This is a genomic window from Nonomuraea sp. NPDC049725 (assembly GCF_040674795.1).
In the GTDB taxonomy this organism is placed as follows: domain Bacteria; phylum Actinomycetota; class Actinomycetes; order Streptosporangiales; family Streptosporangiaceae; genus Nonomuraea; species Nonomuraea ceibae.
This window is the reverse complement of record NZ_JBFANJ010000002.1, coordinates 740,124-795,404: the sequence shown is the minus strand read 5'-3', so window position 1 is coordinate 795,404 and position 55,281 is coordinate 740,124. Positions and strand designations below refer to the sequence as shown.

Annotated in this window: 56 protein-coding genes, 2 tRNA genes and 1 pseudogene (2 of these 59 running past the window's edge); 33 read left to right on the top strand and 26 right to left on the bottom strand. The window is 71.4% G+C overall.

Annotated elements, in window-relative coordinates:
- Positions 1-1,569, top strand: partial view of a DNA topoisomerase IV subunit B gene (locus AB0J53_RS08020; RefSeq protein ID WP_357587425.1) — the 3' portion only. 498 nt of this gene lie to the left of the window's left edge; 1,569 of the gene's 2,067 nt are visible here — the last part of the coding sequence; its start codon lies beyond the left edge, outside the window; it ends in the stop codon at positions 1,567-1,569.
- A 203-nt stretch (positions 1,570-1,772) separates the two neighbouring features.
- Here AB0J53_RS08020 and AB0J53_RS08015 read toward each other — a convergent pair whose 3' ends face one another.
- Positions 1,773-2,264 (bottom strand): carbonic anhydrase, encoded by a 492-nt coding sequence (locus AB0J53_RS08015; protein ID WP_364169815.1) that lies wholly within the window; start codon positions 2,262-2,264, stop codon positions 1,773-1,775.
- Between the two features lie 134 nt (positions 2,265-2,398).
- Between AB0J53_RS08015 and AB0J53_RS08010 the strand changes: the two genes are divergently transcribed.
- The gene (locus AB0J53_RS08010) at positions 2,399-2,728 is read left to right on the top strand and encodes a hypothetical protein (protein WP_219510274.1); all 330 of its coding nucleotides are present in this window, start codon (positions 2,399-2,401) and stop codon (positions 2,726-2,728) included.
- Here AB0J53_RS08010 and AB0J53_RS08005 read toward each other — a convergent pair.
- Positions 2,725-3,288 (bottom strand): thioredoxin family protein, encoded by a 564-nt coding sequence (locus tag AB0J53_RS08005; RefSeq protein ID WP_219510273.1) that lies wholly within the window; start codon positions 3,286-3,288, stop codon positions 2,725-2,727. The two genes, AB0J53_RS08010 and AB0J53_RS08005, sit on opposite strands and share 4 nt — an antisense overlap.
- A 26-nt stretch (positions 3,289-3,314) precedes the next feature.
- Between AB0J53_RS08005 and AB0J53_RS08000 the strand changes: the two genes are divergently transcribed.
- Positions 3,315-3,689, top strand: a complete 375-nt coding sequence (locus AB0J53_RS08000) for a VOC family protein (protein ID WP_219510272.1) — start codon at positions 3,315-3,317, stop codon at positions 3,687-3,689.
- A gap of 362 nt (positions 3,690-4,051) precedes the next feature.
- Here AB0J53_RS08000 and AB0J53_RS07995 read toward each other — a convergent pair whose 3' ends face one another.
- A complete protein-coding gene (locus AB0J53_RS07995; RefSeq protein ID WP_364169810.1) occupies positions 4,052-6,541 on the bottom strand; it encodes a DNA topoisomerase IV subunit A in 2,490 nt (829 codons plus the stop codon).
- A gap of 107 nt (positions 6,542-6,648) precedes the next feature.
- Positions 6,649-7,455, bottom strand: coding sequence for a hypothetical protein (locus AB0J53_RS07990; RefSeq protein WP_364169807.1), 807 nt, complete (start codon positions 7,453-7,455; stop codon positions 6,649-6,651).
- A gap of 117 nt (positions 7,456-7,572) precedes the next feature.
- On the opposite strand from AB0J53_RS07990, the gene AB0J53_RS07985 reads away from it, so the two are divergent.
- A complete protein-coding gene (locus AB0J53_RS07985) occupies positions 7,573-9,660 on the top strand; it encodes a RecQ family ATP-dependent DNA helicase (protein ID WP_357587422.1) in 2,088 nt (695 codons plus the stop codon).
- 140 nt (positions 9,661-9,800) lie between these two features.
- Here AB0J53_RS07985 and AB0J53_RS07980 read toward each other — a convergent pair whose 3' ends face one another.
- Positions 9,801-10,694 carry a carbohydrate kinase family protein gene (locus AB0J53_RS07980; RefSeq protein ID WP_219510269.1) on the bottom strand — a complete coding sequence of 298 codons (894 nt, stop codon included), beginning with the start codon at positions 10,692-10,694 and terminating at the stop codon, positions 9,801-9,803.
- A 158-nt stretch (positions 10,695-10,852) separates the two neighbouring features.
- Between AB0J53_RS07980 and AB0J53_RS07975 the strand changes: the two genes are divergently transcribed.
- The 4 genes from AB0J53_RS07975 to AB0J53_RS07960 all read left to right on the top strand — a co-directional run bounded on the left by AB0J53_RS07975 (position 10,853) and on the right by AB0J53_RS07960 (position 16,367).
- Positions 10,853-13,597, top strand: a complete 2,745-nt coding sequence (locus AB0J53_RS07975; RefSeq protein WP_364169802.1) for a GNAT family N-acetyltransferase — start codon at positions 10,853-10,855, stop codon at positions 13,595-13,597.
- 131 nt (positions 13,598-13,728) lie between these two features.
- Entirely contained in the window at positions 13,729-14,319 is a 591-nt protein-coding gene (locus tag AB0J53_RS07970; protein WP_219510267.1) for a DUF5998 family protein, read from the top strand.
- A 69-nt stretch (positions 14,320-14,388) separates the two neighbouring features.
- On the top strand, positions 14,389-15,555 hold the full coding sequence (locus AB0J53_RS07965) for a nucleotide pyrophosphatase/phosphodiesterase family protein (RefSeq protein ID WP_364169799.1): 1,167 nt from the start codon (positions 14,389-14,391) through the stop codon (positions 15,553-15,555).
- On the top strand, positions 15,552-16,367 hold the full coding sequence (locus AB0J53_RS07960) for a sulfurtransferase (RefSeq protein WP_364169796.1): 816 nt from the start codon (positions 15,552-15,554) through the stop codon (positions 16,365-16,367). The genes AB0J53_RS07965 and AB0J53_RS07960 overlap by 4 nt, the downstream gene beginning before the upstream one ends.
- Here AB0J53_RS07960 and AB0J53_RS07955 read toward each other — a convergent pair.
- From AB0J53_RS07955 to AB0J53_RS07940, 4 genes are all read right to left on the bottom strand, one after another.
- On the bottom strand, positions 16,307-18,970 hold the full coding sequence (locus AB0J53_RS07955; protein ID WP_364169793.1) for a CHAT domain-containing tetratricopeptide repeat protein: 2,664 nt from the start codon (positions 18,968-18,970) through the stop codon (positions 16,307-16,309). The two genes, AB0J53_RS07960 and AB0J53_RS07955, sit on opposite strands and share 61 nt — an antisense overlap.
- Complete coding sequence (locus AB0J53_RS07950; protein ID WP_364169790.1) at positions 18,967-19,413, bottom strand: hypothetical protein; 447 nt, start codon at positions 19,411-19,413, stop codon at positions 18,967-18,969. Before AB0J53_RS07950 ends, AB0J53_RS07955 begins: the two co-directional genes overlap by 4 nt.
- Positions 19,410-19,943 (bottom strand): sigma-70 family RNA polymerase sigma factor, encoded by a 534-nt coding sequence (locus AB0J53_RS07945; RefSeq protein WP_219510262.1) that lies wholly within the window; start codon positions 19,941-19,943, stop codon positions 19,410-19,412. The genes AB0J53_RS07950 and AB0J53_RS07945 overlap by 4 nt, the downstream gene beginning before the upstream one ends.
- Positions 19,944-20,015: 72 nt before the next feature.
- Positions 20,016-21,029, bottom strand: coding sequence for a S8/S53 family peptidase (locus AB0J53_RS07940; protein ID WP_219510261.1), 1,014 nt, complete (start codon positions 21,027-21,029; stop codon positions 20,016-20,018).
- 175 nt (positions 21,030-21,204) lie between these two features.
- On the opposite strand from AB0J53_RS07940, the gene AB0J53_RS07935 reads away from it, so the two are divergent.
- Entirely contained in the window at positions 21,205-21,699 is a 495-nt protein-coding gene (locus tag AB0J53_RS07935) for a DUF3145 domain-containing protein (protein WP_219510259.1), read from the top strand.
- Positions 21,700-21,890: 191 nt separating this feature from the next.
- Here AB0J53_RS07935 and AB0J53_RS07930 read toward each other — a convergent pair whose 3' ends face one another.
- The 9 genes from AB0J53_RS07930 to AB0J53_RS07890 form a co-directional block, all read right to left on the bottom strand.
- Complete coding sequence (locus AB0J53_RS07930) at positions 21,891-23,315, bottom strand: carboxyl transferase domain-containing protein (RefSeq protein WP_364169785.1); 1,425 nt, start codon at positions 23,313-23,315, stop codon at positions 21,891-21,893.
- Positions 23,316-24,548: a beta-ketoacyl-ACP synthase II gene (gene fabF / locus AB0J53_RS07925; protein ID WP_364169782.1), complete on the bottom strand. Its 1,233-nt coding sequence runs from the start codon at positions 24,546-24,548 to the stop codon at positions 23,316-23,318. It lies immediately after the preceding gene.
- Between the two features lie 36 nt (positions 24,549-24,584).
- A complete protein-coding gene (locus AB0J53_RS07920; RefSeq protein WP_219517480.1) occupies positions 24,585-24,821 on the bottom strand; it encodes an acyl carrier protein in 237 nt (78 codons plus the stop codon).
- A 57-nt stretch (positions 24,822-24,878) separates the two neighbouring features.
- Entirely contained in the window at positions 24,879-25,835 is a 957-nt protein-coding gene (locus AB0J53_RS07915; RefSeq protein WP_219517478.1) for a beta-ketoacyl-ACP synthase III, read from the bottom strand.
- Positions 25,832-26,728 (bottom strand): ACP S-malonyltransferase, encoded by an 897-nt coding sequence (locus AB0J53_RS07910; RefSeq protein ID WP_364169778.1) that lies wholly within the window; start codon positions 26,726-26,728, stop codon positions 25,832-25,834. The genes AB0J53_RS07915 and AB0J53_RS07910 overlap by 4 nt, the downstream gene beginning before the upstream one ends.
- A gap of 103 nt (positions 26,729-26,831) precedes the next feature.
- On the bottom strand, positions 26,832-27,956 hold the full coding sequence (locus tag AB0J53_RS07905; protein ID WP_364169864.1) for a helix-turn-helix domain-containing protein: 1,125 nt from the start codon (positions 27,954-27,956) through the stop codon (positions 26,832-26,834).
- Positions 27,957-28,027: 71 nt separating this feature from the next.
- The gene (locus tag AB0J53_RS07900; protein WP_364169775.1) at positions 28,028-28,465 is read right to left on the bottom strand and encodes a DUF350 domain-containing protein; all 438 of its coding nucleotides are present in this window, start codon (positions 28,463-28,465) and stop codon (positions 28,028-28,030) included.
- A 2-nt stretch (positions 28,466-28,467) separates the two neighbouring features.
- The gene (locus tag AB0J53_RS07895; protein ID WP_357587416.1) at positions 28,468-29,610 is read right to left on the bottom strand and encodes a glutathionylspermidine synthase family protein; all 1,143 of its coding nucleotides are present in this window, start codon (positions 29,608-29,610) and stop codon (positions 28,468-28,470) included.
- A gap of 3 nt (positions 29,611-29,613) precedes the next feature.
- Positions 29,614-30,000, bottom strand: coding sequence for a hypothetical protein (locus tag AB0J53_RS07890; RefSeq protein WP_364169772.1), 387 nt, complete (start codon positions 29,998-30,000; stop codon positions 29,614-29,616).
- A 109-nt stretch (positions 30,001-30,109) separates the two neighbouring features.
- Here AB0J53_RS07890 and AB0J53_RS07885 point away from each other — a divergent pair, with 109 nt between their 5' ends.
- From AB0J53_RS07885 to AB0J53_RS07875, 3 genes are all read left to right on the top strand, one after another.
- The gene (locus AB0J53_RS07885) at positions 30,110-31,129 is read left to right on the top strand and encodes a PHP domain-containing protein (RefSeq protein ID WP_364169769.1); all 1,020 of its coding nucleotides are present in this window, start codon (positions 30,110-30,112) and stop codon (positions 31,127-31,129) included.
- Positions 31,130-31,198: 69 nt separating this feature from the next.
- Positions 31,199-31,924 carry a YafY family protein gene (locus AB0J53_RS07880; protein ID WP_364169766.1) on the top strand — a complete coding sequence of 242 codons (726 nt, stop codon included), beginning with the start codon at positions 31,199-31,201 and terminating at the stop codon, positions 31,922-31,924.
- Between the two features lie 91 nt (positions 31,925-32,015).
- Positions 32,016-32,378, top strand: coding sequence for a VOC family protein (locus AB0J53_RS07875; RefSeq protein ID WP_219517465.1), 363 nt, complete (start codon positions 32,016-32,018; stop codon positions 32,376-32,378).
- 164 nt (positions 32,379-32,542) lie between these two features.
- On the opposite strand, the gene AB0J53_RS07870 is transcribed toward AB0J53_RS07875, so the two are convergent.
- Both AB0J53_RS07870 and aceE read right to left on the bottom strand, forming a co-directional pair.
- Positions 32,543-34,039, bottom strand: a complete 1,497-nt coding sequence (locus AB0J53_RS07870; RefSeq protein ID WP_219517463.1) for an alpha/beta hydrolase — start codon at positions 34,037-34,039, stop codon at positions 32,543-32,545.
- 109 nt (positions 34,040-34,148) lie between these two features.
- Positions 34,149-36,896: a pyruvate dehydrogenase (acetyl-transferring), homodimeric type gene (gene aceE, locus AB0J53_RS07865; RefSeq protein ID WP_357587408.1), complete on the bottom strand. Its 2,748-nt coding sequence runs from the start codon at positions 36,894-36,896 to the stop codon at positions 34,149-34,151.
- A 443-nt stretch (positions 36,897-37,339) separates the two neighbouring features.
- Between aceE and AB0J53_RS07860 the strand changes: the two genes are divergently transcribed.
- The 9 genes from AB0J53_RS07860 (at position 37,340) to AB0J53_RS07820 (ending at position 42,028) form a co-directional block, all read left to right on the top strand.
- Complete coding sequence (locus AB0J53_RS07860; protein ID WP_219517460.1) at positions 37,340-37,522, top strand: DUF1918 domain-containing protein; 183 nt, start codon at positions 37,340-37,342, stop codon at positions 37,520-37,522.
- Between the two features lie 9 nt (positions 37,523-37,531).
- Positions 37,532-37,939 carry a secondary thiamine-phosphate synthase enzyme YjbQ gene (locus tag AB0J53_RS07855; protein WP_219517458.1) on the top strand — a complete coding sequence of 136 codons (408 nt, stop codon included), beginning with the start codon at positions 37,532-37,534 and terminating at the stop codon, positions 37,937-37,939.
- 117 nt (positions 37,940-38,056) lie between these two features.
- On the top strand, positions 38,057-38,488 hold the full coding sequence (locus tag AB0J53_RS07850) for a DUF3052 domain-containing protein (protein WP_219517457.1): 432 nt from the start codon (positions 38,057-38,059) through the stop codon (positions 38,486-38,488).
- A 49-nt stretch (positions 38,489-38,537) separates the two neighbouring features.
- A complete protein-coding gene (locus tag AB0J53_RS07845) occupies positions 38,538-38,993 on the top strand; it encodes a peroxiredoxin (RefSeq protein ID WP_357587406.1) in 456 nt (151 codons plus the stop codon).
- A gap of 11 nt (positions 38,994-39,004) precedes the next feature.
- Positions 39,005-39,325, top strand: a complete 321-nt coding sequence (locus AB0J53_RS07840; RefSeq protein WP_219517455.1) for a hypothetical protein — start codon at positions 39,005-39,007, stop codon at positions 39,323-39,325.
- A gap of 51 nt (positions 39,326-39,376) precedes the next feature.
- Positions 39,377-40,327: an ROK family protein gene (locus tag AB0J53_RS07835; protein ID WP_308126175.1), complete on the top strand. Its 951-nt coding sequence runs from the start codon at positions 39,377-39,379 to the stop codon at positions 40,325-40,327.
- A gap of 18 nt (positions 40,328-40,345) precedes the next feature.
- Positions 40,346-40,420, top strand: a tRNA-Val gene (locus tag AB0J53_RS07830).
- Positions 40,421-40,750: 330 nt separating this feature from the next.
- A complete protein-coding gene (locus AB0J53_RS07825; protein ID WP_364169758.1) occupies positions 40,751-41,275 on the top strand; it encodes a DUF6461 domain-containing protein in 525 nt (174 codons plus the stop codon).
- Between the two features lie 120 nt (positions 41,276-41,395).
- The gene (locus tag AB0J53_RS07820) at positions 41,396-42,028 is read left to right on the top strand and encodes a DUF6461 domain-containing protein (RefSeq protein ID WP_364169755.1); all 633 of its coding nucleotides are present in this window, start codon (positions 41,396-41,398) and stop codon (positions 42,026-42,028) included.
- Between the two features lie 71 nt (positions 42,029-42,099).
- On the opposite strand, the gene AB0J53_RS07815 is transcribed toward AB0J53_RS07820, so the two are convergent.
- The 4 genes from AB0J53_RS07815 to AB0J53_RS07800 form a co-directional block, all read right to left on the bottom strand.
- Entirely contained in the window at positions 42,100-42,627 is a 528-nt protein-coding gene (locus AB0J53_RS07815) for an SMI1/KNR4 family protein (RefSeq protein ID WP_364169752.1), read from the bottom strand.
- Between the two features lie 430 nt (positions 42,628-43,057).
- A complete protein-coding gene (locus tag AB0J53_RS07810) occupies positions 43,058-43,246 on the bottom strand; it encodes a hypothetical protein (protein ID WP_364169749.1) in 189 nt (62 codons plus the stop codon).
- Positions 43,247-43,627: 381 nt separating this feature from the next.
- A complete protein-coding gene (locus tag AB0J53_RS07805; RefSeq protein WP_364169746.1) occupies positions 43,628-44,206 on the bottom strand; it encodes a DUF4352 domain-containing protein in 579 nt (192 codons plus the stop codon).
- A gap of 488 nt (positions 44,207-44,694) precedes the next feature.
- Entirely contained in the window at positions 44,695-45,282 is a 588-nt protein-coding gene (locus tag AB0J53_RS07800) for a DUF4240 domain-containing protein (protein WP_364169743.1), read from the bottom strand.
- A 299-nt stretch (positions 45,283-45,581) separates the two neighbouring features.
- On the opposite strand from AB0J53_RS07800, the pseudogene AB0J53_RS07795 reads away from it, so the two are divergent.
- From AB0J53_RS07795 to AB0J53_RS07780, 4 genes and pseudogenes are all read left to right on the top strand, one after another.
- Positions 45,582-45,677, top strand: a pseudogene (locus AB0J53_RS07795) (IS5/IS1182 family transposase); the annotation flags it as partial.
- A gap of 53 nt (positions 45,678-45,730) precedes the next feature.
- Positions 45,731-46,147 (top strand): hypothetical protein, encoded by a 417-nt coding sequence (locus tag AB0J53_RS07790; RefSeq protein ID WP_364169740.1) that lies wholly within the window; start codon positions 45,731-45,733, stop codon positions 46,145-46,147.
- Positions 46,147-46,365: a DUF6011 domain-containing protein gene (locus AB0J53_RS07785; RefSeq protein ID WP_357587373.1), complete on the top strand. Its 219-nt coding sequence runs from the start codon at positions 46,147-46,149 to the stop codon at positions 46,363-46,365. The genes AB0J53_RS07790 and AB0J53_RS07785 overlap by 1 nt, the downstream gene beginning before the upstream one ends.
- A gap of 259 nt (positions 46,366-46,624) precedes the next feature.
- Positions 46,625-46,945, top strand: a complete 321-nt coding sequence (locus AB0J53_RS07780; protein ID WP_364169736.1) for a hypothetical protein — start codon at positions 46,625-46,627, stop codon at positions 46,943-46,945.
- Between the two features lie 89 nt (positions 46,946-47,034).
- Here the strand turns inward: AB0J53_RS07780 and AB0J53_RS07775 are convergent, their stop codons facing one another.
- Positions 47,035-47,223, bottom strand: coding sequence for a GNAT family N-acetyltransferase (locus AB0J53_RS07775; protein ID WP_364169861.1), 189 nt, complete (start codon positions 47,221-47,223; stop codon positions 47,035-47,037).
- Entirely contained in the window at positions 47,224-47,367 is a 144-nt protein-coding gene (locus AB0J53_RS07770) for a hypothetical protein (RefSeq protein WP_364169733.1), read from the bottom strand.
- A 1,054-nt stretch (positions 47,368-48,421) separates the two neighbouring features.
- On the opposite strand from AB0J53_RS07770, the gene AB0J53_RS07765 reads away from it, so the two are divergent.
- The 8 genes from AB0J53_RS07765 to AB0J53_RS07730 all read left to right on the top strand — a co-directional run.
- Positions 48,422-48,495, top strand: a tRNA-OTHER gene (locus AB0J53_RS07765).
- Between the two features lie 269 nt (positions 48,496-48,764).
- Positions 48,765-50,432, top strand: a complete 1,668-nt coding sequence (locus AB0J53_RS07760; RefSeq protein WP_364169730.1) for a TROVE domain-containing protein — start codon at positions 48,765-48,767, stop codon at positions 50,430-50,432.
- A 125-nt stretch (positions 50,433-50,557) separates the two neighbouring features.
- Positions 50,558-50,818, top strand: coding sequence for an acyl carrier protein (locus AB0J53_RS07755; protein WP_219511677.1), 261 nt, complete (start codon positions 50,558-50,560; stop codon positions 50,816-50,818).
- A gap of 25 nt (positions 50,819-50,843) precedes the next feature.
- Positions 50,844-52,055, top strand: a complete 1,212-nt coding sequence (locus tag AB0J53_RS07750) for a beta-ketoacyl-[acyl-carrier-protein] synthase family protein (RefSeq protein ID WP_219511675.1) — start codon at positions 50,844-50,846, stop codon at positions 52,053-52,055.
- A complete protein-coding gene (locus tag AB0J53_RS07745; protein ID WP_364169726.1) occupies positions 52,055-53,179 on the top strand; it encodes a beta-ketoacyl synthase N-terminal-like domain-containing protein in 1,125 nt (374 codons plus the stop codon). Before AB0J53_RS07750 ends, AB0J53_RS07745 begins: the two co-directional genes overlap by 1 nt.
- Before the next feature lie 22 nt (positions 53,180-53,201).
- Positions 53,202-54,155 carry a beta-ketoacyl synthase N-terminal-like domain-containing protein gene (locus tag AB0J53_RS07740; RefSeq protein WP_364169724.1) on the top strand — a complete coding sequence of 318 codons (954 nt, stop codon included), beginning with the start codon at positions 53,202-53,204 and terminating at the stop codon, positions 54,153-54,155.
- Positions 54,152-54,961 (top strand): alpha/beta hydrolase, encoded by an 810-nt coding sequence (locus tag AB0J53_RS07735; protein ID WP_364169721.1) that lies wholly within the window; start codon positions 54,152-54,154, stop codon positions 54,959-54,961. Before AB0J53_RS07740 ends, AB0J53_RS07735 begins: the two co-directional genes overlap by 4 nt.
- Positions 54,958-55,281, top strand: the beginning of a protein-coding gene (locus AB0J53_RS07730) for a hypothetical protein (RefSeq protein ID WP_219511668.1). It continues 564 nt past the right edge of the window; only the first 324 of its 888 coding nucleotides appear in the window; it begins with the start codon at positions 54,958-54,960; the stop codon falls past the right edge of the window. Before AB0J53_RS07735 ends, AB0J53_RS07730 begins: the two co-directional genes overlap by 4 nt.

Below are 55,281 nucleotides of genomic sequence, written 5' to 3'. Positions count from 1 at the left end.
AAGTCCGGCCTGCGCGACGGCGGCCCGCTGCCCAAGCGCGTCACCGGCACCCGGGTGCGGTTCTGGGCCGACAAGCAGATCTTCCTGCCCGACGCCGAGGTCTCCCTCGACGAGATCCACGTCCGGCTGCGCCAGACCGCCTTCCTGGTCCCCGGCCTCACCCTGGTCGTCATCGACAGCCGCCACGAGGAGCGCGTCGAGGAGGAGTTCCGCTTCGACGGCGGCATCTCCGAGTTCACCGAGTTCCTGGCCCGCGACGAGGCCGTCTGCGACGTGCTGCGGCTGCAGGGCGTCGGCCACTTCCACGAGACCGTCCCGGTCCTCGACGACCAGGGCCACATGACGCCCACCGAGGTGCAGCGCGAGCTGACCGTCGACGTGGCCGTGCGCTGGGGCAAGGGATACGAGTCGACCGTGCGCTCGTTCGTCAACGTGATCGCCACCCCCAAGGGCGGCACCCACGTCACCGGCTTCGAGCGGGCGCTCGTGCGCACGATCAACGAGCAGCTGCGCGAGACCCGCCTGCTGAAGAACGGCGACGACCCGGTCAACAAGGAGGACATCTCCGAGGGCCTGACCGCCGTCGTCACCATCCGGGTGCCCGAGCCGCAGTTCGAGGGGCAGACCAAGGAGGTGCTGGGCACCTCCGCGGCCACCCGCATCGTCTCCCACGTGGTCAGCCGCGAGCTCAAGGAGCTGTTCGCCAACCCGCCGCGCGGCACGAAGCAGGCGCTGCGCGCCGTGCTGGAGAAGATCGTCGCCGCCGCCAAGGCCCGCATCGCCGCCCGCGAGCACCGGGAGAACCAGCGCCGCAAGAGCGCCCTGGAGAACTCCGCGCTCCCGGCCAAGCTCGTCGACTGCCGCAACGACGACGTCGACCGCAGCGAGCTGTTCATCGTCGAGGGCGACTCGGCGCTCGGCACCGCCAAGCTGGCCCGCGACTCGGAGTTCCAGGCCCTGCTGCCGATCCGCGGCAAGATCCTCAACGTGCAGAAGGCGTCCGTGAGCGACATGCTCAAGAACGCCGAGTGCGCCGCGATCATCCAGGTGGTCGGCGCCGGCTCGGGCCGCTCGTTCGACATCGAGGCGGCCCGCTACGGCAAGATCATTCTGATGGCCGACGCCGACGTCGACGGCGCCCACATCCGCTGCCTGCTGCTCACGCTCTTCCACCGTTACATGAAGCCGATGGTCGAGGCCGGGCGGGTCTTCGCCGCGGTCCCGCCGCTGCACCGCATCGAGCTGACCAACCCGGGCCGGGGCAAGGACAAGTACATCTACTGCTACTCCGACGGCGAGCTGCAGAAGGTGCTGCGCGACCTGGAGCGGCGCGGCAAGCGCTGGAAGGACCCGGTGCAGCGCTACAAGGGTCTGGGGGAGATGGACGCCGACCAGCTCGCCGAGACCACCATGGACCCCCGCCACCGCATCCTGCGCCGGGTCCGCATCGAGGACGTCGAAGAGGCCGAGAGCATCTTCAGCCTGCTCATGGGCAGCGACGTGGCGCCCCGGCGGGAGTTCATCGTCAAGAGCGCGGCCGAGGTCGACCGCGACCACATCGACGCCTGACCACCCCCGCCCTGCGGCCCGCCACGTTGCGGGCCGCCACCCAGCGGCCCGCCCTCCTGCGGCCCGCCCTCCTGCGGCCCGCCCTCCTGCGGCCCGCCCTCCTGCGGCCCGCCCTCCTGCGGCCCGCCCTCCTGCGGCCCGCCCTCCTGCGGGGCGCCATCCTGCGGGGCCGTCATCCCCGCGAGCCGGCGCTTCGCGGGGCGCTACCCCACGGGCCGCAACACGCCCGAGCGCACGTCGTAGATCGCTCCCTGCACCGGCATGTCCGCCGGTAGGAAGGGCGAGGACGTGATGCGGGTCAGGTCGTGCAGCAGCGCGGCGTGCTGGTCAGGCACCGTGTGGAACTCCAGGCTGCGCGTGTCGACGCCGTTGCTCTGCGTCAGGTCGTGCACGTCGGCGTCCGTCACCTTCGTCATGCCGCAGTCGGTGTGCGGCATGACGAGCACCCGGCGCACGCCGAGCAGGTAGACGCCCAGCACCAGCGTGCGCAGCACGTCGTCGGTGACGCGGGCGCCCGCGTTGCGCAGGATCTTGGCGTCGCCGGGCTTGAGCCCGAGCAGTCCGAGCGGGTCGATCCGTGAGTCCATGCAGGTGACCACCGCGAGCCCGCGTGCGGCGGTGCCGGTGAGCCCAGACTCCTTGAACTTCTTAGCGAACTTCGCGTTACCGGCGAAAACGTCGTCGAAGGCATCCATGTCCTTGATGATCCCATGCTCGTCCCTCGCGAAAACGCGGGGTGGCGGCCTGCCGTACTTCGCGAACGACCCCCGATCACTGCTAACTTAGCGCGATGATGTGCTAGCCCAACGTGACGTAGAAGAGGGTCGTCTTGAGCAGGTCCGAGTCGCTCGCCGCGTATTTCCGAGCCCAGGCCAGGCGCCGCCTGGACCGTGTGGAGTCCAACGACGGCGGCCGCAACGCCAGATGCGCCCTGGCCCTGCTCGACGCCGCCGCCTACGCCGCGGCGCTGCCCGACGACGACCCGCTCATCCTCATGCTCGACCAGGCCGGCTGCTACGGGCCGCTCGGGTGCGAGGACTTCAACCCCGGCCCGGCCGGCGACCGGCTGGTGCGCGGCTGGCAGGGCGGCGAGCCGCATGAGCTGCTGCTGTCGCTGCCCGCCACGATCACCGCCGCCACCGAATGGGAGTCACACTAGGCCGGCGCGTTGCCGGGCTTCCACTTGATGCCGCAGCCGATCGCCGGCACCTGATCCGCGCTGACCGGCACGCCCTCCAGCAGCGCGTCGATCGCGGCCCGCACCGACGAGCCCGTCACCGGCACCCCGTTGCCGGGCCGCGAGCCGTCGAACTCACCCCGGTAGGCCAGCCGGAAGTCGGCGTCGTAGAGGAACAGATCGGGCGTGCACGCGGCCCGGTAGGCCTTGGCGACCTCCTGCGTGTCGTCCAGCAGATACGGGAAGCCGAACCCCGCCCGGGCCGCCTGCTCGGCCAGGTGTGTCGGATCGTCGTCCGGGTAGTTCACGCTGTCGTTGCTGCAGATGGCGACGACCGACAGGCGTGACCCGTAGTCGGCGGCCAGCGCGCCCAGGCCGTGCTCGATGTGGCGGACGTACGGGCAGTGGTTGGACAGGAAGACCACGAGCGTGGCCGGCGAGCCGCGCAGATCGCCGAGCGAGACGCTGCCGCCGCTGACGGCGGTGAGGTCGAACGGGGGCGCGGGCGTGCCGAGAGGAACCATGAACGAGTTCGCAGCCATGCGGACCATCATCCCGGAGGTGAGCCATGAAGGGCATCGCGGAGTACCACTCCACGGTGATCGACTGCCCCGACCCGAAGAAGCTGGCGGACTTCTACTCCCGGCTGTTCGGCTGGCCGGTGATCTATGACGAGGACGACTGGGTCGTGCTGAAGGACACCGGTTCGTCGATGCGCCTGGCCTTCCAGCGGGTCGGCGACTTCCGGCCGCCCGTCTGGCCCGAGGGGGAACGGCCCCAGCAGCTCCACATCGACACCGTCGTCGACGACCTGGACGCGGCCGAGGAGCAGGTGCTCAAGTTCGGCGCCACCAAGCACGAGGTCCAGCCGAGCGAGAGCGACAACTTCCGCGTCTACCTCGACCCGGCCGGCCACCCGTTCTGCCTCACGATCGCCGACTGACCCAGGCACCGGCCTACGCGCCCGCGCCCCGCGCCCGGCCGTCCGGGCCCCCTGGCGACACGCCCGCCGTAGCCTCCAAGGCGCACGGCGGGCGCCAGGCCCCAACCAGAGGGACCAGACTCGCGCCCTGCGCCTGCCCGCCCAGGCCCCGCGCCAGCCCGCGTTGCCGGCCATCCGCCTGTGTCCAGCGTCCGTTCAGGGCCCGCGGCACCACGACTGTCCGCGCGTCCGGGTCCGCCTACGGGCCGTTCAGGGCGCCGCCTCAAATGGCGGGCGTCCGTACGGCCCGTCCGTGAAGGGCCCCGGCGCCGGCAGCGTGCCGGGGCTCAGGCGGCGGCAGCGTGCCGGGGCTCAGGCGGCGGCTACTCGGTGTCCTGGGGGGTTTCTTCCTCGGGGGCGTCAGGGGAGGAGGCGAGGGGGCCGCCGATGGCGCCGATGGTGTGGGTGAGGCGCACGCCCGAGCCGTCACGGCGGCCGATCTCGTCGGGGAGCGGCACGGGCTTGCCGACCGAGGAGACCGCCTTGGCCGGGGCGGGCCCGGCCCAGGCGAGCAGCAGGACGTCCTCGCCCTTGAGGAAGCGCTGGGCGCGTACGCCGCCCGTGGCGCGCCCCTTGGCGGGGAACTCGGCGTAGTCGGACACCTTGCCGCCGCCGACCTGGGTGCCGGGCAGCGCGGTGGAGGAGCCGGCGACCGTCACGACCTGGCCTGGCCGGGCCGGGTCGACGACGCCGAACCAGATGACCCGCGCCCCGCCGTCGAGCCGGATGCCGGCCATGCCGCCCGCGGGCCGCCCCTGGGGGCGCACCTGGGCCGCCTGGTAGCGCAGGAGCTGGGCGTCGGAGCTGATGAACACCAGGTCGTGCTCTTCGGAGTCGAGCTCGACGGCGCCGACGACGGTGTCGCCGTCCTTGAGGGTAATCACCTCGAAGTCATCACGGTTGGCCGGATAGTCGGGCACCACCCGTTTCACCACGCCCTGCGCGGTGCCGAGGGCCAGGCCGGGGCTCTCGGGGTCGAGGGAGCCGAGGCCGACCACGGTCTCGTCGGGCTGGAGCGACACGTACTCGGAGACGGGATGCCCGCCCGACAGGGAGGGCGGGCCGGCGGACGGCGGCAGCGTGGGCAGGTCGACCACCTGGACGCGGATGAGCCGGCCGAGTGACGTGACCACGCCCACCTCGCCTCTGACGGTGGTGCGCACGGCGGAGACGAGCACGTCGTGGGCGGTGCGGTCGCCGGTGGCGGCCAGCGGGTCGGCGTTGGAGGTGCGGGCCAGCAGGCCGGTGGACGACAGCAGCGCCAGGCACGGGTCGTCGGCCACCTGGAGCTCGACCGTCGCGGTGCGGGAGACGCCGGACGCCTCCAGCAGCACGGTGCGGCGCGGCGTGGCGTACTTCTTGGCCACCTCGGCGAGCTCGCCGGAGACGACCTGGCGCAGCCGCGTCTCGGACGACAGGATGCCGGTCAGCTCGGCGATCTCGTCGGTCAGCGTCTCCTTCTCGCGGTCGAGCTCCAGCTTGTCGTAGCGGGTCAGGCGGCGCAGCGGGGTGTCGAGGATGTAGGCGGCCTGGATGTCGGTCAGGTCGAAGACGTCCATCAGCCGCTCGCGGGCCTGCCCGGAGTCGTCGGAGGAGCGGATGACCTGGATGACCTCGTCGATGTTGAGCAGCGCGACGATGAGGCCGTCGACCAGGTGGAGGCGGTCCTCGCGCTTGCGCCTGCGGTGCTCGGAGCGGCGGCGGACGACCTCGATGCGGTGGTCGACGTAGACCTGGAGGAGCTCGCGCAGGCCCAGCGTGCGCGGCTCGCCGTCGACCAGCGCGACGTTGTTGATGCCGAACGTCTCCTCCATCGGCGTGAGCCGGTAGAGCTCGTCGAGCACCGCCTCGGGGATGAAGCCGTTCTTGATCTCGATGACCAGGCGCAGGCCCTTGTGCCGGTCGGTGAGGTCCTTCAGGTCGGCGATGCCCTGCAGCTTCTTGCTGGTCACCAGCTCTTTGATCTTGGTGACCACGCGCTCGGGGCCGACGTTGTAGGGCAGCTCGGTGACGACGATGCCCTTGCGGCGCGGCGTGATCTGCTCGACCGCGCACTTGGCGCGCATGCGGAACGTGCCGCGGCCCGTCTCGTACGCGTCACGCACCCCCTGCAGGCCGGTGATCGTGCCGCCGGTCGGCAGGTCGGGGCCGGGGATGAACTTCATCAGCTCGTCGAGCGTGGCCGTGGGCTTCTTGATCAGGTGGCGGGCGGCGGCCACGACCTCGGCCAGGTTGTGCGGCGCCATGTTGGTCGCCATGCCGACCGCGATGCCGGTCGTGCCGTTGACCAGCAGGTTGGGGAACGCCGACGGCATGACCGTGGGCTCGGTCTCCTGGCCGTCGTAGTTGGGCTTGAAGTCGACGGTGTCCTCGTCGAGCGACTCCACCATGAGCATCGCGGCCGGGGCCAGCCGGGCCTCGGTGTAACGCATGGCGGCGGGCAGGTCGTCGGGCGAGCCGAAGTTGCCGTGCCCGTCGACCAGCGGCAGCCGCATCGAGAACGGCTGCGCCAGGCGCACCACCGCGTCGTAGATGGCGGTGTCGCCGTGGGGATGGAGCTTGCCCATCACGTCGCCGACGACGCGGGAGGACTTGACGTGCCCCCGGTCGGGGCGCAGGCCCATCTCGCTCATCGAGTAGAGGATGCGCCGCTGCACCGGCTTGAGTCCGTCACGGGCGTCGGGCAGCGCACGCTGGTAGATCACCGAATACGCGTACTCGAGGAAGCTCGTGCGCATCTCCGAGGAGACGTCGATGTCGACGATCCGCTCTTCGAAGTCCTCAGTCGGGGGTGCAGGGGTACGTCGGGCCATGTCGAACATTGTGCCGAAGAAACGCGGGTGCCCGCGACACCGACGTGCTTCGCCGTGCGCCTGGACGCCCACATGATCACTTTTGTGCCGATCTTGCCCCGAAATCGCTAGGCCAGCGACCGCGCCCCGAACACGAGGACGAGGAACAACAGGACCTCGACGCCGTACACGATGTTGCGCCCGGTCGGACCGGCCACCACGAAGGCGACGGCGGCCAGGAAGCACCCGGCGGTCAGCAGCAGGTCGGCCACCCCGAGGACGAGCGCCAGGGCCAGCCGGACCAGGAACAGCACGAACCCCAGGCCGAACCACTGGTCGATGGTCGAGTCGTCGTAGGCCCACCGCGACAGCGACATCGGCGTGTAGAGGCAGCCGTCCCAGAACTCCTGCCACCGCTGCGCCAGCCCGCTGGGCCGCTCCTGCATGATCGCCTGGGCGCCCTGGAACTCGATGACCTTGAGCGTGCCGTCCGTGACGTCGATGAGCACTTCCTGGTTGGCGACCTGGATGACGGCCGTGCCGTTGACCACGGCGGTGAACCGGCCGCCCCCGCTCAGCACCTCGTACACCAGGTCGGTGCCCGTCACGGGCGAGCCGGGCAGGACCCCGTCGTGGTCGCGGAAGATGACGTAGAGGGCGTTCTGCTTCTTGGCCACGAGGCTGTGCTCGGCGCCCACGGAGAACACGCCGATCGGCGTGGCGATCGAGGCGTCGCCGGTGACCTTCACCCCGCCGGGCCCCCACTCGAGCTTGACCGGCAGGAACATCGGCCGGTAGGACGCCTTCACGTCCGTCCCCGCGCAGCCCGCCGCGCCCATCCCCACCACCAGCAGCACCACCGTGACGACCCGCGCGAAAGCAAGACGCGGAACCGCCGGCCGCCGGGCACGTCGCGCGAGTGACAACTCCGCCATGAACCCTCCTGAGGGCCGTGCTCTCCAGGGGTGACGTACGCTCAACGCTTCGCGCCGATGGCGGGTTCCGCCGCTCGCGGGCGCGAATCGTCGGGGAAACCTGGTAACAAGGGACACATGATTGACGCCCCCGACGCCGGGATGCTGCGCGAAGAGGCCGAGGAGAAGCTGCGCGCGCTGGCCGGCGAGCACGCCAGGCTCCGCGACGACCAGTGGAAGGCCATCGAGGCGCTGGTCGTCGACCGTCGGCGGGTGCTCGTCGTGCAGCGCACCGGCTGGGGCAAGTCGGCCGTCTACTTCGTCGCCACCGCCCTGCTGCGCGAGCTCGGCGAGGGGCCGACCGTCATCGTGTCGCCGCTGCTCGCCCTCATGCGCAACCAGATCGCCGCCGCCGAGCGCGCCGGCATCCGCGCCGTCACCATCAACTCGGCCAACCCCGAGGCGTGGGAGGAGGTCTACGGCCAGGTCGCCGACGGCCTCGTCGACGTGCTGCTGGTCAGCCCCGAGCGGCTCAACAACCCCGACTTCCGCGACAACGTGCTGCCCGAGCTGGCCGAGAGCGCCGGGCTGGTCGTCGTCGACGAGGCCCACTGCATCTCCGACTGGGGTCACGACTTCCGGCCCGACTACCGCAGGCTCGCCACCCTCTTCGAGGAGCTGCCGCCCGGCATCCCGGTGCTGGCCACCACCGCCACCGCCAACGCCCGCGTCACCCGCGACGTGGCCGAGCAGATGGGCGAGGACACCCTCGTGCTGCGCGGCCCGCTGGAGCGCGAGAGCCTCCACCTGAGCGTCGTACGCCTCCCGTCGGCCGAGCAGCGGCTGGCCTGGCTGGCCCAGACGCTGCACGAGCTGCCCGGCTCCGGCATCGTCTACACGCTGACCGTGGCCGCCGCCCACGAGATCGCCTCCTACCTGCGCGAGCAGGGCCACGAGGTGGCCGCCTACTCCGGCCAGACCGACCCGGCCGAGCGGCTGGCGGCCGAGGAGGCGCTGCTCAACAACAAGATCAAGGCGCTGGTCGCCACCAGCGCGCTCGGCATGGGCTTCGACAAGCCCGACCTGGGCTTCGTCGTCCACGTCGGCGCGCCGCAGTCGCCCGTCGCCTACTACCAGCAGGTCGGCCGCGCGGGCCGCGGGGTCGAGCGGGCCGAGGTGATCCTGCTGCCCGGCACCGAGGACCGCGACATCTGGGCCTATTTCACCTCGCTGGCGTTCCCGCCGGAGCCGGTCGTGCGCACCGTGCTGGAGACGCTGGCCGAGCGCGGCGTCATGTCCACGCAGGCCCTGGAGACCGCCGTCGACCTCAGCCGCAGCCGGCTGGAGATGATGCTCAAGGTCCTCGACGTCGACGGCGCCGTGCGCAGGGTCAAGGGCGGCTGGGAGTCGACCGGCGAGGAATGGTCCTACGACGCCGAGCGCTACTCCCGCATCGCCGCCGAGCGCAAGGCCGAGCAGGACGCCATGCTCGGCTACCTGACCACCACCGACTGCCGTGAGGAATACCTGCGCCGCCGCCTCGACGACGAGGCCGCCCGGCCGTGCGGCCGCTGCGACAACTGCACCGGACGCCACCGCTCACCCGAGATCGCCGCCGGGGCCGTCGAGACCGCCCGCGAGCGGCTGAGCAGGCCCGGCGTCGACATCGAGGCGCGCAAGCAGTGGCCGACCGGGCTGGCCGACCTGTCCGGGCGGATCAAGCCCGAGCTGGGCGCCGAGCCGGGCCGAGCGCTGGGCAGGCTCACCGACATCGGCTGGGGCAACCGTCTGCGCGAGCTGTTCGCCGGGGCCGACGGGCCGATGGCCGACGACATGTTCGCCGCCGTGGTCAAGGTGCTGTCGGCGTGGGAGTGGCGCGAGCGGCCGGTGGCCGTCGTCAACGTGCCGTCGGCGTCGCGCCCGCTGCTCGTGCGCGGGTTCGCCGAACGGCTGGCGCAGGTGGGCCGGCTGTCCTACCTCGGCGAGCTCGGCTACCGGTCGGGGCCGCCCGGACAGCAGTTCAACAGCGCCAAGCGGGTGCAGGCCGTGCGGGCGACGCTGGCGATGCCGCGCGAGGTGGGCGCTGCCGTGGCCGCCTGCGGCGGGCCCGTGCTGCTGATCGACGACCGGGTCGACACCGGCTGGACGATGACGCTCGCCGCCGCCCTGGTGCGCCACGCGGGCGCCCCGGCCGTCCTCCCGCTCGTCCTGGCCACCACGTCCTGAGCGCCGTAGGCCCCTGAGCCCCGCACGTCCTGAGCGCCGTACGTTCAGCAGCCCGTACGTTCAGCAGCGCGGGACGTTCGGGAGCGCGGGACGTTCGGCAGCTCGTACGGTGGCTCGGAGGGAGAGGCCCCGCCGGAAGGTCAGAGGCGGGGCCGCGCGCCCAGGTGCACGATCGCCTTGGCGGCCAGGGCGCACCCGGCGCCCAGCGACTCCGCCGGCGGCTTGCCCGCCAGCCACGCCGGCAGGAACCCGGCGCAGAACGCGTCACCCGCGCCCGTGCCGTCGACGATCCGGTCGACCGGCTCGGCCGGCACCCGGACCGGCTCCGGCCGCCCGTTGCCGAACCACAGCGCGCCCTCGGCGGTCATCTTGATGACGACCTGCGGGAACCACGCCGTCAGCACCTTGGCCGCCGCCTCCGGGTCGTCCCGCCCGGTCAGCACCTTGGCCTGGTCGATGTTGGCGAACAGCAGCTTGGCGCCGTTGGTCCACTCCAGGAACGGCTCGGCGCCCGTACGCTCGAGAGGCGCGGACGAGGCGCAGTCGACGGAGATCGACATCCCCGAGCGGCGCGCCATGTCGAGCGCGGCCAGCCCCGCGTCGCGCGAGCCCTCGTTGATCAGCGTGTAGCCCGACAGGTGCAGGTGGCCGCCGCCGTTGAACAGGTCACGCGGCAGGTCCTCCGGCGACAGCGCCGCGTTGGCGCCCGGGTCGGACAGCATGGTGCGCTCGCCCTTGTGCGTGACGAGCACCACGCAGGTGCCGGTGGGACGCTCGGGGTCCATGACGAGCCGGGCGTCGACGCCGTAGCCCATCAGCTCCATGTCGCGGTTGCGCCCCGTGATGTCGGCGCCCCGGCGGCCGATGAAGGCCACCTCCGCGCCCTCGACGGCTAGCCACGAGGCGATGTTGGCCCCGGACCCGCCACCGTGCATCGTGACGATCGCCGGGGTGTCGCTCGCCCTGGCGAGCGCATAACGGGCGCGCGCCACCGCGTCGGTCATGAGATCGCCCACCACGACGACCCGCGTCATGATGCCACCACCTTGCTGCCTACAGATCGAGCCTGGCCACGGCAAAACTAACAGCTTCCAGCCGGTTCGTGTGGCGGACCCCCGACACCCGGCCTGAGTCGATGCACAAGCGTTGCCCAACTTCTTGACATGTGGGACACGGGTTTACGCTCGTGACTGTGGAGGCACAATATCCCGCTCACTGGGAAGCCGACGTCGTCCTGGCCGACGGCGGCACCGCGCACGTGCGCCCGATCAGGCCCGCAGACGCCGATCGGCTGCGCGCCTTCTACTCGCGGCTGTCCCCGGAATCCATCTATTTCCGGTTCTTCGGGCCCCGGCCGCGCCTGTCCGACCGCGAGGTCACCCGGTTCACCACCGTCGACTACGAGAGCCGCGTCGCCCTGATCGCCACCATCGGGGCGGAGATGGTGGCCGTCATCCGCTACGACCGCACCGGGCCGGGCGAGGCCGAGGTCGCCTTCCTCGTCGAGGACGCCCACCAGGGCAGGGGAGTGGCCTCCGTGCTGCTCGAACACCTGGCCGCCACCGCCCGCGAACGCGGCATCGAGCGCTTCGTCGCCGACGTGCTGCCCGCCAACATGAAGATGATGGGCGTGCTGCGCCAGGCCGGCTACACGGCGGAGAGCAGCTTCGCCGACGGCGTCGTCCGCATGACGCTCGACCTCACCCCGACCGAGACCGCCGCCGAGGTCACCACCGCCCGTGAGCACCGCGCCGAGGCCCGTTCGATCGCCCGGCTGCTCACCCCCGGCTCCGTCGCCGTCATCGGCGCCTCCCGCGAGCCCGGCGGCGTCGGCCAGACCGTGCTGCGCAACCTGCTGGCCGCCGACTTCACCGGCCCCGTCTACCCGGTGCACCGCGAGGTCCGCGCCGTCGCGGGCGTGCGCGCCTACCCGAGCGTGACCGCCATCGACGGCGAGGTCGACCTCGCCGTCGTCGCCGTGCCCGCCGAGAGCGTGCTCGACGTGGTCAAGGAGTGCGCCGAGAAGGGCGTGCACGGCCTCGTCGTCGTGTCGTCGGGGTTCGGCGAGACGGGCAGCCGCGGCCGTGCCCGCCAGGACGAGCTCGCCCGCATCGCCCGCTCCTACGGGCTGCGCGTGGTCGGCCCCAACTGCCTCGGCATCGCCAACACCGACCCCGCCGTCAAGCTCAACGCCACCCTCGCCGCCACCGTCCCCGGCCGTGGCCGCGTGGGCTTCTTCAGCCAGTCCGGCGCACTCGGCACCGCCCTCCTCCAGCGCGTCAAGCAGCGCGGCATGGGCATCTCGTCGTTCGTCTCCGCGGGCAACCGGGCCGACGTGTCGGGCAACGACCTGCTCCAGTACTGGGAGGAGGACGACGCCACCGAGGTGATCCTGCTCTATCTGGAGTCCCTGGGAAACCCGCGCAAGTTCACCCGCCTGGCCCGGCGCATCGCCCGCACCAAGCCCATCGTCGTCGTCAAGAGCGGCGGCACCCCGTCCGGCCACTCCGCCGAGGAGCTCGGCCTGCCCGACTCCGCCGTCAGCTCCCTGTTCGAGCAGGCGGGGCTGATCCGGGTGGCCGACCTCATCGAGCTCTTCGACGTCGGCCAGCTCCTGGCCTACCAGCCGCTGCCCGCCGGGCCGCGCGTCGCCCTGGTCACCAACTCCGACGCGCTCGGCCTGCTCGCCGCCGACGCGTGCGTCGCCGCCGGGCTCGCCCCCCGGCCCCCGGCCAACCTCGGCCCCGCCGCCGGGCCGGACGAGTTCGGCACGGCCCTCGCCGCCGAGCTGGCCTCACCCGAGGTCGACGCGGCGGTCGTCATCTACATGCCGCCCATCCCGGGTGAGGCCGCGGGCATCGCCGACCGGCTCATGGAGGTGTCGCAGGGCTCGGCCAAGCCCGTCCTCGCCACCTTCCAGGGGCATCTGGGCATGCACCCCTGCCTCCAGACGGGCGCCGCCCCGGCGCGCGGCTCCATCCCCTCCTACGCGGCTCCCGAGGAGGCGGTGCGCGCCCTGTCCCACGCCGTCCGCTACGCCGCCTGGCGCGCCCGCCCCGCCGTCCCCCCGGCGGACCTGGAGGACATCGACACCCCGCGCGCCCGCGCGCTCGTCCACCGCACCCTCACCCCGCCGCCCCAGGAAGCACCCGGCACCACCGCGGACGAATCCGCCGCCGCCCCCGCCGTGCCGGACGCCGCGCCGGACGCTGGGCCGGACACCGCGCCGGACGCCGTGCCGGACGCTGGGGCGTTCGCCGAGGCGGGGCCGCCGGTCCTGGCCGACGCGGCCGAGCTGCTCGCCTGCTACGGGCTGAGCGTGTGGCCGGCCGAGGTGGCCGGGTCGCCGGACGAGGCCGTGGCCGCCGCCGAACGGCTCGGGTGGCCGGTGGTGCTCAAGCTCGCCGACCCCCGCGCCGCCCGCCGCGCCGGGACCGTACGCCTGGGCCTGTCCACCGCAGAGAGCGTCCGCCACGCGTACGCCGAGCTCGCCCGCCAGTTCGGCGACGCCACGGAGCTGGCCGTGCAGCGCATGGCCCCGCAGCCCGCCGTCCCCACGGTCGTGACCGTCGTCGAGGACCCGGCGTTCGGGCCGGTGGTGTCGTTCGGGCTGGGCGAGGTGACCGCGCGCCTGCTGCTCGACCAGGGGTTCCGTCTCGCGCCGCTGACCCGTGACGACGCCGCCGGCCTGGTGAGGTCCGTACGGGCCGCGCCGCTGCTGTTCGGCGAGTACGGCTACCCGCCGGTGGCCGTCGACGCCCTGGAGGACCTCCTGGTCAGGGTGGGCCGTCTGGCCCACGACCTGCCGGAGCTGGCCCGTCTCGACCTGGACCAGGTCGTGGTCGGCGAGAGCGGCGTGATCGTCCTCGGCGCGCGCGTGACCCTCCGCACCCCGCCCGGCCCACGGCTGGACGGCGGCCCCCGCCGCCTGGGCTGACCGGCACGGGGCGGCGGGCTCCGCCCCGGCGCGGGAGCTGGGGGCGAAAGAGAAAATTTCGGTGTTGAAGACGTTATAGAGCGTTATATCCGGCGGGTGAGTGCACTGCGACGCCCTGGCAAACTGGATCCATGAGGGAAACCCGAGTCTCAGCCGCGGGCCTGCGTGAAGCGATCGAGCGCAGCGGCTACTATCCCGACCTCGTCACCGATGCGGTCGAATCCGCGCTGGGCAAGGAGGCCGTGACCGCGTTCGTGGTCCATCACGAGGCCACCTTCGATCCCGCGATGGAGGTGCGCCGGCACGTCACCGTGCTGGTGCTGTCCGGCACGAGGCTGCTGGTGTGCCACACCGACGAGCACCCGGCGGTGGAGGGGGTCTCGACGGCGCACGCGTCCACGACCACGGAGGCGGTGCGGCTGAGCCGCGTCCAGTCGGTCGCGGTGACCCGGGTGGTTCCCGACCCCGCCTCCTACGTCCCGGGCGTGCCGCCCACCGAGGTGACGCTCACCATCGGCTGGGGCGCCATCTCCCACGTGGACCTCGAACCGGCCACCTGCGGCGACGAGAACTGCGAGGCCGACCACGGCTACACCGGCGCCATCACCGCCGACGACCTGTCCCTGCGCGTCAGCGAGGCCGCCGACGGGCCCGAGGCGGTCACCCACGTGCTGGCCTTCGCCAAGGCCCTGTCGGAGGCCACGGCCCGCGCCGCCGCCTGAGCGATCATCCCCCGTACGGCCACGCCGACGCTGTAGGTGGGCGCCGCCACGGCGTCTAAGATCGAGGGCATGGACAGCGTGCCGCTGGTGCCGGCCTACGGCGGGGCCTCGTTGCCCGACCTCGCCCGTTCCCTGCTCGCGGCCCTCGGCCTCGACGAGCCCAACCCGCTGGCGATCGCGCCCGCCACCCGCACCTGCCTGTTCCTGGTCGACGGCCTCGGCGCGGAGCTCCTGCGCGCCCACCCCGACGCCGCTCCCTTCCTCACGGCCGCCGCCGCGACCACCGCCACCGGCGGGACGATCGCCCCTCCGGCCCACGCGGCGCCGCCCGCCACCCTCACCGCCGGGTTTCCCGCGACGACCGTGACGAGCCTGTGCTCGCTAGGCACCGGGCTGCCGCCGGGCGAGCACGGCATGCTCGGCATGACGCTGGCCGTGCCCGGCGCCGGCCTGCTGTTCAACTGCCTGCGCTGGACCGGGACGCCGATGGACCCGGCCGAGTGGCAGCCGAGCACCACTGTTTACCAGCGGGCCGCCGCGGCCGGGATCGACGCCGTCTACGTGGCCCCGGCCGAGTTCGAGGGCACCGGCCTGACCGACGCCGTCTACCGGGGCGTCCGCTACGCCCCCGCCGAGACGCCGGACGAGCGCGTCACCAGGGCGCTGGCCGAGCTGGCCGGGCCGCGCGCCCACGTCACCGTCTACTACGGCGACCTCGACGCGGCCGGGCACATGACCGGCTGGGGCGGCGACGAATGGCTGCGGCAGCTGGCGATCGTCGACCGCATGGCCGAGCGCCTGGCCGAGGGCCTGCCCGACGGCGCCGCTCTGTACGTGACCGCCGACCACGGCATGGTCAACGCCGCCGACAAGCTCGACGCCGAGAAGACGCCCGAGCTGACGCGCGGCGTGGCGATGCTCGGCGGCGAGGCCCGCGCCCGCCACGTCTACGCCGAGCCCGGCGCGGCCGGCGACGTGCTCGACGCCTGGGCGGCGACGCTCAACGGGCGCGCCTGGGTGGTGCCGCGCGAGGAGGCGGTCGAGGCCGGCTGGTTCGGGCCGGACGTGCGCGGCGCGTGGCTGCGGCGCATCGGTGACGTGCTCGCCGTCCCCTACACTGACCTGGCGATCATCGCCCCGTCCGCGCATCGGATCGAGGCGCTCTTCACCGGCTACCACGGCTCCATGACCGCCGCCGAGCAGCTCGTACCACTTGTGGAGGTATCCCGCAGATGAGCCCGCTGATCACTCCGGACGAGCTGGCCGCGCTGGGCGACACGGCGAGCGTGCTCGACGTGCGCTGGCGGCTGGGCGGCCCGCCCGGGATCGGCCTCTACCGCGAGGGTCACCTGCCGGGCGCCGTCTTCTGCGACCTCGACGCCGACCTGGCGGCGCCGCCCGGCGACGCCGGCCGGCACCCGCTGCCCGGCGCGGACGCGTTCGAGCGGGCGATGCGGCGGCTCGGCGTGTCGGACGGCAGGCCGGCCGTGGTGTACGACGACGCGGGCTCGACGGTGGCCGCCCGCGCCTGGTGGACGCTGCGCTACTTCGGCCACCAGGACGTACGGGTGCTCGACGGCGGGCTGCCTGCCTGGATCGCGGCCGGGCTGCCGGTCACCAAGGACGAGTCCCGGCCCGAGCCCGGCGACTTCACGGCCACGCCGGGCGGGATGCCGGTCCTCGACGCCGGGCAGGCCGCGGCGCTGGCCGGCTCCGGCGTGCTGCTCGACGCCAGGGCGGAGGAGCGTTACCGGGGCGAGGTGGAGCCGGTCGACCCGGTGGCCGGGCACATCCCCGGCGCGGTCAGCGCCCCGACCACCGCGAACGTGGGCGCCGACGGCCGCTTCCCGGCCCCGGACGTGCTGCGGGTCCGCTTCGCCGGGCTGGGCGTGACGGGCGGCGTGCCGGTCGGCGCCTACTGCGGGTCGGGCGTGACGGCCGCGCACGAGGTGCTCGCGCTCGCGGTCGCCGGGATCGACGCCGCCCTCTACGTGGGCTCGTGGTCCAACTGGGTGGCCGACCCGGCGAGGCCCGTCGCCACCGGCTGAACGCCCGCCCGCGCGTCCGCCGTCGCGGGCCGGACGAGCGGCCGGTGACCGGCGCCGAAGCACACGAAGCCCGGCACCCCCGTCGCGGCCGACGAGACGGCCAGCGCGGCGTCGGGCGGCCGGCCGGCGGCGAGCAGCTCGTGGAAGGCCGTCATGAGCGCCAGCGCGTCCTCGTCGCCCACCGGCACCATCCCCGCCACCACGCAGGCGGCGCCGCGCGACAGGAACGTGCCGGCCAGCCCGAGCGGCGCCCCGTCGGCGGGCGTGCGCGCCATCCCCGAGTCGCAGGACGACAGCACCACCAGCCTCGGCGCCCGCTCCACCCGCAGCAGGTCGTACGCCATGAGGGGGCCGTCCTCCAGCGTGATGCCGGACAGCAGCGGGCTGCGCGCGTGGAACACCCCGTGGGCGGCCAGGTGCAGCACGTCCGCGCCCGCCAGCGCGTCGAGCACCGCCTGCCTGCGGCCGGGGACCGGGCGGGCGCCGGGGTGGCGGGCGAGCACCCGGCCCACCTCCTCCTCGGCGTGCGCGAGGCCGGGCCCGGCGGCGGCGACCACGGACGGCGGCCCGTCCCCGGCGCCGCGTCCGCTCGCCGCCAGCCATCCGGCCGCGCTCGCCGCCACGCTCACCGGACGGCCGCGCAGGCAGGGCAGCGCGCCCCACGGCATGGTGTGCAGCGGCCCGGTCGGCACCAGGACGAGCGGCCGGTCGCCGAGCTCGTCGGCGAGCTCGTCGGAGAAGGGCTCCAGCAGCAGCCGCCCGAGCTCGGCCCCGACGGCGTCGATCGGCTGCGGGGGCGCGGCGCCGCCCTCGCGCAGCCCGGCCCGGCGCAGCGAGTAGCGCAGCCGGATCAGCGTCTCGGCCACCGCCCGCAGCCCGCCGAGCCGCCGCAGCGTCACGCGCTCGCCGGTGACGACGACGCCCAGCAGCGACTCCTCGTCGGTGACGTACTCGACCAGCGCGGCCCGCCCCAGTTCCTCGCGCAGCCGCCCGGAGCCGGTCAGCGGGCGGGCGTGCGCGGGCGCGGCCACCGCCCGCCACCGCTCCGCCCACTCGAACACCTCGCCGGCGTCACCGTCGCGGATCGCCAGCCGCAGCCCGAACGCCGCCAGCCGCTCACCGGCGCGGGCCGCGTGGGCGCGCAACGCCGGATCGTCGAGCGTGTCCATGCGCCCGCCCATCTCGGCCAGGCCCTCCCGCACGGCGCGGAAGGCGCCCGGGACGTCCTCCTGCAGCGCCGCCTCCAGCGCGAGCGCGTGCTGGCGCACCACGGGCGGCACCTGGGCGGCCTGGGCCAGCCGCCGCTGCTGCGTCTCGCACGACAGCGGCGTCAGCCGGGTGCCGGCCGGCATCCACCGCTCCTGCGACCTGGCGTGCATGGTGAGCCGGGCGAGCTGGGCCGAGGCCGTCGGGTGGTCGTCGACGGCCAGCGCGGTCTCGGCCGCCACCAGCCGCAGCGCCGCCGCCCCGGCCAGGTGGGCGGCGTCGCGTTCGAGCTCGCCCGCGCACGCGATCAGCTCGGCGAGCAGCGCGGGCGTCGGCGGCTCCAGCGCCAGCCTGGCCCGCAGCACGACCTCCCTGGCCAGCGGCAGCCACGAGTGCCGCTCCTGCTCCGCCAGCTCGCGCCCGGCCCGCTCGGCCACCGTGATCGCCTCGCGGGCGTCGCCCGTCAGCAGCTCGACCTGGGCGAGCTTGAGCCGCGCCTCGGCCAGCGCCGCCCGGCCGCCGGACTGCTCCAGGTCGGGCACGGCCAGGCTGAGCAGCGCCCGCGCCTCGCCGGGCAGGTGGGCGGCCAGCAGGGCGCCCGCGAAGTCGGCGCGCATCGTGGCCAGCCGCTCGGTGAAGCCGAACAGCGTGTCCTGGGCGGCGCGGTAGTGGGCGAACGCCTCGCCGACGTCGCCGCGCCGTACGGCGAGAAAGGGCAGGTTGGCGGCGGCGAGCCGGGCCAGGTGGTGGAGCCCGGCGTGGCGGGAGATCTCCAGGCAGGCGGTGATGTCGCGCATGGCGTCGTCCCAGTCGCCCCGGTAGGCGTGCACCAGGCCCCGGTTGAGCAGCCCGCCCGCCAGGAACCTGCGGTCGTCGAGCGTGCCCGGCGCGGCCACGAGCGCCCGCAGCGCCCGGTCGCAGGAGGCGACGGCCTCCTGGTAGCGGCCCAGGCAGGCCAGCGCGACGGCCCGCTGCGTGTCGAGCTTGGCGCGGTCGAGCGGCGACAGGTGGGCCCAAGCCAGCGCGGCGACGCGCAGCGCCTGCAGCGGGTGGCCGCGCTCGGTGCGCACCGTCACCAGCGACAGCCGCGCCTGCGCCAGCCGCTCGCCGGGCGCCCCCACGGTGCCGATCGCCTGCCTGAGGTGCTGCTCGGCCGCCTCCAGATCGCCCAGCTCACGCTCGGCCAGGCCCATCGCCCGCAACGCTACCGCCGTCGCCTCCGCGCCCCCGGGGACGGCCGCCGCCTTCGCCAGGATCGTCCGGCCCGCCCGCAACGCCTGCGGCGGGTCGACCACGGAACGCTGCACCGCCATCTCCGCCGCGCGCACGAGCATGGCGACGACCGGGGACGCGTCCCGCTGATGCTCCGGTGTCGTCAGGTTCGGCTCGGTGTTCAAGGGCGGATGCGCACCCACCGGGTCTGGACGGGGGCGTTGCCGGGGCGGTGGCAGACCACGCTGAGCCAGCCCGGCGGCAGCCCGGTCACCGCGAAGTGGCCAGTGGGCGCCAGCCGCCTGCTCAGCGTCAGGTGCGGGGTGCGAACGTCGACGAGCGCCCCGTCGCCCGGAGTCGGGCACACCTGCCCCGCCACGTCGATCAGCCCGTCGCCGAAGGTCACCTCCAGGTCGAAGGTGAGCCCGTCAGCCACGAAGCGGACCATGTGCGGGCCCTCCGGCCCGCGCACGCCGCGCGTGGCGGTGCACTCGGCGGGGACGGCGGTGATCGCGCTGGGGACCCGGAGCCGGAAGACGTCGCGGGCGGCCGCGCTCACGTGTCCCGGGATGGGATCGCTCCCGGCGGCCAGCCTGAGGGCCGCCAGGAAGTATTCGTCGTTGATCATTGCACCGTCTCCTGTAGTGAGATCAGGGTGCGCAGTTTTTCCAGGCAGCGCGCCCTGGTAGGGCCGACGCTGCCGATCGGGACGCCCAGGCGCTGGGCCATCTGCCGGCTGCCGAGATCCGTCGCCACCAGCCGGAGCATGGTGCGGCAGGGCTCGTGCAGGGTGGAGACCGTCTGCCAGAGCAGGCGGTTGCCGTCGGCCTCCAGCACGGCGGAGGCCGGGTCGGGCGCGGCCGGGGGCTCCGCGGCCACGCTGTGCGGAGTCTTCCGCAGCAGCTGGAGCGCTTCGCGGCGGGTCGTGGTGGCCAGCCACGCCCCCACGGCCGCGGGCTCCCTGATCGCGTGCAGCCGCTCCAGCAGGCGCAGCCACGCGCCCTGGACGACGTCCGCCGCGTCGCTCTCGCCGAGACCGCAGGAGCGGGCCACCGCCCACATCCGCGGCCCGAAGCGGGACACGAGCTGGTCCCAGGCGTCCTGGTCGCCACCGGCCGCCGCCGCGAGCAGCTCCGCTGGGTCGCGCGTGTCGTGCATACGGCCTCCTTCCCGACCCTGCCGGGAGGCTGCCCTGCCTCCACGTGATCGCCCGGGGACTGAGCGTAAACTCTACAGACTCGACGGGACGAGAACTCCCAGATCGGGAATTTGCCGGGTGGCCTGCGGATCCAGCACCGCCTTGGCCGCCTGGGCCGCCGGCAGATCGCGCGCGGCGTCCGCGATGGCCCCCGCCACCAGGGCCGCGGCGAACGACGTGCCGCTCCACGAGGCGTAGCCGGCGAACTCGCCCCGCTCCGGGAACGTGCTGGTCAGCCACTCGCCGCGGGCGCAGGCGTCCACCCACGGCCCGTACGCCGAGAACGGGGCGCGGCGCTGCTGGGTGTCGTCGACCGCGCCCACCGCCACCACCGGCCCCAGCGCGGCCGGGTAGAAGGGCACGTCCGAGGCGGAGTTGCCCGCGCACGCGACCACGACCGTGCCGGGCAGCTCGGCCAGCGCGTCGGCCAGCAGCGGCGGCGGCCTGCCGTCGAAGGTGTGGCAGCCGAACGACAGGTTCAGCACGTCGGGCGGCCGCTCGCGCATCCGGTGCAGCGCCCGCACCACGGTCGCCTCGTCGCCCAGCCCCTCGCCGTCGAGCACCCGGGTCACCCGCAGCGACACGCCCGGCGCCCGCATCGTCAGCAATCCGGCCAGGAACGTTCCATGCCCCGCCTGGCGGCCCTCGGCGGCGTCGTCGTCCTCGGCCCGGCGCTCGGCGAACCAGTCGCTCCCGGCCCACCAGCGGTGCTCCGCCACGCCGGTGTCGAGCAGCCCGACCACCACCGGCGAGCGGGTGCGGCTGTGGCGGTGGGCGATGGGCGGGGCGGGGAAAGGGCGCGACGCCGGCCCGCCGAAGAACAGCGGCTGCCCGGCCAGCACGTGGTTGGGGGAGGCGCGGAAGCCGTGCTCGCGCAGGTCGGCGGTCAGCTCGCACGGGTCGACGCCGTCGGACAGGTGGATCACGCAGACGCCGTCGGCCTCCGAGACGGCCTGCGTCCAGCGCGAGGCGGCGGACAGCGCGCTGCGGTCGGTCAGCACCTGACCTGGGCGGATGAGCGCGTCGCCGACTTGTTGGATGTTCATGAGCGGGTATCTTTCCCCGCCGGCCGTCCTGTCACGTGTCACACGCGCACCAACTTGGTATGGCCCCCCTCTGGTGTCGGATTGCGACCGACGGTAGTCTCTCCCTAGTCACTTGTGATCATCCCGGGGCGAGGCCGTTGGGGAAGGCGCACCTCGTACCGAAACGGGAGGTCCGGTGTCTGCTCGTGGCGTGCTGTACGTCCACTCGGCTCAGCCCGCGCTGTGCCCTCATATCGAATGGGCAGTCGCGGGTGTCCTTGGCGTGCCCGTTGATCTTACCTGGACGCCGCAACCCGCCGCGCCCAACGTGGTGCGCGCGCAGGCCGAATGGGAAGGCCGGCCCGGCATCGCCGCCGCCATCGCCTCCTCACTCATGGGCTGGCAGCGCCTCAGGTTCGAGATCACCGAGGACGCCTCGCCGGGCGTCGACGGCTCCCGGCACGCCTACACCCCGACGCTCGGCGCGTTCAGTGCGGTCATCGGCGCCGCGGGCGACATCATGATCCCCGAGGACCGGCTGCGCGCCGTGATGCTGACCGCCGGTCAGGGCCGCTGCGTGCTGGAGGAGGAGCTCGACAAGCTGCTCGGCCGGCCCTGGGACGAGGAGCTGGAGCCGTTCCGCTACGCGGGCGACGGCGCGCCCGTCCGCTGGCTGCACGCCGCCGTCTGACGCGCGGCACCGCCCCCCGGTCCCACGCCCGCCGCCCCCTGGTCCCACGCCCGCCGCCCCCGGTCCCACGCCCGTCACCCCCGGTCCCACGCCCGTCACCCCCGGTCCCACGCCCGTCACCCCCGGCACGAGAGCAGACGCGAAAGGGGCCCCGCACCGAATCGGTGCGGGGCCCCTCGACGTCGTCCGGGCTACAGCGGGATGTTGCCGTGCGCGCCCCGGGCCGGGGTCGCCTGGGCCAGGACCTTGGCGATCGCGCCGCGGGTCTCCTCCGGCTTGATCACCTCGTCGATCACGCCCAGCTCCTGCGCGCGGCTGAGCCCGCCCGCGAGCTTCTCGTGCTCCTCGGCGAGCCGCTGCTCCAGCTCCGCGCGCTCGTCCTCGGAGGCGGCGGCGAGCTGGCGGCGCTTGAGGATGCGGACCGCGGCGACCGCGCCCATGACCGCGACCTCGGTCGTCGGCCACGCGAACACCTTGGTCGCGCCGAGGGCGCGGGAGTTCATCGCGATGTAGGCGCCGCCGTAGGCCTTGCGGGTGACGAGCGTGATGCGCGGCACCGACGCCTCGGCGAAGGCGTGCAGCAGCTTGGCGCCGCGGCGCACCACGCCGTCGTGCTCCTGGCCGACGCCCGGCAGGTAGCCCGGCACGTCCACCAGCACGACCAGCGGCACCCCGAAGGCGTCACACATGCGCACGAAACGCGCGGCCTTCTCGGCGGAGGTGGCGTCGAGGCAGCCGCCCAGCCGCATCGGGTTGTTGGCGATCACGCCGACGGTCCGGCCGCCGAGCCGCCCCAGCGACGTGACGATGTTGGGCGCCCACTTGGGGTGCAGCTCCACGCCGGGCTCGTCGAGCAGGCCGTTGACCAGCGGCTTGACGTCGTAGGCGCGGCGCGGCGAGTCGGGCAGCAGCGAGGAGAAGTCGACCTCGCCGATCTCCGACGAGCGGACCCGGCCCTGGTGGCCGAGCAGCACGGCGAGCTGGCGGGCCTTCAGCAGCGCGTCGGTCTCGGTCTTGGTGACGACGTGCACGACACCGCTGCGCTTGCTGTGCGGCTCGGGGCCGCCCAGGGCGGCGCTGGTGACGTCCTCGCCGGTGACGCTGCGGACCACGTCGGGGCCGGTGACGAAGATGCGGCCGGAGTCGGCCAGGATCACCAGGTCGGTCAGCGCCGGGCCGTAGGCGGCGCCGCCGGCGGCCGGGCCGACGACCACGGAGATCTGCGGCACGACGCCCGACGCCTTGGTCATGGCGGCGAACACCCGGCCGACGGCGTGCAGCGACTCGACGCCTTCGGCGAGTCGCGCACCGCCGGAATGCCAGATCCCGAGGACCGGCACCCGTTCGCGGACGGCCACGTCATAGGCGTGGACGATGTGCTCGCAACCCTCGCTGCCCATCGCGCCGCCCTGAAAACGCGCGTCGCTGCAGAATGCGACGACGGGGACTCCCTCGACGCGGCCCATGGCGGCCAGCACGCCGCTCTTGTCCTCGGGGGTGATGAGCCGCACCGATCCCTCGTCGAGGAGGGCGGCCAGGCGGACGGCGGGATCGCGGGGATCGGCAGGCTCCTGTTCGGGACCCTCGGTCGCCACGCGGTTGTCGAGCACGGTCATTTAAGCCCCCTTGAACACGACGGTCACGTTGTGGCCGCCGAAGCCGAACGAGTTGTTGACCGCGGCGATGTCACCCGCGGGCAGGGCGCGGTGGGCGCCGTGCACGAGATCGACCTCGATGCCGTCGTCGACGTTGTCGAGGTTGATGGTGGCGGGGACGATGCGCTCCTGCAGCGCCTTGACGGTGAAGACGGACTCGATGCCGCCGGCGCCGCCCAGGAGGTGGCCGGTCATGGACTTGGTCGAGGTGACCAGCGGGTGGTTGCCGATGGCCTTGGCCACCGCCTGCACCTCGATGACGTCGCCTGCCGGGGTGGAGGTGGCGTGCGCGTTGACGTGCTTGACGTCCTGGCCGGTGATGCCGGCGTCGGTGAGCGCCTGCGTCATCGCCATGATGATGCCCCGGCCCTCGGGCTCGGGCTGGGTGATGTGGTGGGAGTCGGCCGAGTAGCCGACACCCGAGGCGTAGGCGTAGATCCGCGCGTCGCGGGCGCGGGCGTGCTCCTCCGACTCCAGGACGAGGATGCCGGCGCCCTCACCCAGGACGAAGCCGTCGCGGTCGCGGTCCCACGGCCGGGAGGCGCGCTGCGGCTCGTCGTTGCGGGTGGACATGGCGCGGGCGGCGGCGAAGGCCGCCACGTTGAGGCCGTGGATGGCGGCCTCGGTGCCGCCGGCGATCACCACGTCGGCCCGGCCCGCCCTGATCATGTCCATCGCGTAGCCGATGGCCTCCGCGCCGGAGGCGCAGGCGGACACCGTGGCGTGCACCCCGGCCTGGGCGCCCCGGTCGAGGCCGATCCAGGCGGCGGGGCCGTTGGGCATGAGCATCGGCACCGTGAAGGGCGACAGCCGGTTCCAGCCGCGCTCCTTGTAGGTGTCGTAGGCGGACAGGGTGGTGTTGATGCCGCCGATGCCGCTGGACACGACGACGCCCAGCCGCTCGGGCGCCACCTCCGGCGCTCCCGCGTCCTGCCACGCCTCACGCGCGGCGACCATCGCGAACTGCTCGCTGCGGTCGAGACGGCGGGACTCGGGCCGGGGCAGCACCTCGGTCGGGTCGACCGCGGCCGTCCCCGCGAACGTCACGGGGACGGTGTCGATCCAGTCCTCGGTGAGGGTCCTGACACCCGACTGACCGGCGAGGAGCGCCGACCAGGACGAGGCGACGTCTCCACCGACGGGCGTCGTCGCGCCGAGCCCGGTGACGACGACACGTACCCGGTTTGCACTCACGTTTCGCACTCCTTGTCGATCAGGGGTAAGGACGTTCTAGTTCTGGATGAAGGTGAGGACGTCCTTGACCGTCTTCAGGTTCTTGAGCTGGTCGTCGGGGATCTCGACGCCGAACTCGTCCTGGGCGGCCACGGCGATCTCGACCATGGACAGGGAGTCGATGTCGAGGTCGTCCACGAAGCTCTTCTCCGGGGTGACCTCGGCGGCCGGGATGCCGGTGATCTCGTTGATGATCTTGCCGAGGCCCTGGAGGATGTCCTGCTCGGTGGCCATGTCGCTGGTTCTCCTTAGTTTTCCTGGTTCTGCACGGCTTCGCCGTACAAGCTTTTCTTAGGGGATCTCGATGACCTGACCCGCGTAGGTCAGGCCGGCGCCGAAGCCGAGGATGAGCGCGAGCTCACCCGAGCGGACCTCGCCGCGCTCCAGCATGCGCGAGAGCGCGAGCGGGATGGACGCTGCGGAGGTGTTGCCGGCGGTGACGATGTCGCGGGCGATGACCGCGCGCTCGGCGCCCAGCCGGCGGGCGATCGACTCGATGATACGCAGGTTGGCCTGATGCGGGATGAACGCGGCCAGCTCCGACGGGTCGACGCCGGCGCGCTCGCACGCCTGCTTGGCGACCGGGTGGAGCGCGGTGGTGGCCCAGCGGAAGACCGTCTGGCCCTCCTGCTGCAGCGAGCTGTGGCGGTCGTCGATGCGGATGGCCTCGGACTTGTCGCCGGAGCTGCCCCACACGACCGGGCCGATGCCGGGGGTGTCGGAGGGGCCGACGACCGCGGCGCCCGCGCCGTCGGCGAAGATCACCGCGGTGGAGCGGTCGGTCCAGTCGATCCACTGCGACAGCTTCTCCGCGCCGATGACCAGCACGTTGCGGGCCGAGCCGGCGCGGATGGCGGCGTCGGCGGTGCCGAGCGCGTAGCAGAAGCCGGCGCAGGCGGCGTTGACGTCGAAGGCGCCGGGGGCGTCGATGCCGAGCCGGTGCGCGACGACCGCGGCGGCGTTGGGGATCTGCGACTCCAGCGTGCAGGTCGCGACGATGACCAGGTCGATGTCATCGGCGGCCAGACCGCTGGCGGCCAGCGCCTTGCCGCCCGCCTGGGCCGCCATGTCCTCCAGCGTCTCGCTGTCGGCGGCGACCCGGCGCTCCTTGATGCCGACGCGGGACTGGATCCACTCGTCGTTGGTCTCCATGGTCCTGGCCAGCTCGTCGTTGGTGACGACGCGGGCGGGCTGGTAGTGGCCGAGGGCCAGCAGCCTGGCGCCGGGCGCGGTGTCGGCGATCCTCACTTGATCAGCTCCCTGGCGGCGTCGAGATGTTCGGGGGTCTTGACGGCCACGGTCTTCACGCCGCGCAGCCCGCGCCTGGCGAGGCCGGTCAGCGTGCCGCCGGGCAGCAGCTCGATCATCGCGGTGACGCCCAGCTCGGCCATCGTCGCCATGCAGGAGTCCCAGCGCACGGGGTTGCTCACCTGGTTGACCAGGCGGCTCATGACCTCGTCGCCGCCGGTCACGACCTGGCCGTCGGCGTTGGACAGCAGCCGCACGGTGGGATCGGCCGGGGTGACGGAGGCGGCGGCCTCGCGCAGCCGCGCGACCGCGGGGGCCATGTGCGCGGTGTGGAAGGCGCCGGCCACGGCCAGCGGGCGGAGCCGGGCGCCGGCCGGGGCGTCGTCGGCGAAGGCGGCGAGCTGCTCCAGCGTGCCGCCCGCGACGATCTGGCCGGAGCCGTTGATGTTGGCGGGGGTCAGGCCGTGCTTGTCGATGGCCGCCAGCACGTCGGGCTCCTCGCCGCCGAGCACGGCGGTCATGCCGGTCTCGGTGACGGAGGCGGCCTCGGCCATCGCCCGGCCGCGCTCGCGGACCAGCGTCAGCGCCTGCTCGGGGGTGATCACCCCGGCCAGCGCGGCGGTCGCGAACTCGCCGACGCTGTGGCCGGCCAGCAGGTCGGGGGTCACGCCGAGCGCCTCGGCGCTGGCCAGCGCGGCCGCCACGAGCAGAGGCTGGGCGACGGCGGTGTCGCGGATCTCGTCGGCGTCCGCGGTGGTGCCGAACGCGATCAGGTCGAGCCCGGCGACCTCCGACCACGCGGCGAGCCGGTCTGCCACACCGGGCAGCTCCAGCCACGGGGTGAGGAAACCTGGGGTTTGGGCGCCTTGGCCCGGCGCGACGACTACAAGCACGAAATCCACCATGCCCTGTAGAACTTCGACACGCCGATGAAGATCTGAACGAACTTTGTCCGGGCTGTTTTGTAGGAACCCCACAGTAGGGGTTTCGGGAAGATTACGTTAGGGCCCGCCACATCTCGGCGCTGTCGGCGAGGCGCCCCAGGATGAGCCCCACCTGCAGGGTGAAGGCCGACCGGCCCTCGGTCGGCTGGTAGCCGGTCAGCTCGGTGATCTTCTTGAGCCGGTAGCGGACCGTGTTGGGATGGACGAACAGCAGCCGCGCGGTGGCCTCCAGCGACGTGCCCTGCTCCAGGTACGTGGCCAGCGTATCGAGCAGCGGGGTGCCCGCAAGGGGCAGATAGACGTTCTCGACGAGCTGCTCCCTGGCGTCCTCGTCGCCGTCGAGCGCCCGCTCGGCCAGCAGGTCCTCGGCGTGCACCGGCCGGGGCGCGTCGGGCCAGCCGGAGGAGGCCTTCAGCCCGGCCAGCGCGGCCCGGGCCGACCGCGCGGCGGCGTGCAGGTCGGGCACCTCGGGGCCGATCACGATCGGGCCCTCGCCGAACCGGGCGACGACCTGCCGGGCCGCGTCGTTCACGCTCTCGGCGCCGCCCACGATCACGATGAGCCGGTCGGCCTGGACACCGGCGAGCAGGTCCATGCCGATGCGGCGGCCCCGCTCGCGCAGCCCGTCGATGACGGCGCGCGGGTCGCCCTCGGGGGCGTGCCCGGCGATCACGACCACCGGCGAGGACGTCCAGCCGAGCGCGGCGGCCCAGGAGTGCAGCCCGTCGTCCACCTCGCCGCGCACCAGCGCGTCGACGATCAGCGCCTCCAGCCGCGCGTCCCAGGAGCCCCGGGCCTCGGCCTCGCGGGCGTAGACGTGCGCGGCGGCGAACGCCACGTCCCGGGTGTAGCGGAGCATCGCCTGCTGGAGCTGGTCCTCGCCGCCTGGCGCGGCCAGCTCGTCGGTCTGCGCCTCGACCACCTGGACGACGACGCGGACGATGTCGACCGTCTGCTGCAGCGAGATCGACCGCTTCAGCTCGCGCGGCGCGGTGCCGAAGAACTCGATGCTGGGCGTGGGCCGGTCCTCGCCCGCGTGCTGGAACCACTCGACGAACGCGGCGATGCCCGCCTGCGCCACCAGCCCCACCCAGGAGCGGTCCTCGGCGCTGAGCGCGCGGAACCACGGCAACTGGTCGTCCATCCGCGCCATCGCCGCCGTGCCGAGCGCGCCCATCGCGCGCTCGAGCCTGCGAGTGGTGTCCTCCCGGGTCCGGTCTGTCACGTCTCCTAGAGTGCCAGGTGATTTCAGATGACCGCGACGGCGGTTATCAGGCCGATCGCAATGTGGGTCACCGCGAGCAGCCGGGCGCCCGGCTGCAGCTCGGGCTCCTTGACCAGTTCGCGCACGGAGATGCCGACCACCCGGTCGAACAGCAGCATCGCCAGCGTCTGCACGGCGATGCCGACCAGGCCGAACACCGCGGTGCTCACCAGCCCCTCGGCCAGCCGCCCGCCGGAGCCCCAGATGGAGGCGGCCACGATCAGGCCGACCGCGGCCAGCGCCGAGGTGGCCAGCAGGGTCGCGTTCGGGTTGCGCTCGGTGCGGATGATCTGGCTGAGCTTGCCCGGGGTCGCCAGGTCGATCACGTAGAAGCCGACGATCATCAGGATCACGCCGACGGCGGCGTAGGAGGCGATGGAGCCCGCGCCGCGGGCGAGATGTTCCAGGAACACGGTGGTCACGGTCACTCGATTCGGTGAGGTACGAAGGAAGAGGTGTCGTCGGTGATCAGGCCGGTCGTCTCCCGGATGCCCAGGCCGGCCGCCTCGTCGGCGACCACCCAGGCGCCCAGGACCGGCCGCTGGCCGCCGAACTCCGGCAACGCCTCGAAGCCCTGGTAGACATACCCCTCCTGACCATAGGAACCGGGCGTCTCCAGGCCGCCGGACGGCGTGACGATCCGCATCGACGCGCCCTCCCGGCCGAGCAGCGGCTTGGCGATGTACGAGCCGAGGTCACGGGGGCCGTCGAGGTAGGCGGGCAGCAGGTTGGGATGGCCGGGGAACAGCTCCCACAGCACGGCCAGCAGCGCCTTGTTGGACAGCAGAGCCTTCCACAGCGGCTCGATCCACGTCGCGTGGCGCACCGCGTGGCGGCCGAACGGCTCGGCGAGCATCCACTCCCACGGGTAGAGCTTGAAGGCCGAGCGGATCCTGCGCTCCTCGACGTCGACGAAGCACCGGTTGAGCGAGTCCCAGCCGATGTCCTCCATGGCGACGGCCACGGTCTCCAGCCCGGCCTGCTCGGCGGTCTCCTGGAGGTAGGCCAGCGTCATGGCCTCCTCGCCGGTCTCGTCGCCGTTGGTCCAGGCGAAGTGGGTGGGGCCGGGCGGCAGCGGCATCGCGCGCCAGCGGTCGATGAGCCGCTCGTGCACGGAGTTCCACTGGTCGCCGCCGGGGTGGGTGTCCTGCAGCCAGAACCACTGGATCACCGACGACTCCAGCAGCGAGGTCGGCGTGTCGGCGTTGTACTCCAGCAGCTTGGCCGGCCCGGTGCCGTCGTAGCGCAGGTCGAAGCGGCCGTAGAGGTGGGCGTCGCGCCGCTCCCACGAGCGCGCCACGTCGTCGGCCGCCCACTCCGGGATGGCCAGATCGGCCAGGCGGCCGGTGGAGACCACGTGCTCGGCGGCCTGGAGGCACATCCCGTGCAGCTCCTCGACCTGCTCCTCCAGCGACTCGACCTCGTCCATGGAGAACACGTAGTGGACCGACTCGTCCCAGTAGGGCCTGCTCAGCCCCTCGGGGTGGGCCGCGCGGTGGTAGGCCAGGCCCTGGCTCTCGATCGTCTTGTCCCAGCCGTCGCGGGGAGCGCCCTGCTCGCGTCGCACCGGTCAGCTCCCGCTGCTGCGGCCGCTGCCGAAGCCGCCGCGCTGGATCTCGCGCCCGGTGCGGGTGGAGATGGTGACGTCGGAGGGGCGCAGCGTGGTGCCGCCGCGCACGCGGGTGCCGTTGCGGACGCCGCCGTAGTACCAGTGGTAGGCGCCCCGCGGTCCGGCGTAGTAGTGGGCGTGGTGGTCGTCGTCGCAGTAGTCCTCGTCCACGACCGGGTAGGAGCCGTCGGGGAGCTGCTGGCTGGTGTCGACGCAGTCGGCGGTGACCTCGTCGTCGTCCTGCGTCGCCGCGCAGTAGCCGACCACCATGACGGACACGACGCCGATGACGGTCAGGGTGATCGCTTTCGACGAGCGCTGTTTCGGTGGGGGCGGCTTGGGGGGCAATCGGGCTCCTTCGTGGGTCGCACAGCCTAGCGGGGGTTCCGGCCGGCCTTCAATCGCCCGTGATCCGACGGTGACCTGGCCCGTTGCCGCTTTTGATATGGATGAACGTATGGAACCGGTCGAAGCGTTCCGGGAAATCGCCTTCCTGCTGGAGCGGGCGGGCGAGCCCGCCTACCGCGTGCGCGCCTTCCGCCGCGCCGCCTCCGTCGTCGCCGACCTGCCCCGCGACGAGCTCGTACGGCGCGCGGAGTCGGGCGGCCTGGCCGAGCTGCCCGGCATCGGCAAGGTGACCGCGCTGGTCGTCACCGAGGCGCTGGCCGGTCAGGTCCCGACCTATCTGCGCCGGTTGCGCGCCACGGAGGGGGCCGACCTCGACGACGAGACGGCGGCGTTGCGCGCGGCGCTCAAGGGTGACCTGCACAGCCATTCCGACTGGTCCGACGGCGGATCGCCGATCGAGGAGATGGCCGAGGCGGCCGAGTCGCTGGGGCACGCCTACCTGGCGCTGACCGACCACTCGCCGCGGCTGACCGTCGCCCGCGGGCTGCCGGCGGCGCGGCTGCGCGAGCAGCTCGACGTGGTCGAGTCGCTCAACAAGCGGCTGGCGCCGTTCCGCATCCTGACGGGCATCGAGGTCGACATCAACCTCGACGGCAGCCTCGACCAGGAGCCGGAGCTGCTGGAACGGCTCGACGTGGTGGTCGCCAGCGTGCACTCCAAGCTGCGCATGCCCAGCTCCGAGATGACCCGCCGGATGGTGACGGCCGTCGCCAACCCGCTCGTGGACGTGCTCGGCCACTGCACCGGCCGGGTCGTGCAGGCCGGGGGAGCGCGCGGCTCGCGCAGGCCGGAGTCGGAGTTCGAGGCTGACCTGGTCTTCGAGGCGTGCCGGCGGTTCGGGGTCGCCGTCGAGATCAACTCGCGGCCCGACCGGCTCGACCCGCCCAAGCGGCTGCTGCGCCAGGCGTACGAGCAGGGGTGCGTGTTCGCGATCAACTCCGACGCGCACGCGCCCGGCCAGCTCGACTGGCAGCGCTTCGGCTGCGAGCGGGCGGCCAGGTGCGGGATCGAGGCCGGCCGGATCGTCAACACCTGGCCGGTGGACGAACTGCTCGACTGGGCCCGCTGACCCCCTTCCGGACGGCCCGAAACCCCGGTGCGCTCGGGATTGTCGGTGTCCGCGCGTAGCGTCGCGGGTGTGAACCGTACCGACCGGCTCTACGCGCTCGTCGAGGACCTGCGCGCCATCTCGCCCCGCTGCCGCTCGGCCCGCGAGCTGGCCGGCAGGTTCGAGGTGAGCGTGCGCACGATCGAGCGCGACATCACCGCCCTGCAGGAGTCCGGGGTGCCGATCTACGCCGAGACGGGGCGCAAGGGCGGCTACGCGATCGACAGGAAGATGTCCCTGCCACCGCTCAACTTCACCCCGGCCGAGGCGGTGGCCATCGCGGTGGCGCTCAGCCGGGCCGGCGACCAGCCGTTCGGCCGGCAGGCCCGCAGCGCGTTACGCAAGGTCGTCGCCGCCATGCCCGGCCGCGAGGGCGAGCTGGCCAGGGAGCTGGCGCGACGGGTGGTGCACGTCACCGAGCCCGCCGAGCCGGGCGGCGCCCGGCCGATGGGCGGCGAGGGCATCTCCCGCGCCATCGAGGAGGCGCTGCTGCGCCGCCGGGTGCTCCGGCTCGACTACGCCGACGCCAAGGGCGCGCTGACCTCGCGCGACGTCGAGCCCGGCGTGTTCCTGGGCGGCCGTGGCGGGTTCTGGTATCTGGTGGCGTGGTGCCGGCTCCGTGACGACGTGCGCGTCTTCCGGCTCGACCGCATCGCCGCCGCGTCCGTCACCGCCGAGCGCTGCCCCGACCGGCCGCTGGAGGGCTATGCCACCGACGTTCCCGACATGCTCGTGCACGGCACTTTGCTCGATTGAATGCTCGAAAAGTCAAGAGGAAACACCGACATAGGGTTGTCGCCATCACGTTAGATCGTTGTCTTGTTCGAAAGTGATGGAGGAGACGGCGATGGCTGACAACACGGTCAACTGGTTCGAGGTGGCCACCGACGACCCGGAGGGCGCCGAGCGCTTCTACGGCGAGCTGTTCGGCTGGACCTTCGCCCGGGAGGGCGACGGCTCGATGGACTACCGGTTGATCCGCTACCCGGGCGGTGAGCCCGTCGGCGGCCTGTTCGGCACCAAGGGCGAGTTCCCGGCGCACGCGGTCTTCCACGTGCAGGTGGCCGACGTGGCGGAGACCTGCCGGCGCGGCGAGGAGCTGGGCGGCAAGGTGCTGACGAAGGTGGTCGGCGACGCCCCGGGCACCGACTTCGCCTACGTGCGCGACCGGTCGGGCAGCGTCTTCGGCGTCTACCGGCCCCGCGCGTGAGCCGCCCCTGATCGTCGCGGGCCGGGTGCCGCCTTCCCCGCGTCCCGGTCCCGCGCGGGCCGCTCCCGCGAGCGGCCACCCCTGCCCTGGACACGCCGCCGACCGCCGAGTGGCGGCGCGTCCAGGGCCCGAAGCGTCAGGCCCGGAGCGTCAGGCCCGGAGCGTCAGGCTGCCGGGCAGGAGGCGCCGCGCTCGGGCACCTTGCCCTTGAGCAGGTAGCCGTTCACCAGCTCGGCCACGCACTTGCTGCCCGACAGGTAGGCGCCGTGCCCCTCGCCCTCGTAGGTGACCAGCGTGGCGGTCCTGAGCTGCCTGGTCAGCTTGGGCGCCCACTCGTACGGGGTGGCGGGGTCGTTCTTGCCGCCGACCACGAGGATCGGCGCCGAGCCGGTGGCGTCGACCTTCCTGGCTTCGTCGCTGCCCTTGACCGGCCACACGTCGCACAGCGCGCCCGAGCCCGCGCCGCCGAACAGCGGCGAGATCTTCAGCGAGGCCGTCTCGGTGCGCCGCAGCGTGGCCGCGTCGGGGCGTTCGGCCGTGTCGACGCAGGTGATCGCCGGGAAGCTGGTCGTCTGCGTGGTGTAGGAGCCGTCCTCGCCGCGGCCGGTGTAGGTGTCGGCCAGGTAGAGCAGCGCCGCCCCGTTGCCCTTGAGCGCCTGGCCGAGCGCGCTCTCCAGGAACGGCCACGTCAGCTCCGAGTAGAGGGCGGCGGCGACGCCGGTGGCGGCCAGCCCCTGCGTGAGCTGGCGGTGGTAGACCTTCATCGGCTTGGCGGCCAGGTCGTTCATCAGCTTCTCGACGTTCGAGCCCGCGGTGGCGACGTCGGCGCCGACCTCGCAGGTGTCCTTCACGCAGTCCTTCAGGAAGGCCTCGTACGACTTCTGGAAGCCCTTGGTCTGGGCCAGCGTGCGCTCCTCGAACGTCACCGTCGGGTCCAGCGGCGCGTCGAGCACCATCCGGCCCACGTTCTCCGGGAACTGCGTGGCGTACACGGCGCCGAGCTGGGTGCCGTAGGACATGCCGACGTAGTTGAGCTTCTCGTCGCCGAGGGCGGTGCGGATGCGGTCCATGTCGCGGGCGGCGTTGGCGGTGCCGACGTACGGCAGGATCTTGCCGGAGTCGCGCGCGCAGAGCTCGGCGAAGCGCCGGTTGGCCGCGTCGATCTCGGCGCGGGTCTGCGCGTTGGCGGGCAGCGTGTCGAGTGAGGTGAAGCGGTCGAGGTCGGCGGTGCCGCCGCAGCGCACGCCGGAGCTGCGCTCGACGCCGCGCGGGTCGAAGCTGATCAGGTCGTAGCGGGCGCGCAGCGCGCCGAGCGCCTTGCCCGCCTGGTCGAGTGTGTCGACGCCGGAGGCGCCGGGGCCGCCGAAGTTGAACAGCAGCGACCCGATCCGCTTCTTCTGGTCGGTCGCCGCGAGCTTGATCAGCGCCAGGTCGATCTTCTCGCCGCCGGGGTCGGAGTAGTTCAGCGGGACGCTCAGCTTGCCGCACCGGACCGTCGCGTCCTTCTCGACGGGCGGTTCGCCGTCGGGGCGGGCCACGTCCGTGCACGGGCCCCACGCGATCTTGTCAGTCTCCGGAATCACATCGGTGGCGGGCTTGGCCGTGCTCACACAACCCGTGGTTGCGGCGGCCAGGACTGCGGCGGCCAGTACGCGGCGCATGCGACATTTCCCCTCGTCAGCTCAGGGGGAAGTAGTGCCCACAATACGTGACGGCCCACCGGAAGGGGCGGGACGGCACGACCGTGCCGTCCCGCCCGTCCGGGTCGTCTCAGACGCCCATCGACTGGGTGTCGTTGCTCTCGGCGCCACCGGCCTCGGTCACGCCGTTCTTCAGGTGGTAGCGGGCGATCGCCTCGCGCAGCACCTCGCCGTCGAGCTCACCCCGCTTGACCAGGCTGGTCAGCACGGCCAGCGTGATCGAGGCGGCGTCGACGTGGAAGTGGCGGCGCAGCGCCGAGCGCGTGTCGGACAGGCCGAACCCGTCGGTGCCCAGCGAGGACCAGTCACCCGGCACCCACTGCGCGATCTGGTCCTGGACGGCCTTCATGTAGTCGCTGACGCCCACGAACGGGCCCTGCGCCTGCGACAGCACCTGCGTCACGTACGGGACGCGCTGCTCGGCGTCGGGGTTGAGCAGGTTGTGCTCCTCGCACGCGAGCGCGTCGCGGCGCAGCTCGGTCCAGGACGTCGCCGACCACACGTCGGCCGACACGCCCCACTCCTCGGCCAGCAGCCGCTGGGCCTCCATCGCCCACGGGCCCGCCACGCCGGAGGACAGGATGTTGGCCTTCGGCCCCTGCGTCTGCGGCCCCTCGGCGAACTTGTAGAGGCCCTTGAGCAGGCCCTCCACGTCGATGCCTTCGGGCTGGGCCGGCTGCAGGTAGGGCTCGTTGTAGACGGTCAGGTAGTAGAACACGTCCTCCGGCTGCTCGCCGTACATGCGCCGCAGGCCGTCCTTGACGATGTGCGCGACCTCGAACGCCCACGACGGGTCGTAGGAGATCGCCGCCGGGTTGGTCGAGGCGATGAGCGGCGTGTGGCCGTCCTCGTGCTGCAGGCCCTCGCCGTTGAGCGTGGTGCGGCCGGCGGTGGCGCCCAGCAGGAAGCCGCGCGTCATCTGGTCGGCCATCTGCCACATCTGGTCGCCGGTGCGCTGCCAGCCGAACATCGAGTAGAAGATGTAGATCGGGATCATGTGCTCGCCGTGCGTGGCGTACGAGGTGCCGACGGCGATCGCCGAGGCCATCGAGCCCGACTCGCTGATGCCCTCGTGCAGGATCTGGCCCTGCACCGACTCCTTGTACGACAGCAGCAGCTCCCTGTCGACGGCCTCGTACGTCTGGCCGTGCGGCGAGTAGATCTTCGCCGTGGGGAACATCGCGTCGAGGCCGAACGTACGGGCCTCGTCGGGAATGATCGGCACGAACCGGTGGCCGATCTCCTTGTCGCGCATGAGGTCCTTGAGCAGCCGCACGAACGCCATCGTGGTGGCGACCTGCTGCTTGCCCGAGCCCTTGGCGAACGTCTGGTAGGCGGCGTCGCCGGGCAGCTTGACCGGTTTGGCGCGCACGACGCGCTTGGGCAGCACGCCGCCGAGCGCGGCGCGGCGCTCCTTCATGTACGCGATCTCGGGGTCGTTCTCGCCCGGGTGGAAGTACGGCGGCAGGTCGCCTTCCAGCGCCGAGTCCGGGATCGGCAGGTAGAGCCGGTCGCGGAACTCCTTGAGCTCGGCCTTGGTGAGCTTCTTCATCTGATGGGTGGCGTTGCGCGCCTCGAAGTCCTTGCCGAGCGTCCAGCCCTTGATGGTCTGGGCCAGGATGACCGTCGGCTGGCCGACGTGCTCGCGCGCGGCCTTGAACGCCGCGTAGACCTTGTGGTAGTCGTGCCCGCCGCGCGACAGCTTGCGGATGTCGTCGTCGGTCAGGTGCTCGACCATCTTGCGCAGGCGCGGGTCGCCGCCGAAGAAGTTCTCCCGGATGTAGCCGCCCGACTCGACCGAGTAGGTCTGGAACTGGCCGTCGGGGGTGGTGTTCATCTGGTTGACGAGCACGCCGTCGACGTCGGCCGCGAGCAGCGGGTCCCAGTCGCGGCCCCAGACGACCTTGATGACGTTCCAGCCGGCGCCGCGGAAGTAGGACTCCAGCTCCTGGATGATCTTGCCGTTGCCGCGCACCGGGCCGTCGAGCCGCTGCAGGTTGCAGTTGATGACGAAGGTGAGGTTGTCGAGCTCCTCGCGCGCGGCCACGCCGATGGCGCCGAGCGACTCGGGCTCGTCCATCTCGCCGTCGCCCAGGAACGCCCATACGTGGCTGCGGCTGGTGTCCTTGATCTGGCGGTTGAGCAGGTAGCGGTTGAACCGCGCCTGGTAGATCGCCCCGATCGGCCCCAGACCCATCGAGACCGTGGGGAACTCCCAGAAGTCAGGCATGAGCCGCGGATGCGGGTAGGAGGGCAGGCCGTGGAAGCCGTGCGACAGCTCCTGGCGGAAGGCGTCGAGCTGGGCCTCGTTGAGGCGGCCCTCCAGGAAGGCGCGGGCGTAGATGCCCGGCGCGGCGTGACCCTGGAAGAAGACCTGGTCGCCCGACTCGCCGTGGTCCTTGCCGCGGAAGAAGTGGTTGAAGCCGACCTCGTACAGGGAGGCGGCCGAGGCGTAGGTGGCGATGTGGCCGCCCACGTTGGTGCGGGCGTTGGCGCGCGAGACCATGATCGCCGCGTTCCAGCGGATGTAGGCCCGGATGCGCCGCTCGACGTGCTCGTCGCCGGGGAACCAGGGCTCGCGCTCCGGCGGGATCGTGTTGATGTAGTCGGTGCTGCGCAGGCCCGGCACGCCGACCTGGTGCTCGCGCGCCCGCTCCAGCATGCGGAGCATCAGGTAGCGGGCTCTGGTGCGGCCCTCCGTCTTGACGACGTTGTCGAGGGACTCGAGCCACTCGTTGGTCTCACTGGGGTCGACATCAGGCAGCTGGCTGGGTAGGCCGTCGCTGATGATCGAGAAACGCTGGCGTCCGGAAGCCACTGGGTCTCGCCTTCCGAGGATGACTGATGTCTGGTCTGGGTCGCTTTCCATCCTGGTCGCTCGGCGTAGAAAGTGCATCTCTACTCACCGGTAACCAGGGTGTCGCGGCTGGCAGGGGTACTACTGGTGGCCTAGACCACCGATGGTAGGACGAATCAACCGCATAGGTTACATCCGTCCCGCATTTTAACAAGACGGGAAAAGCTACAAATTTTTGCCTTGCGCCCCTGAGTATCCCCCGGCGGGGTCGCCGCGTCACTCCCGGGGAGGGGGCAAGCGCCGCGCGGAGTCTAACGGCAGGCATCCGGGACCCTCCGGCCCCTCTCTTCCGGGCGTTCTCAGCGAACTCTCAGGTAACGGTTCGGTCATGATTGCGGCCGTTGTCGCGCCGCTCCGGCCGCCGCCCTCTTTTCGTACGGCCGCGTCCGTACGAGGCTGTAGCTATGAATGCGACGGTAGGAGACCGGCTCCTCGTGCACGGGAACACCGTTGGCGAAAGGGACCGGAGCGGAGTGATCATCGAGGTCCAGGGCGCGGACGGCGGCCCTCCGTACATCGTGCGCTTCGACGACGGGCACACCGGGCTGGTGTTTCCCGGCCCTGATGCCGTCATTGTGCCTCAGTAGAATTTCCCCGTGAGATCAGAACTCATCTCCGTGGCCACGGGTTCACGCGAGACGGTGCACGACATCACCGGGGAATGCGCCGAATTCGTCCGCGCGCGGGGTGACGACGGGCTGCTGCACGTCTTCGTCCCGCACGCGACGGCCGGCGTGGCGCTGCTGGAGCTCGGCTCCGGCAGCGACGACGACCTGCTGTCCGCGCTGCGTGACCTGCTGCCGGCCGACGACCGGTGGCGCCACGCCCACGGCTCGCGCGGTCACGGCAGGTCACACGTGATGCCCGCGTTCATTCCGCCGTACGTCACGGTCCCCGTGCTGGGCGGCAGATTGGCGCTGGGCACCTGGCAGTCCATCGCGCTGGTGGACCTGAATGTCGACAACCCGCAACGCCAGGTTCGGCTGTCGTTTTTGTCTGATTGATTCTGGCCGAGTAGGGCCGTACCCGTGGCGACCGTTGACGACTGAGGGTCACAGCGTGTGGACTGTCCCGAAGCGATAAACCGCATATGCGGGGCCACTCAAGCAGGAGGGATAAACGTGAGCGCGACCGCGGGTCAGGCGCAGGGCGAGCGCGGCCTGGCCGAACGACTCGGCCTCAAGCCGGGTCAGGTGGTGCAGGAGATCGGCTGGGATGAGGACGTCGATGACGAGCTTCGCGATTCCATCGAGGACCTGACCGGCAACGAACTGCTGGACGAAGACACCGACGACGTCGTCGACGTGGTGCTGCTGTGGTGGCGCGACGGCGACGGGGACCTGTTCGACGTCCTGAGCGGCGATGCCATGCGAGCACTCGCCGACGGTGGCCAGATCTGGTTGCTGACTCCGAAGGCCGGGCGCGAGGGCCACGTGGAGCCGAGCGACATCGGGGAGGATGCCACTACGGCCGGTCTATCGCAGACCAGCAGCATCTCCGCGGCCCCCGACTGGTCGGGGACCAGGCTCGTCGCCCCGAAGGGCCGGCGGTAGGAGCCTGACGACAGGAGCGCGGACGCCAGCCGTACGGCAGGATGGAACCGTGAACGGGCATCCTGCCGGGGTCGGCGCCCCGGCTCCCGAATTCGAGCTGCGGGACCAGCACGGCACTCCGGTGAGGCTTTCTCAGTTCCGGGGCAGGAAGGTCGTGCTGGTCTTCTACCCGCTGGCGTTCAGCGGCGTGTGCCACCGCGAGCTGTCCGATCTGCGTGACTTCGCCGCGGGTGACGCGCAGATCCTCACCGTCTCGGTCGACTCGATGTTCACGCATCGTGCCTGGGCGGACCAGGAGGGTTACGTTTTTCCCCTGCTCTCCGATTTCTGGCCACATGGACAGGTGGCGCGGGCGTACGGTGTGTTCGACGAGACGAAGGGCGTCGCGCGGCGGGGCACCTTCGTCATCGACGGCGAGGGCGTGATCCGCTGGTCGGTGGTCAATCCGGCCGGTGAGGCGCGCGACGTCGCCGACTACGCCAAGGCGCTCGCCGACATCTCGTAACGGAGGAAACGATGCCCTGCTACCGCTGCGGGGCCCGGCAGACCGACCCCGTCCGCGGGGCCAGCCCCTGGAAGCGCGCGGTGCGCCGGGAGCGGCAGGTGCTCATCTGCCCGGACTGTCAACGCCTGCACGACCTCGACCTGGAATCGTGCGGCTCGTGCGGGTCCACGTCGATGATCTGCCGGCTCGGCGAGGTCGAGTGCCGTTCCTGCGGCGCCGTCCGCACCGCCCGTGCCCTGGTCGACCCCGAGGCGCTGATCGGCTCCGGCGCTCCGCCCGGGCTGTCCGCGGAGGTCGAGGCGGCGCTCAACCGGGTGCTCGGACGCGCCTGATCTTGCAGGACTTTTCCAGACATTTGCTGAGCTGCGCTATCGTTCCGTTTCGTGTCCTCAACTAGTTCGTTCGTCGTCGCGCTGGACGTCGGTGGCACGTCCATGAAGGGCGGCCTGGTCAGCGAGACCGGCACCGTGCTGCTGAGCGAGCGCCGCTCCACCCCGCGCGCCGAAGGGCCCGAGGCGGTCGTCGCCGCCATCCGCGCCTTCATCAGCCACCTCGCCGCCTCCGGCGACGGCACGCCCGCGGGCGTCGGCCTGGCCGTCCCCGGCCTGGTCTCCGAGGACACGGCCCTCTACGCCGCCAACCTCGGCTGGAGCGAGGTCCCCGCCACCGACTTCACCGAACTCGACGTGCCCGTCATCCTCGGCCACGACGTCCGCACCGGCGGCCTCGCCGAAAGCGTCCTCGGCGCCGGGCGCGGCGTGCCCGACTTCCTCTTCCTCCCCATCGGCACCGGCATCGCCGGCGCCATGATCATCCACGGCGAGCCGTACGGCGGCGCGTCCGGCTGGGGCGGCGAGATCGGCCACATCCCCGTCTTCCCCGACGGCGAACAGTGCGCCTGCGGCCAGCTCGGCTGCCTGGAGACCTACGCCTCCGCCGCCTCCGTCGGCCGCCGCTACAGCCAGCGCGCCGGCGTCGAAGGCGTACGCGCCGAACAGGTCGTCGCCTCCGACGACCCCGTCGCCATCGAGGTCTGGGACGACGCCGTCGAAGCCCTCTCCCTGGCGCTGGCCACGTACACGCTCCTGCTGGACCCCTCGATGATCGTCCTCGGCGGCGGCCTCGCCGAGGCGGGACCCGCTTTGTTCGATCCGGTTCGTACGCGTCTCGTCAAGCGCCTCACGTTCCGCGACGCCCCGCCCCTGCTGCCGGCCGCCCTGGGCGTCGACGCCGGCATGCTCGGCGCCGCCCTCCTCGGCTGGCGCGCCGCCGGCCGCCCGGACCTGGGCGCCGGATGGGACGTGGAGGTGCGATCGGCTCCGTTGGTGTCGTAAGGTGTAGTGCCGATCAGGGGGCGGTTAGCTCAGCGGTAGAGCACTCGCCTTACAAGCGAGGGGTCACTGGTTCGAACCCAGTACCGCCCACCAGCAGAAAGAGCCCCGTTTCCGATCTCGGAAACGGGGCTTCGTGCCATGAGCGTGCCATCAGGTCGCGTTGATCTTGGCGTTCATCGCGTCGGCGATCTTGCGGTCGGCTTCCGCCGTGCTGGGGCGATCGACGGTCTGTGCTTCGTCCCTCAGCGCGGCTCACCGAGCAGTCTTGTCGCGGTCCGTGCCCGAGCCGAGGCAATCAGAGGCACAGGCGCCAACTCAGGAAGGGGCGGCGCGCCCGGCTGCCCCTATCGAGGTGACGGCTGTCGCCCATAGCCTGTCCCCGAAAAGGATCATTATCCAGGCTGGGGCGAAGGGGGAAACGTAATGGGCGACGCATCGCCGATGGCTTACGCCTGGTTCATCGAGGAATGTCAAAAGGACAGCGACCTGATCGGCGTGACGTTCGTGCGGGGCCTGTCTCCTGAGGAGGCATTGCACCGGGTCGGCGCCACTCCCGGTGACATTTCCCGCGAGGTGGGCATCGCCGCCTACGCGGGAGACGGAGGAGCGGTCCTGATTGACTACCATTGCCAGCCGCTCCCAGAGACCCTCTCTCACGGTACGGAGATGGCACGGGTCATTACAGGCATCACCATGGACGAGCACTTCGGCTACTCCGTCGATGGAGTGATGGTCACGGCATTCGAGCCGTTCTTCCCTGGCGAGCGGCACGGCAGCGATCCTGACCGCTTGCTAGCTCATATGCGAGAGCTGGGCATGCCGCTGGACGGAGAGGCCGACTCGCGGACTTCCACCGCTCTCGCCATTGCGCTGGCTGCACGAGTCACTGGAGTCACCCTGACTCCGGCTCACTATGGGGCGGAGCACGTCGTGGGATCGATCGACTGAAGGTCCCGATCCAGCGACCTGCCGTGCAATGCATGTAATGATCACGCAGCTCATCGTGGCGAGAGATCGTTCTGTCGTATGGAGAAGGCCGCTCCTGGAGAGCAACGAAGGAGGGTTACGGTGGCCGATCCGCTTGCCCCGTTCCGTTGGTTGGAAGCCTTTCCAGGGGACCATGACGATCTGCTTGGCGAGATTTTCTGCGTGTCCTTCTTTCGCAGGCTCGAACCTGCCGAGGTGCTGCGCCGCTTCGGGGTCGGACGCCCAGGGCGAGAGATGACCTTCCATGAACTCGCTGGAGAGGTCTGGGAGGCCATAGGAATGACGGACGACGACTATGTCGGGGTCGTCCAGGCCGGTGAGTGGGGCGTGGCCGTCGAACTGCGGGGTTTCCAGGCGGTGCTGGCCGATCGGCTGACCGGGCTGTCTCGGGGATGTGAGGTGGTGGCGGTGGCACGGCACGATCATGCGGAGGACAGCTTCGTGTACGCGGCGGATGGCGAGGTCGTCACCAGCTTCACGCCGCACTCGCCAGGCACTCGGTGGGGCAGAGACCCGGACCGGATCAACGAGCTCATGCGTGAAGCAGGCTTGCCTCCGGAGAAGTTGGATGAGGAGGCGTGGGAGGCGACGTGGGATGACTTGTACACGAACAGGATTTCGCGCGCGTTCTTGCTGGCAGCCAAGATCACTGGCGTGGTGTTCACTTCCAGCGTCCTCGACGAGCGTCTACTTGTCGGCGCCATCAGTCAGTGATCACGAGGGGCGTGCACTGCTGCGGGTGGCTATCGGGTTACCCCACCGTCAAGGCGGCGAGTCCGCAATGATCAGCTTGCGTCGGGTTGGAAGTCCTTGAATCTGTCCATGTCACTGGCCACAAGGTCGAAGAAGCTGCGATGGCGCTCGACTCCCAGCAGCCACGCGGCCGCGAAGCATGCTTCCCATTCTCCCGCCGGGCTGATGACGTGCGGGTTGAGGAAGAAGTCGCCCTCGTCGAACTGCCCGATCAAGATGGAATCGGGGAGGTATTCGGGGCGGTAGAACGCGGAATCCTGGTCGTCGCCGTAGACGAAGTACTCCTCATCCGATGCACTGTCGATCGGGTAGGGCTGATTGGGGTCCGCCAGTTCGGCCAGCCATGGGGCGAGGGTTCGCACGCGCCCGATTTCGTGGACAGGCCGGAAGATTCCCTCACCCCACCCGTTCGCGATGCAGAGGAAGGCGCGATAAGTCGGCGGGAGGCGTATACCAAGACGTTCCTCCCGCTCGGCGATTTCGGCCTCGCTTGCGCCTATCGCCGGGAACCCCGGTGCCTGCCCAAGGAGTTCACGCCATGCGTTGTCGGTGTCGCTCATGGCGGAGACCATAGCGATCAGATCTGACATGTCATCCGATGCCGCAGGTGACGCCTCATTGGCCGGGGTCGGCATCCATCCCTCTGGCGAGCTCGCCTACCGTGACAGGGCCAATCCGGAAGAGCTTCACCCGAAACCCGCTGGCCAAGTCCTTGAGCACATTCGGGTCATCGATCTGTTGTGCCCGCCAGCTTGATTGAATGGCAGGTGATCGGCATGGTCACCGTGCCATTAGTCAGCCTCTGAAGCGGTAGGGGTGGCCAGCGGTGTGAGGGTGGCCGCAGCCTGGGATCGGGGATCATGGCCGCTTACAAGCGAGGCGCCCACGGGATGCCGCCTGGGGGTCGGTCTCGTGTGGGAGGTTGCGCGCCGAAGAGCGACGGTCGGTCGGGCATCTCACGGACTCGGCGGATCGCCAAGGTCCCTGCGCTTAGCGGAAACCGTCCGTGAGGGCCAGGTAGGCGAGGAGAACCGCGCCGACAATTAGCCCCGCATAGGCCATCGAACCGAGAGCGCTGCCCGGTTTCGATGCCCGGGGCTTCTTGCCGGAGTTCTGGATCAAGGCCGCGAGTACAACCCAGGCGATGGCGATGAAGACGGCGGCGAACGTGTCAGTCATGGTGAGCCGATCATGCCTGAGGCTCAGGGAGCGAACAACATCGAGTCCGACATGCTGTTGCAGATCCCGGGGGACTCCGCTCCAGCAGGATCGCGAACACGACCTAAGCGGACTGTCGTGTTCGGCGAGGACTCTGATCTTCCCGCCTCGTCCAGGATGCCGCCAGAGCCCGGAGGGCGGAGGGTCAGGCCAGGCAGGAAAGCGGAGCCGTACACGGGCGGCGTGGCGCGGACCTGCCCATGATGTGGCCCCGGCGCTGCGCGAGATCTGTGCGGCTCGCGCCGGGGCGACGGTGAAACTGGTGCCGGCGTGTAGGGGGCTATGGATGTGCAGAGTGGGAGCTTGAGCCTTCTGGTGCTTTCTCGAGGCTCTTCGTGGCGGTCATGAGCCCGCCAGGGACACTTTCACTCCGTCTGAGAAAATCGAATCGTGAAGCTCGATCGAGACAGGCTTCACATTCTTCGGGATGTCGAACAGCACCACGCCGTCTACCGAGTTGCCAGGGTTGATCTTCTCATAGAGTGATTTCGAGTCATCCAGGTAAAAGGCTGCCTCTGACGACGCTTCGAATTCGCGGCCCTTTGCGTCGAACAGCTTCTGCTCGGCGCCCATGAACGACTCCGACTCATCGCCGATGTTCGTCACCTTGACGTGGACGAGCAGGAACACGCCTTGCGCGTCCTTGCTGAGGAATTCGCCGCCGACCCGGTCCCGCTTCTCCAGCCTGGTGACGGTGAACTCGAACTTTCCGTCTCGTACCCGTGAGCCGATCCCTGCGGTCTTCGGCTTGGCTTCCGGCTTAGCTTCTGCTTCTGCTTCTGCGGCATCGGATTCCGGTTCCGGTGCTTGGTCTTCGTCGGCGGGTTCGCGGTCGGCCACCACCGTCGTCGGGGCGCTGCTGCCCCCACCGGTAGCCGCGGCGATGAGCACCGCACAGCCGCCGAACACGAACACCAGCACCACGCCGATGATCAGCAGGATCAGTGGGGCGCTGCTCTTCTTCCTCGGAGGCGGGCCGGGTGGATAGCCGTAACCCTGCTGTGGAGGGTACGTCGGCTGCTGCGGCCTGTATCCGTAAGGGTCTTGCCCGTATGGCTGCGACATCGCAGGGGCTCCGAATCACGAAAGAAGAGAACGGGGGGTAGGGATTGGGACGTTCCAGCCTCCTGCTTGGTTGCCGTGGCTGAGGGGATGTGCGTGTCCGGATGCGGACACGCAGCTCGGCGGCCGTGGTGTTTGTAATGGTTTGTGGTGCTCTGTGTGTCCGGGGTCGGGCACCGTATGAAATGCAGCTCTCGAAGTGTGAGACCGGGTCGTGCGATAGCAGCGGCCCCACCGGTCGCCATTGCCCGCGAGAGTGCGTGGCCTGGCGGCAGGGCGTCCCGGTTGGGCGGCAGCGGCCAGGAACGGTAGTGGGTCCGCTTCTCGTCGGTGGAGAACGCCGGTATCTAGGTGCGGCCGTAGAACTCGCGGATGAAACGGTAACTTCGCGGTACCCTTCGGGCGGCCTCTTCCTTGTCTTGAGGGTCCCACTCCTCGTCCGTTGAATGAAACACTCCCGCGAACGTCTCACCTCGAGCTTCAAGAACGTCGTACAGGGCTTGGGTATCCGTGCCCGTCACCTCCTCCCAGGCGATCGGAGCCACATAGGCGAGGTCTTCCAGTTGCGGCCAGTCGTCATCGGTGCGGGGGAGCCGGTCTCGCTTCATGGTGAGAAAGCGCTGGACCTCGGGCACATCCGAAAGCGTGTCCGGGTCGGCGGTGACCTTTTCGAAGGTTTCACGGCCGAGGCCGACCAGCCACATCTGGAAATACTCGAAGCTGTCGCTACTGCCTGTCAGATATAAGATGTTGGACGCGCCTCCCAGCAGGTTGGTGTTGGCCTTGCGCCGAGCTTCGAGAATCCATGACTCAAAGTCGATGATGTCCTCGACGGGCCGTCGCGTGAGCTCCTGTTGCAGCCATTGCAGGCGCGCTTCGTTCGGACGATGTTGTGCGGATCGCTCGATCAGGTGCCAGAACTCCTCGATGTCCATAGTGATGATCGTGGCATATGCCGATGACAGAACTGGTGGGTCCGACAAGGGGTGCCGCCTCGTCGTCCGCCGGATGACGAGGCGCTGGATCGAAGAGACAAGCGGGACTCCGTGGGCAGGCAGGCTTGAGCGTGGGAGGGCGTCGCCATGAGCGGGAGCCACGAACCTGCCACAGCGCATCCCGCCGACAGGAAGATAGGCGCTGGGAACAATACGAGTGACCTGCCCCGTCACTGTATGGACAGTGGCCGGTGCGCTTTCGTCGACGGCGTAGACCGCGATGGCGAATGAGAACGGGTCCTGGGGGACGGCTGATGTGGGTCTCACCTGGTCCGCCGGGCGCCGTCCATGACGTGACCGCGACCCGGGTGCTTGGCCTGATCGACGCCCTGAGCAGCGTCGCGTACGAGTTGGTGGGGTTGCGGGACACGGGGGTGGAGGATGGGGCGTGAGCAGTCTCTGGCTTGTGGACATCGACGGCACGCTCGCGTTACGCGGCGATCGCGGACCGTACGAGTGGGATCGGGTAGGCGAGGATCAGCCGAACCCGCCCGTCGTCGCGATCGTTCAAGCGCTGCTGCGTGACGAACACCGCATCGCCTACGTGTCCGGTAGGAAGGAGAGGTGCCGGCGCCAGACGGAGAAATGGCTGTGCGCCCATGTCGGCTACTGGGACGACACGGAAGGGCTGTGGATGCGAGGGAACGGAGACAACCGGGCTGACACGGTCGTGAAGCGGGAGATCTACGAGCGGCATTTCGCTCACCTCAGGATCGCCGGGGTGATCGACGACCGGGCGTCCGTGGTCGCGATGTGGCGGCGGCTCGGGTTGACCGTGCTGCAGGTGGCTGGAGGCCGGTTCTGATGAACCTTCTCGATCTCACCGAGCCTGCCGCCCTCGACCACGTCGCCAAGTGTGCGGCCTGCAAGCACACCCTCAGGACCCCGGAGTCCCGCGCGTTGGGGTTGGGGCCTGGCTGTGCTTCCAAGCTGGGGCTGGCTCCCCGGAAGCCGTTGCGGATCACCGGAGTGCCGCGAGGATGGGCTGTCGAAGGGCAGATCGACCTGTTGGAGGAAGAGTGATCCTGGAACGGCATCCCGGAGAGTGGACGTAAGGCTCTGGGGTGGGGCGTTTATGGCCGACCTTGGCGGCGGGGCGGCGCTGTGATCACTGTCTGCGTGACCGAGGCAGGTGACAAGTACCATTCCTCCAGGACTGCCGGGATCTCTCCATGCCGCCCCAGAAGAGTGGCTGTGGCCAGGAGCCGATCGAGCCCGCGGAACTGAGCGAGGCCGTGGCGGAGGGCTGGCGGCCGTGCGGCACCTGCGGAGGGACGACGCCGTGACCAACCACCAGTGCACCTGCTCCGGTTCGGCCATTGGCGAGCGGTGGTGCTGCCCTGACTGCGGCACGCTGTGGGAACCGCTGCCGCAACAGGCAGCAGAGCACATCGGCCATCAGGCGGACATGCGGCAGGCGGACACACCGCCGTGGGCCGAAGAGCCGATGAGCACGAAAGGCGTCGTCATCGGTGTCGCCATGGGGTGCGCCGTGGGCCTCCCGATGCTTCTCCAGTACGAGATGCCGATTCTCGCCGGCGTGCTGGCCGTCGTGGGGATCGGGGTTCTCGCCTGGTGGTTCTGGCAGGTCGTCCGCGGGTGAGACGAATACGGTCCATCCCGCTGCCCGCCCGCCGACCATGATGCTGCCGCCGTTCTTTGCCGGGCGTGTCTGGCGATTCGGGTGTCCGGTCAGTCGTAGACGCGGATGGCGGCGGTGTTCTCCGCGACCACGGTGAGCCGGATCCTGTGGAGGCGCATTTCCGCGAAGCCGTATCGGCAGATCACTCTCGCGGTGTCGGTGGCGTAGCCGCGGTCCCAATATTCTTTGTCGCCGATCCGAAGGTCGAGTTCGGCGGCGCGGAGGCGTACTGAGCCGATCTACTGGCTTTTGTCGAGCGGTTCGACGCCGAAGAAGGCGCTGGCATAGGAGTTGCGGGGGAGTTCCTCGAAGCGTTCGGTGATCTGTGCGAGCGACTCCGGATAGCTGCCGAACATCCAGCGTCCGAGCTCGGGGATGGTCATCGGGCGGGATTCCGGGTGACCGCTTGTGTGAGCCTGCGGGTCGGGATCTCCTGGCTGTGGCCGGCCGCCGTCTGTGGCTGAGGGCGATCGCTGTTGCTCCCTGATCGGGTCGTGGGTCTTGCTTGGCGGAATTCGGGCTGGAGAGCGGGCTGTGGTCGTAGTATCTTCGCGCCGTGACCACTGTCGAGGTCTTCGGGACCCTCGCCCTCGTGGCGGTGGCCGTCATGTTGCTCGCAAGAGCACGGTGGCCAGGTCGGACGGATCGGGAGCGTAGGGATGCTCGTGTGGCAGTAACGCTGATGTTCGTCGCCTGGTTCAGTGCCATTCTGTACGGGAAGCTCGTTCTCTGGGCGAGTTGATCGGTTCCGACAGGTCGTTAGCCCTACGCTTACTCGCCATGAGAAATCGCGACATACTGCTCTGTTTCATCGGGCTCGGCTTACTCGCGCTGATTGTCGCCGCATTTATGTCGGGAGGCGTTTCGGGGGTCACCTTTGCCCTCATCGGGATTGCCTTCATGGTGGCGTCAGGGGTCATGGCGCTGGTGGAACGGAACGATCAGCACCATGTGCCTCCGGTGGGGCCTCGGGATGGCCGGGAGGGTGGCCCTGGCCGTCCCTAGTCCGTAGTCCGTAGGCCGGTGGCCTGAGAGGTTCGGGTGAGTGCGAAGGGTGGGCACACGCGGCGAAGTGTTCCACCTGTCATGGGCGGGGAGGGGGCGTGTCGGTGCGTCACCTGGTGCCTTGTGCTGACATTTGGTGACTCGTCCGAAAATCAGGTGTGACCCATCACGCCTCCCGCTACGGTGGAGGCAGTTCATGAGGCCCGAAAGCGCGCGGCATCGAATGCGGCGCCTTCCCGGGGCTCGTGAGCTGGTCAGGTCTGGTGCTGGTACGGGTCGAAGCTTGTCGGTTATCCACTTCTCATGGGGTTGTCGCAGGTTCGAGTCCTGCCCGAGGCTCCGGTCTCGGTAGCTCAGTCGGCAGAGCGCCAATACCGGCGGGCGCGCCCATATCCGTGCCGGTTCCAGACCTGATCGCTCGTCAGTCCCGTCGGTGGCGCGGGTCGAATCTGATCGGTTATCGCTCTGCAAAAGCGGAGACCCGGGTTCGAATCCCGGTGCCGCCCCTCGGGCGGTGTGGTGCAGCGGCCTAGCACGTCTAAAGCCGGTCAGTCCCTCCACATCCGCGCCACCGACGGGGCTGACGAGCGAGGGGAGCGGGTCGAAGGTCGTCGGTTATCGGGAACAGAGGGTCGCAGGTTCGAATCCTGCCCTCCCGGCTCGTCGGGAGGTGGCGCAGCCTGGACAGCGCATCTGTTTAACCCGGCGGTCGCCACCACATCCGCTCCCTTTTCTCATGTCCGCCCCCGGGCGGGCCGAATCGAAGGAGCGCACGATGGCACGTGACCCTCTCGCGAACGTCTCGACGATCGCCACCCCGCAGACCCTGCCGATGCCGGGCCGCGCCGACCAGGTGCGCAACGCCGCCGGCGGCTACGTGTTCGCCAAGGACCTGTGGACGCGCGTGGAGGACTTCCTGATCCTCTGCACCACGGGCGGCACGTACTACGTGGGCGAGGACCAGCTGACCGCCGAGAACGCGGGCGTGCTGTTCCGGGCGATCGCCGAGGACGGGCCGCGCGTCGTCGCCCTGCTCACCGAGATCTCGACGGCTCGGCCGCCGCGGGCTCCGAAGCAGGGCCCGGCGCTGTTCGCTCTCGCCGCGGCGTACGCGAAGGGGGACGCGGACACGCGCCAGGCGGCGAAGGCGGCGCTGGCGAAGGTCGCGCGCACCACGGATCATCTGGCGAAGTTCTTCGGCTACTACAAGAACCTCGGCGGCAAGCCGACCGCCCGCGGCACCGCCCCCAGGGTGGGGCGTTCGCTGCGGACGGCGCTCGGCTCCTGGTTCCTGACCGGGTCGCCGGACGACGTGGCGTTCCGGGCGTGCAAGGCCCGGCAGCGCAGGACGCCGCAGGGCGAGAGCCTGGACCTGCGCGACGTCCTCCGGATCGCGCACCCGGTGGCCGACGACGAGCAGCGTAAGACGTTGTTCGGGTGGATCGCCGGGAACGTGTCCGACGACGAGGCGCGTGACGAGCTGCCCGCCGTCGACCGGTTCCTGACCGCCAAGGCCGTCACCACGCCGGCCGAGGCGGTCCGGGTGGTGACGGCGGCGCGGGCGCCGTGGGAGTTCCTGCCGGACGCGATGCTGCGTGAGCCCTCGGTGTGGGAGGCGCTGATCGACACGGTCGGCCTGACCGCGCTGATCCGGAACCTGGCCCGCATGACGCGGATCGGCGCGCTGGAGCCGCTCGGCGACGGCACCGCCCGCGCCGTGGCGCGGCTGACGGACGGGGAGGCGATCACGCGTGCCCGCATCCACCCGATGGACGCCTGGCTGGCATTGCGCGTCTACGCCTCCGGCCAGGCGCAGCCGAACCCGCGCGCCGTCCGGCACACGTGGAAGCCGGTCCCGGCGATCCTGGACGCGCTGGAGCAGACGTACGAGCTCGCCTTCGGCACGGTCGAGCCGTCCGGGAAGCGGCTGCTGGTCGCGGTGGACTCGTCCGGGTCGATGGCCTGGGGCGGTGGCGTCCGCGTCGGAGGCTCGCCGGTCGGCTCGCCGTACGAGGTGGGCTGCGCGATGGCCGTCATGCTGTCCCGCGTCGAGAAGGGCAACGTCCACGTCATCGACGTCGACACGAGGGCGCGCGGGTCCAAGGTGACGCCGCGCACCAACCTGCGCGAGATCGCCCGCTGGCAGCCGTCCGGCGGCGGCACGGACCTGTCGCTGCCGTTCACGTGGGCGGCCCGCAAGGGGTTCCACGCCGACGGGATCGTGGTGTTCACGGACAACGAGACGTGGGCGGGGCGGTCCCACCCGGCCCAGGCGCTGGCCGCCTACCGGCGTACGGTCAACCCGGACGCGCGGGTCGTCGTCGCGGCGATGACCTCCACCGGGCACTCGATCGGCGACCCGGGCGACGACGGCGTGCTGAACGTGGCCGGGCTGGACGCGTCGCTGCCGCTGATCGTGAACGGGTTCGTCCGCACGCGGTAGCCGGGCCAGGAGTCAGGCCGGGCCTGCCCGGCCTGAAGGAGCGCGTCGGCCGGGCGGGCGGCGATATAGGGGAAGTATAGCGGCCCCGACAATTCTTCCTTCATCGAAGTTTATGGAGGAGAAGAATGACGGAGCTAAGTGCGGCCGCCGGTCTTGATTCGGAGCAGCGCAGCCTCATCAAAGAAATAGTCTGCGAGATTCTCGAGATCGACCCCGCGGAAATCACGGACGACAGCCTCTTCAAGGAGGACCACGACGCCGACTCCCTGCGCGCCATCGAAATTCTCGCCGCGATAGAGCGAGCCTGCAAGGTCACCATCGACCAGGCCGAACTGTCCAGGATGACCAGCCTGAACGGCGTCTACGCCGTCGTCGCAGAGGCCTAGGGCAGACAACCGCGGAGGCGTTGTGATGCGCAGGGTGGTCATCACCGGCATCGGAGTGGTAACCAGTATCGGGATCGGCGTCGGAGAATTCCTCTCCGGCATCAGGTCCGGGCGCAGCGGGGTCAAGCCGATCGGCGCGTTCGACACGACCGGGTTCGAATACGGCAACGCCTGCGAGGTCGCGGGTTTCGATCCGGAAGCGTATATCGAGAGGCTCGACCCGGCCGAGCTCGGGCGGGCGAGCCAGTTGTCCGTGGCGGCGGCCGGGATGGCCGTCAAGGATGCCGGGATGTCGCTCGCCGAGCTGCGGTCGCGGCGTTCCCTGGTGTCGGTGGGGACGACCAACGGCGAGGGGCGGGACTTCGACGTCCTGACCGGCCAGGGGGTCGACTCCGGGATGGAAGGGCTGGACCCGGCCCTCGCAGGCAGGATCGGCGCGGGGCGGCTGTCGTCCAGCATCGCGCGGGAGATGGGGCTGACGGACACCGAGGCCGTCACGCTGCCGACCGCGTGCGCGGCCGGCAACTACGCGATCGGCTACGGGTTCGACGCCGTACGCAGCGGTGACGTGGAGGTGGCGCTGTGCGGCGGCGCCGACGCGCTGTGCCGTAAGACGTTCGCCGGCTTCTACCGGCTCGGCACGATCGCGCCCGAGGTGTGCCAGCCGTTCGACCGGGATCGCAAGGGCATCCTGACCGGTGAGGGCGCGGGGATCCTCCTCATGGAGAGCCTCGACACGGCGCTGGCCCGGGGCGCGAAGATCTACGCCGAGGTGCTGGGGTTCGGGCTCAACTGCGACGCCCACCACCCGGTGGCCCCGGAGCGCGACAGCATCGCCTCCTGCATCCGGCTGGCGCACGAGGACGCGGGCATCAAGCCGTCGGAGGTGGACTTCATCTCCGCGCACGGCACCGGCACCAAGGCGAACGACGTCACCGAGGCGCAGGCCATCCACCAGGTGTTCGGCGGCAGCCCGCCGCCCACGGTGTCGATCAAGTCGATGCTCGGGCACTCGATGGGCGCGGCCAGCGCGCTCGCCGCGGCGGCCTGCGCGCTGGCGCTCACCGAGGGCTTCATCCCGCCGACGATCAACCACGTCGAGACGGACCCGGAGTGCGCCGTCGACTGCGTGCCGAACCAGGAGCGGGTCGCCGACCTGCGGGTGGTGCAGAACAACGCGCTGGCCTTCGGCGGCAACAACGCGGTGCTCATCCTCGGCAAGCACGAGGAGAGCTGATGTCGGGTGTGGCCATCTGCGGCGCGGGCGCCGTGGCGAGCGTCGGCTCCAGCCTGGGGGAGATCTTCCAGGCGCTGTGCGCGGGCCGCAGCGGGCTGGGCACGCCGAACGGGTTCGACCTCGGCAAGTACCGTACGCGGCTCTCGTTCGAGATCGACGACCGGCCCGAGCGCGGCCGGGACGTGCCGCTGCGCTCGACGCGCTGGCTGGAGCACGTGATCGAGGTCGCGGCGGCCGAGGCGGAGCTGCCGGACCTGCGCGGTGTGCCGATCCTGATCGGCACGACGCTGCGCGAGCTGCGCTCGGTGGAGCTGCGCTGGCGTGACGGCGTCGACTTCGACCTGGAGGAGCTGCACTTCGGGCCCGCGCTGCGCCGGCGTTTCGGCGCGGTGCGGGTCTCCACGGTCGCGAACGCCTGCGCCGCCTCCCTGTACGCGCTCGCGCTCGGGTGCGACCTCATCGGGACCGGGGCGTCGGACACGGTGATCGTGGCCGGGGTCGACAACATCTCCGAGAGCACCTACGGCCTGCTGGACCGCTGCTACCCGGAGGCCCCGGACGCGCTGCGGCCCTTCGACAAGGCGCGCCGGGGCATGCTGCAGGGCGAGGGGGCCGCGGCGATCGTGCTGCGCCGGGCGGAGAGCGCGCGGCACGGCTGGGTGCGCTCGGTCGCGGTCAACTGCGACGCGCACCACCCGTCCGCGCCGGACGCCAAGAGCATCACGATCGCGATGCGGCAGGCGCACACGCGGGCCGGGCTGACCCCGGCCGACATCGACCTGCTGATGCTGCACGGCACCGGCACGCCGCTCAACGACGAGGCCGAGGCCAGGAGCGTCGGCGAGGTGTTCGGCCAGAGCGCCCCGCCGCCGTGGATGACCGCGATCAAGTCGATGACCGGTCACACCGCCGGCGCGTCCGGGCTGCACAGCCTGCTCGTGGCCGTGGAGTCGATGCGCACCGGCACGATCCCGCCGGTGGTGGGCGTGCGGGAGGTCATGGACGAGATGGCCGGCCTGCGGCTGGTACGCGACGAGGCCGTGGGCGACGAGCTGCGGCTGGCGCAGGTCAACGCGTTCGGGTTCGGCGGGCTGAACGCCGTCGCGGTGGTGGAGCGCCCATGACGACCCCGGAAGCGGAGTGCCCATGACGACCCCGGACGAGGACATGCTGATCACAGGAGCGGGCACGGCGATCAGAGGCGTGGCGGGCCCGGCCGGCCTGCTGCGGCCCGCCGTGCCGGAGGCGTCCGCCGACCCCACGGCGAGCCTGACCGGGCGCGGCCTGCGCTACAAGGACCGGGCCACCAAGCTCGCGCTGTGCGCCGGCCGGGACGCGCTGGCCGACGCCGGGCTGCTGCTCGACCCCGGCCTCGCGGTGCCCGGCGAGAGCGTGGGCGTGGTCGTCAGCTCCAACTACGGCAACCTCGACACCGTCTGCGACACGGTGTCGGCCATCGCCGCGCACGACTACACCGCGACCAGCCCGATGGCGCTGCCGGGGACGGCCAGCAACGTCACCGCCTCCTGGGTGGCGATCACGTACGGGCTGCGCGGGGTCAACCTGACCCTGTGCAACGGGGCGACCTCGGGGCTGGACGCGGTCTCCTGGGCCGGCGTCATTGTCCGGGCGGGACGGGTGCGGCACATGCTGGTGATCGGCGTCGAGCCGGCCAACCCGGTGGTCGCCGAGCTGGTGGGGCCGACCTTCGACGGGGCGGCGGCCCTGGTGCTGGAGTCGGCGGAGACCGCGCGTGAGCGCGGCGCCACGGCGATGGCCCGGCTGGGACGCCACGCCAGGCGGGAGACGCACGCCCGGGCCGTCGGCGACGTGCTCGGCGGCCTGCCCGCCGGGGTGCCCGGCGACCGGGTGGACCTGTGGTGCCGTCCGGAGACGGCGCCCGGCGACCGGGTGGAGAGCGCCGAGGAGCAGGATCTCACCGCCCTGCTCGGGCCGGCCTCGGGCGCGCTCGGCGTCGTGCAGTGCGTGACGGGCGCCGCCTGGCTGAGCGAGAGGGCGGGCGGCACCGTCCTGGCCACCACCCAGGGCGTGGACGCCGCCGCGGCGACCGTCCTCACGGGAGCGGGAGCCGCCCGATGACCAGCACCCATCCCGCGCTCGCGCCCCGGCCCGCCATCGGCGGCCGGGCGGCGGGCCAGGGGCGGGCCCTGAGGCTGCGGAGGGAGGGACCGGCGGAGCCCGGGGTGCGGGCGGTGCTGCTGCACGGGCTCGGCGGCGGCCCCGCCACCTGGAACGCGTTCGCCGCGCTCGCCCCGCCCCGCCTGGAGCTGTGGGAGGCCGACCTGCCGTGGTCGGCGGTGGGGACGCGGGAGTGGACCCTCCAGCCGGACCCCGGCCGGTGGGTGGCGGACGCGGCCGAGGGGGCCGAGGTCGTCATCGCCCACTCCTTCGCCGCCAACCTGCTCCTGGAGTCGCTGGCCCGCGGGCTGAAGGTCGGCGCCGCCGTCCTGGTCGCGCCGTTCTACCGGGCCAGCCCGGCCGAGTTCGACTGGGCGACCATCGAGAGCTACCTGGCCGGATTCCACACGATCCTCGATCACGGCCTGCGCGTCACCTCCGGCGACCGGCTGCCCCCGGACACGCGCCACGACATGGCGGTGAAGCTCCGCGAGCGGCTCGGCCCCTACAGCTGGATGCGCTTCTTCGAGGCGTACCTGCGCTCGCCCCTGGTGGACACGGCGGCGGTCACCACGCCGTGCCTGGTGGTCAGCGGGCGCGACGACCGGGCGGCGCCGCCGCGTGACGGGCGGGCGCTGGCCGGGGCGCTGCCCCGGGCGCGCTTCGAGACCCTGGCGGCCGGCCACCTGCCGATGATCGAGCAAGCACAGGCCTTCGCCGAGCTCGTCGGCGACTTCGTTTCCGCGCACACCTTGGAGATCACGTGAACACCACCCGGCTCAGGCCCCGGTACGAAGGCGCCAACGTCGGCACCTGGATCGGCTTCAAACACCTGAACTACCTGGTGGAGGAGGCCGTCCTGGAGCACCTGCGCGGCGCCGGGCTCCGGGTCACCGACCTGTATCACGACCACGGCCTGTGCGTGGACCTCGTGGACATCGACACGCGGATCCTGCGCGCGCTGCGGGTGGACGACGTGGCGGTGGCCGAGGTGGCGGCCGACGGCATGTCGTACACCGTGAAGATCACCGCCGAGGGTGACGCGCGCAAGGCGATCCACGCGCGGGCCACCGTGGCGCTGCGGCTC

Coding starts and splice junctions, on each gene's coding strand:
- AB0J53_RS08015 (WP_364169815.1), bottom strand. CDS start 2,264: ATGGATGCCTTCGACGACGTTTTCGCCGGTAACGCGAAGTTCGCTAAG.
- AB0J53_RS08005 (WP_219510273.1), bottom strand. CDS start 3,288: ATGGCTGCGAACTCGTTCATGGTTCCTCTCGGCACGCCCGCGCCCCCG.
- AB0J53_RS08000 (WP_219510272.1), top strand. CDS start 3,315: ATGAAGGGCATCGCGGAGTACCACTCCACGGTGATCGACTGCCCCGAC.
- AB0J53_RS07995 (WP_364169810.1), bottom strand. CDS start 6,541: ATGGCCCGACGTACCCCTGCACCCCCGACTGAGGACTTCGAAGAGCGG.
- AB0J53_RS07990 (WP_364169807.1), bottom strand. CDS start 7,455: ATGGCGGAGTTGTCACTCGCGCGACGTGCCCGGCGGCCGGCGGTTCCG.
- AB0J53_RS07985 (WP_357587422.1), top strand. CDS start 7,573: ATGATTGACGCCCCCGACGCCGGGATGCTGCGCGAAGAGGCCGAGGAG.
- AB0J53_RS07980 (WP_219510269.1), bottom strand. CDS start 10,694: ATGACGCGGGTCGTCGTGGTGGGCGATCTCATGACCGACGCGGTGGCG.
- AB0J53_RS07970 (WP_219510267.1), top strand. CDS start 13,729: ATGAGGGAAACCCGAGTCTCAGCCGCGGGCCTGCGTGAAGCGATCGAG.
- AB0J53_RS07965 (WP_364169799.1), top strand. CDS start 14,389: ATGGACAGCGTGCCGCTGGTGCCGGCCTACGGCGGGGCCTCGTTGCCC.
- AB0J53_RS07960 (WP_364169796.1), top strand. CDS start 15,552: ATGAGCCCGCTGATCACTCCGGACGAGCTGGCCGCGCTGGGCGACACG.
- AB0J53_RS07950 (WP_364169790.1), bottom strand. CDS start 19,413: ATGATCAACGACGAATACTTCCTGGCGGCCCTCAGGCTGGCCGCCGGG.
- AB0J53_RS07945 (WP_219510262.1), bottom strand. CDS start 19,943: ATGCACGACACGCGCGACCCAGCGGAGCTGCTCGCGGCGGCGGCCGGT.
- AB0J53_RS07940 (WP_219510261.1), bottom strand. CDS start 21,029: ATGAACATCCAACAAGTCGGCGACGCGCTCATCCGCCCAGGTCAGGTG.
- AB0J53_RS07930 (WP_364169785.1), bottom strand. CDS start 23,315: ATGACCGTGCTCGACAACCGCGTGGCGACCGAGGGTCCCGAACAGGAG.
- AB0J53_RS07920 (WP_219517480.1), bottom strand. CDS start 24,821: ATGGCCACCGAGCAGGACATCCTCCAGGGCCTCGGCAAGATCATCAAC.
- AB0J53_RS07905 (WP_364169864.1), bottom strand. CDS start 27,956: ATGGGCGCGCTCGGCACGGCGGCGATGGCGCGGATGGACGACCAGTTG.
- AB0J53_RS07885 (WP_364169769.1), top strand. CDS start 30,110: ATGGAACCGGTCGAAGCGTTCCGGGAAATCGCCTTCCTGCTGGAGCGG.
- AB0J53_RS07875 (WP_219517465.1), top strand. CDS start 32,016: ATGGCTGACAACACGGTCAACTGGTTCGAGGTGGCCACCGACGACCCG.
- AB0J53_RS07870 (WP_219517463.1), bottom strand. CDS start 34,039: ATGCGCCGCGTACTGGCCGCCGCAGTCCTGGCCGCCGCAACCACGGGT.
- AB0J53_RS07860 (WP_219517460.1), top strand. CDS start 37,340: ATGAATGCGACGGTAGGAGACCGGCTCCTCGTGCACGGGAACACCGTT.
- AB0J53_RS07840 (WP_219517455.1), top strand. CDS start 39,005: ATGCCCTGCTACCGCTGCGGGGCCCGGCAGACCGACCCCGTCCGCGGG.
- AB0J53_RS07825 (WP_364169758.1), top strand. CDS start 40,751: ATGGGCGACGCATCGCCGATGGCTTACGCCTGGTTCATCGAGGAATGT.
- AB0J53_RS07815 (WP_364169752.1), bottom strand. CDS start 42,627: ATGAGCGACACCGACAACGCATGGCGTGAACTCCTTGGGCAGGCACCG.
- AB0J53_RS07810 (WP_364169749.1), bottom strand. CDS start 43,246: ATGACTGACACGTTCGCCGCCGTCTTCATCGCCATCGCCTGGGTTGTA.
- AB0J53_RS07800 (WP_364169743.1), bottom strand. CDS start 45,282: ATGGACATCGAGGAGTTCTGGCACCTGATCGAGCGATCCGCACAACAT.
- AB0J53_RS07785 (WP_357587373.1), top strand. CDS start 46,147: ATGAACCTTCTCGATCTCACCGAGCCTGCCGCCCTCGACCACGTCGCC.
- AB0J53_RS07770 (WP_364169733.1), bottom strand. CDS start 47,367: ATGACCATCCCCGAGCTCGGACGCTGGATGTTCGGCAGCTATCCGGAG.
- AB0J53_RS07760 (WP_364169730.1), top strand. CDS start 48,765: ATGGCACGTGACCCTCTCGCGAACGTCTCGACGATCGCCACCCCGCAG.
- AB0J53_RS07755 (WP_219511677.1), top strand. CDS start 50,558: ATGACGGAGCTAAGTGCGGCCGCCGGTCTTGATTCGGAGCAGCGCAGC.
- AB0J53_RS07750 (WP_219511675.1), top strand. CDS start 50,844: ATGCGCAGGGTGGTCATCACCGGCATCGGAGTGGTAACCAGTATCGGG.
- AB0J53_RS07745 (WP_364169726.1), top strand. CDS start 52,055: ATGTCGGGTGTGGCCATCTGCGGCGCGGGCGCCGTGGCGAGCGTCGGC.
- AB0J53_RS07740 (WP_364169724.1), top strand. CDS start 53,202: ATGACGACCCCGGACGAGGACATGCTGATCACAGGAGCGGGCACGGCG.
- AB0J53_RS07735 (WP_364169721.1), top strand. CDS start 54,152: ATGACCAGCACCCATCCCGCGCTCGCGCCCCGGCCCGCCATCGGCGGC.